At 39.3% G+C, this 57,671-nt stretch carries 51 protein-coding genes (2 of these 51 running past the window's edge); 32 read left to right on the forward strand and 19 right to left on the reverse strand.

The genetic code is table 11. The features are described 5' to 3' along the window. Nucleotides 1-776 carry the 3' portion of a xylulokinase gene (xylB, locus tag TW85_RS06470; protein WP_046016261.1) on the forward strand. It extends 772 nt beyond the left edge of the window, so 776 of the gene's 1,548 nt are visible here — the last part of the coding sequence; the start codon falls outside the window, past its left edge; it ends in the stop codon at nt 774-776. Nucleotides 777-875: 99 nt separating this feature from the next. Here the strand turns inward: xylB and TW85_RS06475 are convergent, their stop codons facing one another. The 7 genes from TW85_RS06475 to TW85_RS06505 all read right to left on the reverse strand — a co-directional run bounded on the left by TW85_RS06475 (nt 876) and on the right by TW85_RS06505 (nt 8,354). Continuing rightward, nucleotides 876-1,766: an AraC family transcriptional regulator gene (locus tag TW85_RS06475; RefSeq protein WP_238326174.1), complete on the reverse strand. Its 891-nt coding sequence runs from the start codon at nt 1,764-1,766 to the stop codon at nt 876-878. A 78-nt stretch (nt 1,767-1,844) separates the two neighbouring features. Next, nucleotides 1,845-2,639: an L-iditol 2-dehydrogenase gene (locus TW85_RS06480; protein ID WP_046016262.1), complete on the reverse strand. Its 795-nt coding sequence runs from the start codon at nt 2,637-2,639 to the stop codon at nt 1,845-1,847. 28 nt (nt 2,640-2,667) lie between these two features. Next, nucleotides 2,668-4,101, reverse strand: a complete 1,434-nt coding sequence (locus TW85_RS06485) for a mannitol dehydrogenase family protein (RefSeq protein WP_046016263.1) — start codon at nt 4,099-4,101, stop codon at nt 2,668-2,670. Beyond that, entirely contained in the window at nt 4,094-5,197 is a 1,104-nt protein-coding gene (ugpC, locus tag TW85_RS06490; protein WP_046016264.1) for a sn-glycerol-3-phosphate ABC transporter ATP-binding protein UgpC, read from the reverse strand. Before ugpC ends, TW85_RS06485 begins: the two co-directional genes overlap by 8 nt. Before the next feature lie 18 nt (nt 5,198-5,215). Then, entirely contained in the window at nt 5,216-6,046 is an 831-nt protein-coding gene (locus tag TW85_RS06495) for a carbohydrate ABC transporter permease (RefSeq protein ID WP_157196903.1), read from the reverse strand. Between the two features lie 10 nt (nt 6,047-6,056). Beyond that, nucleotides 6,057-6,917 (reverse strand): sugar ABC transporter permease, encoded by an 861-nt coding sequence (locus tag TW85_RS06500; protein WP_046016266.1) that lies wholly within the window; start codon nt 6,915-6,917, stop codon nt 6,057-6,059. Nucleotides 6,918-7,034: 117 nt separating this feature from the next. Continuing rightward, nucleotides 7,035-8,354: a sugar ABC transporter substrate-binding protein gene (locus tag TW85_RS06505; RefSeq protein ID WP_046016267.1), complete on the reverse strand. Its 1,320-nt coding sequence runs from the start codon at nt 8,352-8,354 to the stop codon at nt 7,035-7,037. A 472-nt stretch (nt 8,355-8,826) separates the two neighbouring features. On the opposite strand from TW85_RS06505, the gene TW85_RS06510 reads away from it, so the two are divergent. Next, nucleotides 8,827-10,671 (forward strand): monovalent cation:proton antiporter-2 (CPA2) family protein, encoded by a 1,845-nt coding sequence (locus tag TW85_RS06510; protein WP_046016268.1) that lies wholly within the window; start codon nt 8,827-8,829, stop codon nt 10,669-10,671. A gap of 93 nt (nt 10,672-10,764) precedes the next feature. Further along, complete coding sequence (locus tag TW85_RS06515) at nt 10,765-11,688, forward strand: histone deacetylase (RefSeq protein WP_046016269.1); 924 nt, start codon at nt 10,765-10,767, stop codon at nt 11,686-11,688. Nucleotides 11,689-11,811: 123 nt separating this feature from the next. Here TW85_RS06515 and TW85_RS06520 read toward each other — a convergent pair whose 3' ends face one another. After that, nucleotides 11,812-12,780: a sensor domain-containing diguanylate cyclase gene (locus tag TW85_RS06520; protein WP_046016270.1), complete on the reverse strand. Its 969-nt coding sequence runs from the start codon at nt 12,778-12,780 to the stop codon at nt 11,812-11,814. Between the two features lie 236 nt (nt 12,781-13,016). Between TW85_RS06520 and TW85_RS06525 the strand changes: the two genes are divergently transcribed. Beyond that, entirely contained in the window at nt 13,017-13,280 is a 264-nt protein-coding gene (locus TW85_RS06525) for a hypothetical protein (protein ID WP_046016271.1), read from the forward strand. A 218-nt stretch (nt 13,281-13,498) separates the two neighbouring features. After that, a complete protein-coding gene (locus tag TW85_RS06530) occupies nt 13,499-13,900 on the forward strand; it encodes a VanZ family protein (RefSeq protein ID WP_046016272.1) in 402 nt (133 codons plus the stop codon). A 29-nt stretch (nt 13,901-13,929) separates the two neighbouring features. Here TW85_RS06530 and ubiM read toward each other — a convergent pair whose 3' ends face one another. Beyond that, nucleotides 13,930-15,129 carry a 5-demethoxyubiquinol-8 5-hydroxylase UbiM gene (ubiM, locus tag TW85_RS06535; protein WP_046016273.1) on the reverse strand — a complete coding sequence of 400 codons (1,200 nt, stop codon included), beginning with the start codon at nt 15,127-15,129 and terminating at the stop codon, nt 13,930-13,932. A gap of 168 nt (nt 15,130-15,297) precedes the next feature. On the opposite strand from ubiM, the gene TW85_RS06540 reads away from it, so the two are divergent. From TW85_RS06540 to TW85_RS06555, 4 genes are all read left to right on the forward strand, one after another. After that, the gene (locus TW85_RS06540) at nt 15,298-16,029 is read left to right on the forward strand and encodes a sulfite exporter TauE/SafE family protein (protein WP_046016274.1); all 732 of its coding nucleotides are present in this window, start codon (nt 15,298-15,300) and stop codon (nt 16,027-16,029) included. 16 nt (nt 16,030-16,045) lie between these two features. Beyond that, a complete protein-coding gene (locus tag TW85_RS06545) occupies nt 16,046-16,444 on the forward strand; it encodes a DUF4345 domain-containing protein (protein WP_046016275.1) in 399 nt (132 codons plus the stop codon). Nucleotides 16,445-16,562: 118 nt separating this feature from the next. Next, complete coding sequence (locus TW85_RS06550) at nt 16,563-17,090, forward strand: 2TM domain-containing protein (RefSeq protein ID WP_046016276.1); 528 nt, start codon at nt 16,563-16,565, stop codon at nt 17,088-17,090. A 23-nt stretch (nt 17,091-17,113) separates the two neighbouring features. Further along, a complete protein-coding gene (locus TW85_RS06555; RefSeq protein WP_046016277.1) occupies nt 17,114-17,521 on the forward strand; it encodes an NUDIX domain-containing protein in 408 nt (135 codons plus the stop codon). Nucleotides 17,522-17,651: 130 nt separating this feature from the next. On the opposite strand, the gene TW85_RS06560 is transcribed toward TW85_RS06555, so the two are convergent. Both TW85_RS06560 and TW85_RS06565 read right to left on the reverse strand, forming a co-directional pair. After that, nucleotides 17,652-19,094: an NCS2 family permease gene (locus tag TW85_RS06560; protein ID WP_046016278.1), complete on the reverse strand. Its 1,443-nt coding sequence runs from the start codon at nt 19,092-19,094 to the stop codon at nt 17,652-17,654. Between the two features lie 554 nt (nt 19,095-19,648). Beyond that, nucleotides 19,649-20,695: a helix-turn-helix domain-containing protein gene (locus TW85_RS06565; protein ID WP_046016279.1), complete on the reverse strand. Its 1,047-nt coding sequence runs from the start codon at nt 20,693-20,695 to the stop codon at nt 19,649-19,651. Nucleotides 20,696-20,874: 179 nt separating this feature from the next. Between TW85_RS06565 and TW85_RS06570 the strand changes: the two genes are divergently transcribed. The 5 genes from TW85_RS06570 (at nt 20,875) to TW85_RS06590 (ending at nt 27,601) form a co-directional block, all read left to right on the forward strand. Further along, on the forward strand, nt 20,875-21,693 hold the full coding sequence (locus TW85_RS06570) for an alpha/beta fold hydrolase (protein WP_046016280.1): 819 nt from the start codon (nt 20,875-20,877) through the stop codon (nt 21,691-21,693). 801 nt (nt 21,694-22,494) lie between these two features. After that, nucleotides 22,495-23,568: a diguanylate cyclase gene (locus TW85_RS25360; RefSeq protein WP_052701955.1), complete on the forward strand. Its 1,074-nt coding sequence runs from the start codon at nt 22,495-22,497 to the stop codon at nt 23,566-23,568. After that, nucleotides 23,565-24,659, forward strand: coding sequence for an MASE2 domain-containing protein (locus TW85_RS06580; RefSeq protein ID WP_046016281.1), 1,095 nt, complete (start codon nt 23,565-23,567; stop codon nt 24,657-24,659). The genes TW85_RS25360 and TW85_RS06580 overlap by 4 nt, the downstream gene beginning before the upstream one ends. A gap of 629 nt (nt 24,660-25,288) precedes the next feature. Further along, complete coding sequence (locus TW85_RS06585; protein WP_238326175.1) at nt 25,289-25,810, forward strand: MerR family transcriptional regulator; 522 nt, start codon at nt 25,289-25,291, stop codon at nt 25,808-25,810. A 312-nt stretch (nt 25,811-26,122) separates the two neighbouring features. Beyond that, complete coding sequence (locus TW85_RS06590; protein ID WP_046016282.1) at nt 26,123-27,601, forward strand: alanine/glycine:cation symporter family protein; 1,479 nt, start codon at nt 26,123-26,125, stop codon at nt 27,599-27,601. 112 nt (nt 27,602-27,713) lie between these two features. On the opposite strand, the gene TW85_RS06595 is transcribed toward TW85_RS06590, so the two are convergent. Then, a complete protein-coding gene (locus TW85_RS06595) occupies nt 27,714-28,757 on the reverse strand; it encodes a GGDEF domain-containing protein (protein WP_046016283.1) in 1,044 nt (347 codons plus the stop codon). A gap of 491 nt (nt 28,758-29,248) precedes the next feature. Between TW85_RS06595 and TW85_RS06600 the strand changes: the two genes are divergently transcribed. Further along, on the forward strand, nt 29,249-30,193 hold the full coding sequence (locus TW85_RS06600) for a class I SAM-dependent methyltransferase (protein WP_046016284.1): 945 nt from the start codon (nt 29,249-29,251) through the stop codon (nt 30,191-30,193). 98 nt (nt 30,194-30,291) lie between these two features. On the opposite strand, the gene TW85_RS06605 is transcribed toward TW85_RS06600, so the two are convergent. After that, nucleotides 30,292-31,182 carry a LysR family transcriptional regulator gene (locus TW85_RS06605; RefSeq protein WP_046016285.1) on the reverse strand — a complete coding sequence of 297 codons (891 nt, stop codon included), beginning with the start codon at nt 31,180-31,182 and terminating at the stop codon, nt 30,292-30,294. Between the two features lie 225 nt (nt 31,183-31,407). Between TW85_RS06605 and TW85_RS06610 the strand changes: the two genes are divergently transcribed. The 10 genes from TW85_RS06610 (at nt 31,408) to TW85_RS06655 (ending at nt 42,475) form a co-directional block, all read left to right on the forward strand. Next, nucleotides 31,408-32,187, forward strand: a complete 780-nt coding sequence (locus tag TW85_RS06610; protein ID WP_046016286.1) for an ArpA protein — start codon at nt 31,408-31,410, stop codon at nt 32,185-32,187. Between the two features lie 502 nt (nt 32,188-32,689). After that, the gene (locus TW85_RS06615) at nt 32,690-34,897 is read left to right on the forward strand and encodes a hypothetical protein (protein WP_084616156.1); all 2,208 of its coding nucleotides are present in this window, start codon (nt 32,690-32,692) and stop codon (nt 34,895-34,897) included. 17 nt (nt 34,898-34,914) lie between these two features. Continuing rightward, the gene (locus TW85_RS06620) at nt 34,915-38,085 is read left to right on the forward strand and encodes a hemagglutinin repeat-containing protein (protein WP_046016288.1); all 3,171 of its coding nucleotides are present in this window, start codon (nt 34,915-34,917) and stop codon (nt 38,083-38,085) included. An 86-nt stretch (nt 38,086-38,171) separates the two neighbouring features. Next, nucleotides 38,172-38,522, forward strand: coding sequence for a hypothetical protein (locus TW85_RS06625; RefSeq protein WP_046016289.1), 351 nt, complete (start codon nt 38,172-38,174; stop codon nt 38,520-38,522). A 25-nt stretch (nt 38,523-38,547) separates the two neighbouring features. Next, nucleotides 38,548-38,880 carry a hypothetical protein gene (locus TW85_RS06630; protein WP_046016290.1) on the forward strand — a complete coding sequence of 111 codons (333 nt, stop codon included), beginning with the start codon at nt 38,548-38,550 and terminating at the stop codon, nt 38,878-38,880. Between the two features lie 134 nt (nt 38,881-39,014). Continuing rightward, a complete protein-coding gene (locus TW85_RS06635; RefSeq protein ID WP_046016291.1) occupies nt 39,015-39,353 on the forward strand; it encodes a hypothetical protein in 339 nt (112 codons plus the stop codon). Between the two features lie 313 nt (nt 39,354-39,666). Next, the gene (locus TW85_RS06640; protein WP_046016292.1) at nt 39,667-40,026 is read left to right on the forward strand and encodes a hypothetical protein; all 360 of its coding nucleotides are present in this window, start codon (nt 39,667-39,669) and stop codon (nt 40,024-40,026) included. Between the two features lie 45 nt (nt 40,027-40,071). Further along, nucleotides 40,072-40,443, forward strand: coding sequence for a hypothetical protein (locus TW85_RS06645; protein WP_046016293.1), 372 nt, complete (start codon nt 40,072-40,074; stop codon nt 40,441-40,443). 202 nt (nt 40,444-40,645) lie between these two features. Then, nucleotides 40,646-41,005: a hypothetical protein gene (locus TW85_RS06650; protein ID WP_046016294.1), complete on the forward strand. Its 360-nt coding sequence runs from the start codon at nt 40,646-40,648 to the stop codon at nt 41,003-41,005. 471 nt (nt 41,006-41,476) lie between these two features. Then, nucleotides 41,477-42,475, forward strand: a complete 999-nt coding sequence (locus TW85_RS06655; RefSeq protein ID WP_046016295.1) for a methyltransferase — start codon at nt 41,477-41,479, stop codon at nt 42,473-42,475. Between the two features lie 76 nt (nt 42,476-42,551). On the opposite strand, the gene TW85_RS06660 is transcribed toward TW85_RS06655, so the two are convergent. Together TW85_RS06660 and TW85_RS06665 are read right to left on the reverse strand one after the other, a co-directional pair. Further along, entirely contained in the window at nt 42,552-43,232 is a 681-nt protein-coding gene (locus TW85_RS06660) for an FMN-binding negative transcriptional regulator (RefSeq protein ID WP_046016296.1), read from the reverse strand. Nucleotides 43,233-43,285: 53 nt separating this feature from the next. Further along, nucleotides 43,286-43,867: a GNAT family N-acetyltransferase gene (locus tag TW85_RS06665; RefSeq protein WP_052701957.1), complete on the reverse strand. Its 582-nt coding sequence runs from the start codon at nt 43,865-43,867 to the stop codon at nt 43,286-43,288. A 103-nt stretch (nt 43,868-43,970) separates the two neighbouring features. Between TW85_RS06665 and TW85_RS06670 the strand changes: the two genes are divergently transcribed. Together TW85_RS06670 and TW85_RS06675 are read left to right on the forward strand one after the other, a co-directional pair. Continuing rightward, nucleotides 43,971-44,486 (forward strand): TIGR03546 family protein, encoded by a 516-nt coding sequence (locus TW85_RS06670; protein ID WP_052701960.1) that lies wholly within the window; start codon nt 43,971-43,973, stop codon nt 44,484-44,486. Then, entirely contained in the window at nt 44,479-46,323 is a 1,845-nt protein-coding gene (locus TW85_RS06675) for a TIGR03545 family protein (RefSeq protein ID WP_046016297.1), read from the forward strand. The genes TW85_RS06670 and TW85_RS06675 overlap by 8 nt, the downstream gene beginning before the upstream one ends. 114 nt (nt 46,324-46,437) lie before the next feature. On the opposite strand, the gene TW85_RS06680 is transcribed toward TW85_RS06675, so the two are convergent. Continuing rightward, nucleotides 46,438-47,619, reverse strand: a complete 1,182-nt coding sequence (locus tag TW85_RS06680; protein WP_046016298.1) for a phytanoyl-CoA dioxygenase family protein — start codon at nt 47,617-47,619, stop codon at nt 46,438-46,440. A 97-nt stretch (nt 47,620-47,716) separates the two neighbouring features. Here TW85_RS06680 and TW85_RS06685 point away from each other — a divergent pair, with 97 nt between their 5' ends. Next, complete coding sequence (locus tag TW85_RS06685) at nt 47,717-48,727, forward strand: LacI family DNA-binding transcriptional regulator (RefSeq protein ID WP_046016299.1); 1,011 nt, start codon at nt 47,717-47,719, stop codon at nt 48,725-48,727. 82 nt (nt 48,728-48,809) lie between these two features. On the opposite strand, the gene TW85_RS06690 is transcribed toward TW85_RS06685, so the two are convergent. Beyond that, the gene (locus TW85_RS06690) at nt 48,810-50,366 is read right to left on the reverse strand and encodes a carboxypeptidase-like regulatory domain-containing protein (RefSeq protein WP_046016300.1); all 1,557 of its coding nucleotides are present in this window, start codon (nt 50,364-50,366) and stop codon (nt 48,810-48,812) included. Nucleotides 50,367-50,813: 447 nt separating this feature from the next. On the opposite strand from TW85_RS06690, the gene TW85_RS06695 reads away from it, so the two are divergent. Then, nucleotides 50,814-51,215, forward strand: coding sequence for a thioesterase family protein (locus tag TW85_RS06695; protein WP_046016301.1), 402 nt, complete (start codon nt 50,814-50,816; stop codon nt 51,213-51,215). Nucleotides 51,216-51,600: 385 nt separating this feature from the next. Here the strand turns inward: TW85_RS06695 and TW85_RS06700 are convergent, their stop codons facing one another. After that, nucleotides 51,601-52,446, reverse strand: coding sequence for a pirin family protein (locus TW85_RS06700; RefSeq protein ID WP_046016302.1), 846 nt, complete (start codon nt 52,444-52,446; stop codon nt 51,601-51,603). 159 nt (nt 52,447-52,605) lie between these two features. Here TW85_RS06700 and TW85_RS06705 point away from each other — a divergent pair, with 159 nt between their 5' ends. Beyond that, nucleotides 52,606-53,517, forward strand: coding sequence for a LysR family transcriptional regulator (locus TW85_RS06705; protein WP_046016303.1), 912 nt, complete (start codon nt 52,606-52,608; stop codon nt 53,515-53,517). A gap of 154 nt (nt 53,518-53,671) precedes the next feature. Here TW85_RS06705 and ppsA read toward each other — a convergent pair whose 3' ends face one another. Further along, nucleotides 53,672-56,068: a phosphoenolpyruvate synthase gene (gene ppsA / locus TW85_RS06710; protein ID WP_046016304.1), complete on the reverse strand. Its 2,397-nt coding sequence runs from the start codon at nt 56,066-56,068 to the stop codon at nt 53,672-53,674. 325 nt (nt 56,069-56,393) lie between these two features. Here ppsA and TW85_RS06715 point away from each other — a divergent pair, with 325 nt between their 5' ends. Beyond that, nucleotides 56,394-57,197 carry a pyruvate, water dikinase regulatory protein gene (locus TW85_RS06715; RefSeq protein WP_046016305.1) on the forward strand — a complete coding sequence of 268 codons (804 nt, stop codon included), beginning with the start codon at nt 56,394-56,396 and terminating at the stop codon, nt 57,195-57,197. Between the two features lie 462 nt (nt 57,198-57,659). Continuing rightward, nucleotides 57,660-57,671, forward strand: the 5' portion of a protein-coding gene (gene rnr, locus TW85_RS06720; RefSeq protein WP_046016306.1) for a ribonuclease R. 2,622 nt of this gene lie beyond the right edge of the window; only the first 12 of its 2,634 coding nucleotides appear in the window; it begins with the start codon at nt 57,660-57,662; its stop codon lies beyond the right edge, outside the window.

Consider the following 57,671-nt stretch of genomic DNA (forward strand, 5'->3'; position numbering starts at 1 on the left):
TAGGGACTTCTGGCGTATATTTTAGTGTGAGCGATCAACACAGAGCTAACCCTGAAAAGACCGTGCATGCTTTTTGTCACGCTCTGCCTAATCGTTGGCATCAAATGGGGGTGACATTAAGTGCAGCCAACTCCTTATCCTGGGTCGCTAAACTAGCTAATAAGCCAGTTGCAGACTTATTAGCTGCACTAGAGAGTTTTATTGAAAAGCGTGGGCATCTGAGGACTAAACTGGTGTTTCTTCCTTATTTAAATGGAGAGCGTACACCTCATAATAACCCTTTAATGACGGGGCAATTTATTGGCTTGGTTAATGATACTTCTATTGAAGAAATGACTTTAGCCGTGTTAGAAGGGGTTGCCTTTTCTCTCTTGGATTGTCAGCAGGCGTTAGCTAACGACGCTGGCCCTAAACAAGAGTTGTCTTTAATTGGCGGTGGTGCTCGTTCTCCCTTTTGGCGTCAGATCTTATCGAATGTGTTAGATCAAAATTTGGTTTATCGGGATGGAGGTGAAGTGGCGCCCGGGTTAGGGGCGGCTCGACTAGCCATGATAGGTGTGAGATATGAAAAAGCACTTTATGATGTGTCAGATGCTAAAGTACCTAATGATGTTCTAGAGAACCTGATAGCAGAAATTTGCGTCATGCCAGAGGTATTAGACGAACACCAACCTCAAGCTGAACTGGCTGAGTATTATTTGAAAAAACATGAGGTTTATAGCCAGCTTGCTAAGGCGAGTTTGGTATTTAATCAAAGCCTTACTGAGCTCGCTTGAGTTCAGTAAGCGCTTTTAGCAAGACTTATCTAGTAAGGCGTTTCTACTAAGGCGTTTCTACTAAGAGGTTTCTACTAAGAAGTTTCTAGTAAGACATTTCTAGTAGGGTATTGCTTCATCATGATTATGACTTTGGCTACGAAAATCCCTTGGAGTGACGCCTTTGAGCTCATGGAAACGACGATTAAAGTTAGCCACACTGTTAAAGCCCACTAAGAAGCAAATGTTGGTGATTTGCTGGTCTGTATCACTTAATAAGCTGCAAGCACGACTAATGCGAACTCGATTTACAAACTCGATAAAACGGTTTCCCGTGGCTTTTTTGAAGAAACGAGAGAAGTGGCTATCAGACATGCCTATCAGACTTGCCGCATCTGACAGACAGATATCTTTATTATAATTTTGCGAGACGTAATCTACGACGGTATTGATTTTACGTTGCAGGCTTTCATTGGACTTTAAGTCAATTTGTACAGTGGAAAGCAAGCGATAATCATGGGTAGAGGCAAGCTTGCTTAACAGAGGAAGGGCATTAATAAGGCGTTGTAAACCTTGGCTGTCGCGTACTTTTTCAAAGGTTTCTTTGAGGTAGTCAGGGTCAAAGTTTAAAAACTCTATGCCAGATTTTGCTCTTGCGAGCATAGGTAAAATCTCAGCCAGCTCTGGGATGATTTTTAAACCATTAGAGAAGGATTCGTGATCAAAACGTATCACCATATCTCTTAATTTAACTGGGTCTTGGTCGTTTTGACAAACCCAGTTATGGGGCAATCTTGGGCCGGTGAGAATGAGTTGGCCAGGAGTGTAAGTGCCTATGTAATCGCCAATAAATACCTTGCCCGTGGTGGACACAATAAAATGCAGCTCGTAATCATCGTGGGCATGCCAACGTATCAGGTCACAAGGAAAACCATGTTCAAGATAACGTATGGTTTCAACATGCTCTTCAATTAATTCAAGCTCTGGTGTATTTCGGTTTTTCATAGACATCTTACTTTCCTATTAGGCTCGTATTCTAAATAGAAGTGCGCCACCTAATTTTCTGAGTGTAGCTATTTGGTTTGTATATTAACTCATCACATTGCCGCCATCGACATTGTAGGTCTGAGCGGTAATGTATCTGGCACCTTCTGAGGCTAAAAAGAGTGCTAAAGAGGCTATCTCTGCAGGCTTCCCCATATAACCTAAGGGGACAGCCTTACCAACAGCAATTTTCTTTTCTCCAGGTGCGAGGTTTTCGTGTTTGGCAAATAGACTATCCACATGCTCCCACATAGGGGTATCTATCACGCCAGGTGAAATAGCATTCACATTGATTTTATACTGAGCTAATCCAAGCGCTGCCGATTGGGTATAACTGATCACAGCGGCTTTCGTTGCACAATAATGGGAAACAAGGGCTTCACCACGGCGACCTGCCTGAGAAGCCATATTGATAATGCGACCTTCTATGCCCATATCGACCATCTTCTGCGCAACCTTTTGCAGGGTAAAGAAGAAGGCTTTAACGTTGATATCAAAAAGGCGATCAAAGCTTTCTTCATCGGACTCAAGTATTGGTGCTAAATCAAATACAGCCGCATTGTTTACCAAAATATCCAGTCGATCGAATTGCTCGACAGTGCTTTGGATTAACCTATCTACTCCTTGGCTGTCACAAATATCACAGCCAATATAAAGGGCTTTATTAGGGTAATCTGCGAGTAGTCCTACTAAGGCGTCTGGCGTGTCTTTTTGATAATCAGTAAGCACCACTTTTGCGCCGTTAGCCAAATAGGTTTGTGCAATGGCAAGTCCTATGCCGCCCGCTGAACCTGTAATCAAAGCCACCTTATTTTCTAAGTTTTGATTATCTAATGTCATATGAATTCCTTAAATTTAACCTTTGCTTCTAGGCTGAAAAACGTAGCTGAATTTGCTTAATTGAGCGACTCAAACGAGAAACAAAATCAGGGTAGGCTTCTGGTAGGTCTTGCCAGAGGTAGGTATCTGTTGCAAAGGCATGAATGCCTTTTTCGTCATTAGTAAAAGCAGCAAGCTTATCCATGTTTGGCTCGTGATAGTTAACTTGCAACTTGCCTTGGGCGGTTTGATGGATAAAAACAAACCAGCTCGCAATAGCATCAATGGTTTTATTGGGAATGCCGCCTAATTGATAGATGCCAGCAAGGGTCGGGTACACAAAAATCGGAAACTTGGCATAACCGTCTGTACAGATACGCTCTACCGTATCGCCAATATTGGTGTTACTAAAACGCAGAGCAATGACCTTGGCATAAGAAGAAAGATCGACCACAGACTGGCCTATGGCAGGAATCGCATCTTGCTTAATAAAGTCAGAGAAATAGACTTTTAACTCAATGTCCATCATGGCTTGGTCAAAGTAATCTAAATCTTTAAGGGCTGCTTGATAAGCAACACAGGTATGCCCAGCATTTAAAATACGTATTTTGGCTTCTTCAAAAGGCGTAACATCTTCAACTAGCTGCACATCGACTTTATGTAAAGGCGGTCTTTCGCCTGCAAAGTCATCTTCTACAACCCATTGGATAAAGTCTTCAGCCATGACAGTCATGTTATCTTCAATGTTGAAGCGTGACTGCACATCCTTTTGATGCTCTATGCTAGGTTTTGGCGTAATTCTATCAACCATAGAGGATGGAAAAGAGCAGTTCTCTAGTACCCAAGCATGTAGAGATTCGTCTTGCTTCGCTTTTAAAAATTGTAATAGACCTGTTTTTAAAAGTTTGCCGTTATGACGCAAATTATCACAGCAAAGTAGGGTGATCTTGCTGCCAGATGTTTCGCTACGCTTTTTTAAACCCGCATATAAAAAGGCATAAAGCGTATTACGACCTGAGCTCAAATCATCCTTGATAAGAGGATGGTCTTGCATCAATTGGTTATTTTCATCTAGATAATAGCCACCTTCGGTCACTGTGGTCGTGATTAGCTGGATCTGCTCATCTGCCATGAGATGATCCACTGTTTCAGGTTCGATTGCGCCATCAACTAACTGAGTAATCGCACGGATGTGCTCGTATAAGGCTTGGCCTTTTGGACTCATTGTTTTAAGCACATATTCACCGTTTTGCTCACTTAGTTGAGCAAAACCTTGGCTATCCTGCGGACGTATATTAACGCCAATCAAGCCCCAGTTTTTTCCTTCTGGCTGGGCAAGTAAGCGGTCAAAGTATACGGCTTGGTGAGCACGGTGGAAGGCTCCCACTCCCAGGTGCATAACACCTGGGGAGATTGCATCCTTCTCATAGTTTTGCACTAGCAGTTGATCTGCTCCGCGCGTTGGGGCGAGCATGTTAGGCATGGCTGACATCCTCGGCTAACTTGGAGATAACACGGTCACTTTCGTTAAATAAAATAACTTCATCAAGATCAAGTTTAATCTGCACTAATTGCCCGTCTTGAATATTACTGCGAGCAGGGGCTTTGACTATGATGGTTTGTTGGTTATCTAGCTGAATGTGGGTATATGCTTCTGAGCCTAGGTGTTCGACTAGCTCTATTTTACCGCTAATGTCGCCGCCTTCTGGTACCAAGTGCATGTGTTCAGGGCGAATACCTAGCTTGATAGAGCCAGGCACTGGGCCATTGATGCGACTGTTCGGGAAATTGATCTGGCCTACGCCAATATCAAGGGATAAGTTTTCGTTTTGACGTGTTACATCAAACACATCAAGTAAGTTCATTTTTGGTGTGCCGATAAACTCAGCCACAAAGCGGCTATTTGGCTGGCGATAAAGCTCTAGCGGTGTGCCGACTTGTTCAATTTGACCTGCATTTAGAATGACAACTCTATCGGCTAGGGTCATAGCTTCAACCTGATCATGGGTAACATAAATCATGGTTGTACCTAATTTTTTATGAAGACGAGCAAGCTCTAAACGCATCTGTACCCTAAGGGCTGCATCTAGGTTAGAGAGTGGTTCATCGAATAAGAAAACTTTTGGCTGGCGCACGATTGCACGACCGATTGCGACCCTTTGACGTTGACCACCAGAAAGCTCTTTAGGTTTACGATCCAGCAATGGATCAAGCTGCAGAGAGGCTGACACACTGCGTACTTTCTCTGCAATTTCACTGTCAGGTACTTTCGCAAGGCGCAGGGCGAAAGAAAGGTTATCCGCCACCGTCATATGTGGGTAAAGCGCATAAGACTGAAACACCATCGCCAAATCACGCTTAGAAGAGGCAAGCTCTGTGATGTCTCTATTATCTAGATTAATACTGCCTTCTGAGCTGGATTCTAAACCCGCTATGGTTCTTAGTAGCGTCGATTTACCACAGCCTGATGGGCCAACGAAAACTACGAACTCGCCTTCGGTAATAGAAAGATTGATACCGCGAAGTGCGTGGTAGCTGTCGTAGTGTTTTTGCAATTCTGTAATGGTTAAGTAGCTCATGATATTTGTTCCTAAAAATTATTTTACAGCGCCGAATGTAAGGCCTTGAACAAGTTGTTTTTGGCAGAACCAACCGAATATAACGATCGGAGCGCAGGCTAAGGTAGAAGCGGCTGATAGCTTGGCCCAGAACAAGCCTTCAGGGCTTGAGTAAGAGGCAATCATGGCGGTAAGTGGCGCGGCTTCTGAGGCGGTTAAGTTAAGAGACCAAAAGGCTTCGTTCCAACACAAGATGATGGATAAAAGAGCCGTTGATGAAATACCGCCAATGGATAGAGGTAAGACAACTTTAACGATTTCATCCCACGGGCTGGCACCGTCCATTCGAGCGGCTTCTAGGATCTCTTTCGGTAGATCTTTAAAGTAGGAGAACAGCATCCAAATGATGATAGGTAGGTTCATCAGGGTAAAGATGATTACCAAGCCGGTACGTGAATCTAATAGGCCATAATCACGGCTTAAGATATAAATAGGGACTAATACACCGACTGCTGGAAGCATCTTGGTGGAAAGCATCCAGAGTAAAATATCTTTGGTTTTCTTCGTTGGGTTAAACGCCATAGCATAAGCGGCTGGTACACCAATAAGGAGCGCAATCAAGGTAGAACCAAAAGAGGTCACTACAGAATTAAGCGCATGCTTTAGATAGTCACTTCGCTCTTGCACTATGCCAAAGTTATCAAGGGTTGGCTCAAAGAAGAGTGAAGGCGGCACTGAGATTGCCTGTAATTCTGTTTTAAAGGAGGTGATAAACATCCAAAAAATAGGGAAAAACAGTAAGAGTGCAATCAGCCAAGCAAATGCACCTGTAACAAAGGTTTTAAATTTACGTTGTTGATTAAGAGTCATCATAATTACCTCACACCGTTAGGTTTTTGCCGACGGCACGAATTAAGAAAAAGGCAACGATATTGGCTAGAATCACGGCAAATAAACCACCGGCTGAAGCAACACCAACGTCATATTGAAGTAGGGCTTGGTTATAAATTAGATAAGCAAGGTTAGTACTGTCATAACCTGGGCCACCACCTGTGGAGACAAAAATCTCAGCAAAGATAGCCAACAAGAAGATGGTTTCTATCATGACAACAACGGCAATGGGTCTCGCTAAGTGAGGAATCGTAAGGTAGCGGAAAATATGCCAACCGTTAGCACCGTCCATTTGTGCCGCTTCTTTTTGTTCAGTATCTTGTGATTGAAGAGCGGTCACAAACACCAAAATTGCGAAGGGAAGCCATTGCCAACTCACCATAATAATGACTGACATGAGTGGGAAATCTGACAGCCAATCTATGGGCTCTAACCCTAAGGATTGGGATATCCAAGCAAATACCCCATACACTGGGTTCATCATCATATTCTTCCAGATCAAAGCGTTGACTGTTGGCATGATGAAGAAAGGCGAGATAAGCAGAACTCGAACAATACCTTGTCCAAAAAAAGGCTTATCAATTAGTGCTGAAAGGGCAACCCCAAGAACAACGGTAATGATGAGTACCGATATTAAGAGAATTAAGGTGTTAAGAACGGCAGGCATAAAGCCTGGGTCAGTGATGAAAAACTCAAAATTCATCCAACCAACAAAGTTATTTTGACCTGGGTAGAGCAGGTTAAAACGTATGGTTGAAAAATAGATGGTCATGGATAAAGGCACTATCATCCAAATCAAGAGGAGGATGACTGAGGGAGCCATTAATAAGCGAGTAATTGAACGCTTCATGAAGTTGTATCTCTTATTATAGGTTTGAAAGTCGTCTTATAACGGGTAATGCCTGACACTCTAGGAAAGAAGGTAAAGGCAGAGACGCTATGGTCCCTGCCTTTAGTTCTCTTTTGGTTAGTAGTAACCAGCTTGACGCATTTGACGATTAGCAGAAGAGTTAGCAGATTTCAGTGCTTGATCAACTGACATGCTGCCAGCTAAAGCTCCTGAAACCATTTGACCTGTGGTCGTTCCTATCGCTTGGAACTCAGGTATAGCAGCAAACTGAACGCCAACATAAGGTGAAGGTTTAAGCGTGCTATCAGCAGGGTTTGCAGAGTTGATTGCTTTTAGCTCGGCTTTCGCAAAGACAGCGGCTTCTTGGAATTTAGGGTTAGCATAAGTACTGCTACGTGTGCCTGTTGGTACCGCAGCCCAACCATTGGTTTCACCCACTAACTGGATATAGTCTTTTGAAGTAGCCCAACGGATAAAGGTTTGTGCCGCGTCTGCGTTTTTAGTCCCTGCTGGAATGGCAAGTGACCAAGCCCATAACCAGTTAGCGCCTTTATCTGTTGCTTGAATTGGTGATTGTGCAAAACCAACTTGATCAGCAACCGTACTCTGGCTTGGGTCTGTTACAAAAGAAGCTGCAATGGTGGCATCAATCCACATACCGCATTTACCTTGGTTGAAGAGCGCAAGGTTCTCGTTGAAGCTGTTGCTACTTGCTCCTGGTGGGCCGTATTTGGTTAGCAGGTCAACATAGAAGTTAACCGCATTTTTCCACTCTGCAGTTTCAAGTTGAGGCTTCCAATCTTCGTCAAACCAGCGTGCTCCAAAAGAGTTTGCCATAGTAGACAAAAAGGCCATGTTATCGCCCCAGCCCGCTTTGCCACGTAAGCACATGCCATAAACTCCTTCGCCAGGATTATGAACGGCAGCAGCAACATCACGGATATGTTCCCAACTATCACGGTCGTTAATTTCCATACCAGCCGCTTTAACTAGGTCTTTACGGTACATCACCATAGAGCTCTCGCCATAGAAAGGCGCTGCATACAAGGTGTTGTTATAAGATAGGCCACCACGAATAGAAGGAATAATATCTTCAACATCATAACTACCACTGGTGTCGATTGGCTCTAGCCAGTTTCTTTCACCCCAGATTGGTGCTTCGTACATGCCGATTGTCATGACATCATAAAGACCACTCTTATTAGCGATATCTTGAGTCACGTTCTGACGCAATACACCTTCTTCCAGAGTAACCCATTTCACTTTGATATCAGGGTGAGCTTGTTCGAAAATCGGAGTGAGTTTTTGCATTTCGATCATATGGCCATTGTTAACGGTAGCCACAGTGATTTCTGTTTGTGCGTATAGGTTTGCTGTGCTCATAGCTGCTGCCAAACTAACGGCGCATGTGAGCGACTTTTTAGCTAGGGTATTCATAGGTTGTTCCCCGGTTGGAGTATATTGTTTTTATAGTCTTACCTAACCTTGGTGCCTAATGACCAAGTGCCGTTAACTATAGATGAGCGAAAATTGACTCTCTAATACATAAATACTCAATATAGATACTTTTTTGCTTATGTTTGATTAATTGGCTAAAAAAATAGTCATAATCGTATTACTTTAAATTAACTTAATATCTCTATCGTCTTGTTTTATATTGGGTTTTAAAGTCGCTTTGGCTGAAAAATACACAAAGTAAAATTATCAAAAAGATATTAGTCAGGATGAGTTTTGTTCTACTTTGATTGAAAAATGACTAATAGCATGGATAAAACTGGTACGAATTTGCGTTGGTGAAGGTCGTACTAAGCTTTCCATGTTTGGGCGTTAGGGTTAACATTCGTTATAAATTTTTCTTATCAACTTTTATTAAATTATTCACAATCAATATTAGATTAAGGCGGTCCTCATGGCGGGTGGATTAATGGAACAGGCGTTTGTTTTCTTGGGGGCAGCGGTTGTGACTGTACCTATTGCGAAGCGCTTGGGGCTTGGTTCAGTTTTAGGTTATTTAATTGCCGGTGCCATTATTGGGCCTTATGCCTTGGGAATCGTCGCGGATGATGTGAATGATGTCATGCACTTCGCTGAATTCGGTGTGGTGATGATGCTCTTTCTAGTGGGGCTTGAACTACAGCCCTCGGTACTCTGGAAATTGAGAGTGCCCATAGTGGGCCTAGGTGGCGCGCAAGTTCTCTTAAGTACAGGCTTAATGACGCTTGTTGCTGTGGCATTTGGCTTACCTTGGCAGACGGCGCTTGTGGTTGGCATGATACTGTCATTATCTTCCACCGCGATTGTATTACAGCTGTTAAATGAAAACGGCTTGATGAAGTCTCAATTAGGTCAATCTTCGTTTGCAGTACTTCTTTTTCAAGATATTGCCGTGATACCTATGTTGGCACTTATGCCCTTATTAGCGTTGACCAGTCCTAGCGTGGTTGATGAGGCTAATCAGTTAAGTGGTTGGCAACATGCTGCCCAGCTTTTCGCTGTGATCGGGGCTATTATTCTGGCGGGTAAATATCTATTACGACCTTTGTTTCGCATTATTGCTGAAACTAAGATGCGTGAAATTTTCACCGCAACGGCTTTGTTCTTGGTAATAGGCATCGCATTATTAATGAATGCCATTGGTGTGTCCGCCGCTCTTGGTACCTTTATCGCCGGTGTAGTTTTAGCTGAAAGTGAATATAGACATGAGCTAGAGGCAGAAATCGCGCCTTTTAAAGGCTTGTTATTAGGGCTCTTCTTTATTTCAGTTGGCGCTAGTATTAACTTTTCTATCCTGATGGCTGAGCCTTTGCAAATCGGGGCTTTAGTGGTCTTACTTATGCTTTGTAAGATGCTGGTACTCTTCAGCTTGTCTCGAATTTTCAAGCTTAAAGGCGGAAATGGCTGGTACTTTACCTTCGCTTTATCTCAGGCGGGTGAGTTCTGCTTTGTGCTTTTCTCCTTTGCGGGCCAGCACCATATCTTAGGCAGCGACATAATAGACCCATTAGTTGTGGTGGTCGCACTCTCTATGGCAGCAACACCTATCTTAATGATATTGCAGGATAAAGTGATTGAACCCTTGTTTGTGAGAAAGGGCTGCAAGCAGCAAGAAGCCGATGAAATTGACGATGGTGATACACCTGTTATTTTAGCTGGCATGGGGCGTTTTGGTCAGATAGTTGCGCGTCTTTTAACTATGAAAGGCTATCAGGTCACAGTCTTAGAGCATGATGCTGGCCAAATAGAATTGTTGAGGTCTTTTGGTACCAAGGTCTTTTATGGCGATGCTTCTCGGGGGGATCTTTTGCATGCTGCTGGTGCTGATCATGCCAAGTTACTTGTGGTCGCTGTGGATGAACATGAGAAAGCCATGGAGATAGTGACTCATGCTAGAAAGCACTATCCGCATTTAAAAATTCTAGTTAGAGCAATCGGACGTTTGGAAGTGCATGACCTTAACGTTGCTGGGGCTAATATTATTGTTAGGGAGACCTTCCATTCAGCACTCAACCTTGGCGAACAAGCCCTCGAAGAGTTAGGTTTGTCTAAGCAAGAAGCTCAGAATAGTGCAGAAATATTTAAACAACATGATGAGCATAATGTGTTGGCGATGGGAAGTTTCCATGAAGACGAGAAAAAGTATCGCTCTCAAGCTCAAGAAAATTACGATGCATTGGCTGCCGTTTTACAGGCTGATGTAAACGATGAGGAGTTAGAGCAAGCTCCCATAGATACGAAAAAACCTGTTACTGACTAATTGCCGAATGTTAATAGGGCCTTTTTAGAAGGCTCTATTAATACAAAAAGATCAATAAAAAACTGAATTGAAAGATAGAACTTAAGACCATCTATGTCCTTTTTACCTCTGGTTTATCACGCCCATTATTCGATTCCTTTTCCTGCGGGGCATCGATTTCCCATGCAAAAGTTTGCTTTGTTAGAAGAGGAGTTAAGGCGAGTTGGTGTTTTAACGGATAAAAATCTGTTTAGCCCATCACCTTTGTCTCTCAATACATTAATGCGGGCCCATGATCCTGAATATGTACAGGGTTTTGTGCGTGGTAATTTGTCAGATAAAGCCATGCGAAAAATTGGGCTACCTTGGTCTGACTGGCTGGTGGAGCGGACACTAAGGGCCGTATCTGGCACCTTGTTGACGGTCGATTTAGCGCTTGAATATGGTATTGCGGCACATCTTGCTGGTGGTACTCACCATGCTCATAAGGACTATGGCACAGGTTTTTGTATTTTTAATGATCAAGCCGTGGCTGCGATTCATTTGGTTGAGTCAGGAAAAGCGAAGAAAGTATTAGTACTGGATTGTGATGTTCACCAAGGTGATGGCACTGCTGCTATGTGTGCTTCATATGATGCAATTGAAACCGCTTCTTGGCATTGTGAAGAAAATTACCCAGCAATTAAGCAAGAAGCTGGGATTAATATTCAAATACCAAAGGGCGCTGAAGATGCTGAGTATCTGGCTATTTTAAAAGCCGATATTCCTAGGTTGTTAGACGAAATTAGCCCAGACTTTGTCTTTTATGATGCCGGTGTTGATGTCCATAAAGATGATAGGCTAGGTTTTTTAAATTTAACCGATGAAGGTATTTGGCAAAGAGATCAATATGTTATTGATGAATGCCAAAAACGAAATATTGCAATAGCTTGTGTGATTGGTGGTGGCTACGATAAAGATCAAACTAAAGTGGCTTGGCGTCACAGTATCTTGCATAAAGCCGCTAACGCCTTGATCAAAGAAAATGACATGCTTTGATTGAAGGCTTATCTGAGCTTTTTCTTATTCTTTAGGTGGTTCTTTAGCTGATAAGTTCGAGATTATGAGCTTAATTCAGGCTGTATCCTTGTTCATTATTTGACTTGTTATTCAGCTATTCAGTTACTCGTGGTTCTTTTGTTCATGTTTACACTCATACATCTTGTTATCGGCCTGCTGGATATAGCTTTCAATCGAGCTAGGTAAGAGGCTATTACATTCAATTAAGCCGTAAGAGAAACCCACTTCGTATTCCAGCTCTTGCGATGAGACCACGCTTTTAAGGTGGTGCGATAGCTTTTCTATCATTTCATCTGCCGAATTAAGGTCTGAGTTAAATAAGAGGGCAATAAACTCATCTCCCCCGATTCGTGCCAAAAGGTCAAAATTTCTGAAACTAGACTTCATCACACTGGCAAACAACTGTAATGCGTTATCTCCTTCGCTATGTCCGTATACATCATTGATATGTTTAAACTTGTTTAAATCAAAATAGACTAAGGTTGCTGGCATGTTTTGCTTTTTATTGAAGTTTAAATAGTGATTAGCAACGAGAGTAAAGCCACGGCGATTAGATAGGTTAGTGAGTTCATCCATGGTTGAAAGTTGAATTGCACAGAGTTCTTGCTCAACCGTATAGGCAAGATCCGATAGGGCCGTTAAGTCTTCTTCGGTAAGCTTTTTAGGCTTTTTATCTATGATGCAAAGTGTGCCGATTTTTTCGCCGTTAGCAGCGGTTAATGGGTGCCCTGCATAGAAGCGAATATTTGGGTCACCTGTGACTAATGGGTTATCGTTAAAGCGTGTGTCTTCAAGGGCATCTTTTATATAAAAAGTACTGTTTCCCAAAATGGCATGGCCACAAAATGAGATATCTCTAGGAGTTTCTGAGGCAGATAAACCATCGCTTGATTTGAACCATTGTCGGTTTTCATCAACCAAACTCACCAAGGCAATAGGGACATTAAACAACCTTTTTGCCATTCTGGTGACTCTATCAAAGCGTTCCTCTGGTAAGGTATCTAGAATATTCAGCGCTTTGAGAGTTTCCAGCCGTTTTTCTTCAGTATTTGGTAATTCAGGTTTTTTCATAAATTAGTCCATTATGAATTTATTGGTGTTTAGCTTGTTACTGTCTTTTAGTTAGCTGCTTTTTTCTGTGCCTATTTTTGAACCTTCTTCAATTATTAGACTAAGATTTAAGTGTAGTTACTTATTTAGGACTGGCTAATTTTCACAAATAAAATTTAGTAATAGGACAAACTTGCTAGATAGATATCTATCTGTTCAAATATGAAACAGGTTCAGTGATTTTTAGGGGAGGGGTTATGCAGGTCGATAAACCCATGGGTGCTTATCAAACAAGTTTGGCTGGTATACAGAAAGCCGAACAACAAATGTCGAATGCGGCAAGGGATGTGGCTGCCTCTAGCGCGACTAGTCCTGATACTGAACGCCCGATCCAAGCATCTCAAGATCTAAACCAATCTCTGATTAAACAACAGGAAGCTAAGCTGCAATTTGAAGCGTCTGCTAAAGTCCTAGAAGCCAGTAATGGAACCCTAGGTAGCTTGATAGATATTAAAGTTTAATAAAGCCTCACTTCACAGTACGATTTTTTGATCATCCTATAGTACGTCTCCTCTATTGCTAGGCTAGTTTTTGCCCTTCATTTTATTGCTGCCATTTTTATGCGTTTTGATACATTGGCATTTATTTTGATTTTCGCATTTTGTGTCACAAAATAGACGAACTATGAAACTCGGTATACTCTTAAACTCCAGCAAATAAAAATCTGTTTAGTGCTCCCATGCAAAAACTCTTCTTAAGTATCACCTTCCTATTCATTGCTTTCGTTCTTTGGGTCATCTTTATGGCGAATACAGGGCAAGATATTTGGCTTTTTGAACTGACTCGTAAAGTTCCCTTTGGTGACAAGCTAGGGCACTTTTTAGTTTTTGGTAGCTTAACTCTAATGGCTAACCTTGCAACACGTGGCAAGCAGATGCGTTTTAAGCTTGGTTCAATTTATTGGGGGAGTCTTTCGGTATTAATCTTTGTGACACTCGAAGAATTAAGCCAATACTTTGTTGCGACCCGTACCTTGGACTTATTGGACTACCTTGCGAACTTGTTAGGTATTTTATGCTTTACTGGCTTGAGTCGAGAGCTTATGCGTAAAACCCTATTTCGCAATAGGGTCATCAATTAGGACAAGGCTTCTTACTACTAACCTACTACTTAACGGATTTGCGTTAATCTGTGGGTGACAAGCTTTTTAAACGGTAATGCTTTATTACCCAGTCTGATACCAACTTTCCTCACTACTTTCGCCCAAGGTTTTTTGTTGGTGTAGAGGGCAACTATGGCATTGGTTGCATCGTAAAGCGGCTTGCTTAATAGCTTATGACGGGCTTCATATTCATGTAATAGTCGCTTAGAGGCTATGTTTCTGCCTTTCTTGTGCGCCTTGATAACGAGCTGGGCGAGAGTGTCTGCTGAACGTAAACCTAAATTGAAACCATGGGCGGTCACTGGGTGCATGCCTACAGCAGCATCGCCAATGAGAGCAAAGTTTTGGCCGATAAAGCGGTCAGACATCACTCCAACCAGAGGATAAGCAATTGGCTGGCTGATAAGTGTCATCTTGCCTAACCTGTGATTCAACATGGATTCAGCCTCAGCACAAAAGGCCATATCATCTAAGGCGAGTAAGCGCTCTGATTCGCTGGCGTTGACGGTAATCACAATGGAGGATGTATTTTCTGCAAGGGGTAAAATGGCACAGGTTTTATCATACTGAAAGCATTCTTGGGCGGTGTTATTGTGGCTGCTTTCGTGTTTCATATTGCACACTAACATAACCTTTCCATAATCTTTCATTTTAGCGCTTAAGCCCATCATGCGGCGTGTTTCAGAAAAGCGACTGTCAGAAGATACTAAGAGTTTGCATTCGATCAGAACATCGTCAGATTCAATTAAACAAGTGTCTTGATTAGTATGGAGTTTTTTTACCTTTTGTTCACAGACTAAGCTGATATAGGGTTGTGCTTTAACTTGGTTATATAGCGCTTGTCGGATTTGATAATTAGCGATCAAGTAACCAAGTGGGGCGTTTGGGTCATCCGATCGATCAAACTGTAAGATAGATGCAGATTCATTTGTTAAGGTGTTCAAATCGCCATTAATAACCTTAGCCTCTTTAATTTGGTGTATGGCATCAGTCGGAAATGTTTGCCAAACACCTAATTCAGACAAGATGGTTTTAGATAAATGTGTCAGGGCAATATCTCGACCATCGAATTGAGGCTGGGCAATACTCTCTATTGATTGCTTGTCTATTAAGGCAACTTCTAGGCCTGATTGGGCAAGGTTTAGCGCAAAACTTAATCCGGTTGGCCCTGCACCGATTATGGCAATATCTAGCTTTTTCTTGTCCATTACTTACCTCTATATCAATAAAACGTTTTAGACGCAGGCTATCAGTTTGTACCCTTTTAAGGCTGATATAAGTCATGTGGTGAGTTTAAAAATGAGAATCTAGCTTAGATTTAAAGGGGCTTGGCCCTATGTTAAGCTTTCTCAAATTAATCAATAAAAAGAGTACGTATGGATTGGATGCTAGGGGCTTTTTTTGTGATGGCCTTGTTTGCCGCCATACTATCCACATTAGCTGGTTTTGGTTCAGCCTTGATCTTGATTAGCGCGACCTCTCTTATGTTCGATATAAAATGGGGCATAGCGTTAACTAGCTTCTTTTATTTTTATAACACCTCCTTAAAAACCTACTATTTAAAGTCCTATATCAACTGGCCACTGGTATTTAAGCTAAGTCTCTTTTCTGTTCCAGGTGTGTTGATTGGCGCCTATTCTTTGTTATTTTTAGATGCGAATTGGCTTGTATTTATACTCGCAGCTATGTCTTTGCTTTACTTAGTAATTGATCTATTTCGTCTTATGCCAAATTACAAGGTGAGTGATAATGTCTTAATTCTTACGGGTTTTATCTATGGTCTTGTTTCGGGAGCTGTGGGTTCTGGTAGCCTCATAAAAGCCTTGGTTTTTAAACAGCTAGCATTGAAAAAAGAAACTTTTGTTGCCTCTATGGCCGCCAGTGCCTTGCCATTAAATATCATTAAGATAAGCATTTTTACTTGGGCATCTTTAGTTGCATTTGAGGATATGTCCTATCTTATTGTCCTTTTGTTAGCCAGTTACCTAGGGACTCATATTGGCAAATATTATTTATCAAAATTGAAACAGAAATGGTTTGATCATCTTGTTAGACTTATCTTACTGATGTTATCTATCAGCTTAATTTTTAAGGCAATATCAAATTAACTAAAAGGGATTAGTAATGACACTAGCGCAATGGATTATTCGTTTAAATGCTTTATTTTTTAGTCTTTACGGTTTGTTGTTTTTCTTTGTGCCGGAAACACTTTTATTTTGGGTAACAGGCTCAGCTGCGAATACCACTTCAGCCATGATTGATACTCGGGCAACTTATGGTGGTATGAGTTTGGCGATTGGGTTATTACTTTTCTATTTCTCAATGAAACTGGTTTATGAGAAATTAGGCTTAGTATTCGTCATCTTAATTATGGGGAATATGGCTTTTGGTCGTAGTTTAGGTATTTTACTTGATGGTAACCCGAACCCAGTTATGTGGCTGTTTTTAGTCGGAGAGTTAGTTACCTTAATTATTAGTGCTGTCTTACTCACTAGAGGGCAGGTTAAGTCCCAATTAACTTAACGACAATTTTATGTAAGTGATTGAAATATATAGAGTGTCACCTTGGTGTCATGCTGGTGTCGTTCTGAATCTTTGGGTCTGTTGTTAAAATTTATTCTTATTATTTTAAGGGATGGCTATGGGTGTTAAACAGTTAAGGTTGGATAAAGGCTGGTCTCAAGAAGAGCTGTCACAACTGTCTGGTTTAAGTGTGCGTACTATTCAGCGTATTGAACAAGGCAATAAGGCAGGGTTGGAAAGTCTGAAATCCCTTGCTGCAGTCTTTGAGTTACAGGTATCTGACCTACATAAGATTGAACCTAATCTAATGGCTAGCTCCAAAACCGAAAAGCAGGAGACGGATAATATGAATGAAGAAAGCAGCAATAATGGGAAGGAGTCCGCGGAAAAAGCCGCTGTCATTGCTCAGGTGAAGCGTATTAAAGCTTTTAATAAAAACCTGCTTAGCTATGCAGGTGTCATCTTACTTTTATTGGTGATTAACCTGCTAACTAGTCCAGACTATTTTTGGGTAGTTTGGCCTGCGCTAGGTTGGGGAATCGCTTTATTGATTCAGGGGTTAAGTGCGCACGAGGTTGTGAATGTATTTGGCTCTGATTGGGAAAAGAAACAAATTGAAAAGCGTTTAGGTAAAAATCAGGACTAACTGGATTGGAAGAGGTTTTATTCATGGATCAGCATCCTTGCGTGTCTTTTTTAGTGATTCGTGATAACAAGATATTGTTAGAGCAAAGGTCTTTGTTAAAAGAGTCAGATCCGGGTTTGATTGCTATCCCTGGTGGGCATATGGAAGAGGGGGAAACACAAGCGCAAACCCTACACCGTGAAATGGATGAAGAGTTAGCGATAAAGGCGTTGTCGAGCTACTACCTCTGCTCCTTGTATCATAAGGCAACCGAAGAATTGCAGTTAATTCATTATTATGTGGTTAATGGTTGGCAAGGTGAGATAAAAGCACTAGAAGCCGATGAGGTGTTTTGGTCTGAGATAAATACTGCCGATATAGGGCTAGCATCAGATCGAATTGCTTTAAATGAATACTTACGTTTACAGTCATTCTTGGAGCAAAGCGAATAAGCTAGGGTAAAAGTAAGAAGCTGGAGCTGCTTGCAGATTCGGTATCAGGTAAAAAGTTAAGCATTAAAAAAGGGCCTTCAATGAAGGCCCTTTTTCGTTTCTTAGGTAATTAAGGTTTGTTACAACAAACTTAGTGGCCTAGGAAGATGAACTTCAGGATGAATAGCACAGTTAATGCCCATACACCTGCAGAGACTTCATTCGCTTTACCACCACCCACTTTTAGGATGGTGTAAGTTAGGAAGCCAAGCGCAATACCGTTTGCAATAGAGAAGGTGAAAGCCATCATCACAGTAGTTACAACTGCTGGTGCGAATTCAGTTAGATCGTTCCAGTCGATTTTCTTCAAAGAACTCATCATCAACATAGCAACGTAGATAAGAGCACCATCTACTGCGAAGGCTGGTAGCATTTTCGCTAGAGGCAAGAAGAACATACCGAGTAGGAAAAGCACACCGATAGTTACCGCAGTAAGGCCAGTACGACCACCAACAGATACACCCGCTGCAGACTCAGCGTAAGAAGTTACTGGTGGGCAACCAAATGCTGTACCAATTACAGATGAGATAGAGTCAGCTTTAAGAGATTTGCTTAGACCTTCGATGTTGCCATCTTTGTCTTGTAGGTTAGCACGCTCAGCAACACCCATAAGTGTACCGGCGGTATCAAAGATGTTAACGAATAAGAAGGTAACAATGACAGGAATCATAGCAACTTCAAGCGCACCCATTACATCGGCTTTCCAAAGAATAGGTTCAATTGCAGCGAAATCTGGAACAGCTAGCATTCCGCCATAGGCGACGAAACCGGAGGCAGGCGCCCAAGACTTAGCTTCTTCAGCCACAACGAAGAAGTCTGTTGGCAGGATCCAAGTCATGATGAAAGCGACTAACGTTGTGATACCAATACCTAGTACAACCGCACCGAATACTTTACGGTAGCTAAGAACAGCGATCAGGAAGAAACTTAAAAGACCAAGTGCTGGCGCTTCTGGACCAAATTTACCAAAACCAAAGTGTGTTAGGTCAGCAAGTGCTAAAGCGTTATTTGGATCTGGTACTATCACCCCAGTAAAACGTAGACCGATAAAACCAAGGAACAAACCAACACCTGCTGTCATAGCAAGACGTAAGCTCATTGGAATACTATCTAACATCCACTCACGCAATCGCGTCACACTCATTAACACAAAGAGCATGCCTGATATAAAGACAGAACCTAGTGCAATTTCCCAGCTATAGCCCATAGAGCCAACAACAGAGAAGGTGAAGAAAGCGTTAAGGCCCATGCCTGGCGCAAGGCCAACAGGCCAGTTTGCATACAAGCCCATTAGGATGGTGGCAATAGCAGCACCAAGACAAGTGGCTAGGAATAAGCCGTCAAATGGCATGCCTGTTTTTGACATGATGATAGGGTTTAGAACGATGATATAAGACATGGTAACGAAGGTTGTTAAACCTGCCATCATCTCAATTTTTGGAGTGGTCTTGTGAGCAGCAAGTTTAAAGAGGCGTTCTAGAAAGCCACCTTTACTGCCCTGATTATTATCATAAGCTTGGTTAACCTGATTCATAACTACAGTACTCTAATTATTTTAATCGTTTATGCCGCTTCTTTTTATTATAACGGCGCGATTGTTAAGTGATTTTTAAGTAAAAAGCCTCTTAACTGATTCGAGAAAAGAAAGCTGTGTTGGACCTTTCTCTCTCAATACTTGAACGATTGTACAGGTTTTGAACTGGGAATAAAGACTAGTAATTTCACATAGTGGTGGGTTTTACAAAAAGTTTGCACTTTTTATTTTGCGCCACACTTGCCTTTTTTCTTTAATTAAAAAATTGTACAAAAAACAGTATATGAAAGAATAATTTATCTCACGCGAGTGAAATAAAAAGTAGGTTATGAATAAAGTCAAAAAACATGGTTTTCTCACATTATAAAAACTTATTATGATGTGAAATGATATTTTGTTGATTGAATCAGTCGTGTAAGCCCAACGGGGAGATTATAATACAATTAAATAGTTGTTATAAAACAATGATATAGCTTTTTTAGCCTCATTCTCATAAACAGTGTTTATTTTCACTATTGTAAATAAGCCATAAGTTATTAAGTTGTGCTTACGACTTAATATTGAATCGAACTTGTTAACTTCCCCGCAAAACGTTTTCTATAAGCGCCTGGTGTCACGCCAACTCTTTGTTTAAAGAGTTTTCGAAATGAATTCGCATCCTGTAAACCCACTCGATAGGTAATTTGTTCGAACGCTTCTTGGCTCGATTCGAGTAAATGCTTGGCTCTTTCTAAGCGTAAATTTTGTAAGTATTGAATTGGTGTTTGCTGAGTCGCTTCCTTAAATCTTCGAATAAAATTACGCGTGCTCAAACCAAACTCTTGTACCAAGTTTTCCATACTAACTGGCTGATGTAATTGCTTCTCTAGCCAAATCTGTATTTTCAAAATCTCACTATCATGATGGTTCTTTTTAAATGTTGTACTGGCATAGGGGGTTTGGCTGCGGTCGCCAGTATCTACCAATAGTTTTTTTGCGCACTCAGCACCAAGCTGAGGAGAACCAAACTTGCGAATAATATAAAGTAAAAGATCTGCACTGCTGGTTGAGCCGCCTGAGCACATAATCAGGCCGTCATCTGTTACTGTTCTTTCCGTATGTACTTTTACTTTGGGAAAGTGAGTTTGTAATTGTTCGCAAAATAGCCAATGGGTTGTTGCTCTTTTGTTGTCTAATAAGCCTGCCTGTGCGCTAACAAAGGCTCCTGTACAGATATTAGCAATATAGGCACCTTGCTCATGCTGTTCTTTCAGCCACTGGCTTATGGGGGCTAACTGAGGTAATTCGGCCAAAATATTAAACATGAAACCTGGCACTATGATGAGCCTTGGTATGTTTGGGTCTTTGGGAGCGGCTTGGAGAATCGACTTTTCCGGTGTCAGGATTAATCCCCCCGTACTTTGAATACTCTTTCCTGTAAGCGATGCTGTTTCGAATTCAAATGGTTTTTCTTGCGCTTGATGCCTTTCTTCTTTTGATGAGCTCGATTTTTGAGATCTAAGTAAATATTGATGGATAACATTGGCTGTTTCTAAAAACTCCATACTGGCTGCCACACTGGTAGAAGAACAGCGGTCAGCCATTAATATTGTCACCTTCATTCCTATTCTCCGTTAACGCTATTAAGTAAGGCATAAATGACCCTAAACAAGTCATTTATGCCTATGGTTGAGTTTAAAAGCAAGCCATAAACTGATTTAGGCTGGTATCACTAGGTTGGCTTAGTTGCTTTGGGGTGGTGCTTTATTTGTATAAGAAAGGAAATAAGGAGAGGGGAAGAATGAAAAAATTATTATATAGCCTATTAAAAAAGCCTTTTTTTGGTCGTTTCAATAAACCATGGCGCTGGCCAGATGATATTAATCAGGCTGATTGGAAAAGGCTTTCTTTTAAGAGTGAGTCTGGGGCAAAGATCTCTGCGTTAGTGGCTGAATCGCTTACAGAAGACATAAAAGGGGCCGTTTTATTGTGTCATCCTATGGGCGTATCAGCCAAAGGTTTTTGGCTAAGGTACGGCCATGCTCAACTATTGCGTCAGTCTGGCTATCATGTGATGGTTTTTGATTTTAATGGTTTTGGTGAGTCTGGCTCAACGAATATGGACTTCCCGTTAGATGTGTTAGCGGCAGGGAATGCTTTGCAAAACCAGTATCCAAACCTTGCTTTAGGCTTAATAGGGGCATCCTTAGGCGGTGCTATGTCTGTCTGCGCTATGACAAGTCCAACGCACCCTTTTAAAGCTGCTGTGATTGAATCTGCGTTTCCGACACTTATGCATTTTTGGCGACCTTACCCCTTGCCAAAGCTAGCGCTGCAATTTGTGCAGTTGATTTACCCTTCAGGGGAGAAGCGAGTTCGTCCAGTGCACGCTGCTAACATCTTAGCGGGTAGACCTGACATGCTCTTGATTTATGGGGAAGCGGATAAATTTACAACCGTTGCCCATGGAAAGCTTTTATTTGATGCCTTAAAGCGAAATACCGAAGCAGAGTTTTGGCAAGTTGAAGGAGCGACTCATACCCATGCTTATGCCGCTCAGCCAAAAGAGTATGAAAGCCGAGTATTGAGTTTTCTAGAGAAAAGTTTAGTACTCACCTAGATTGTTAAGGAGTAAAGGGTGTTCGCCTTACATTCAGCTCCTTCCTGATGGCAACGCCTTAAACACTTTCTGAATGATCTACTTACTCTTTTTATGAGTAAGTAGATTGAGTTGCTGGTATAGATTTATCGCTATATTGAATGCTCTGCAAGTTACCGCTAACTCGCCTTATTAATATTGGCCCTCAAGTTGCTCATTATCGCTTTTCTCAGACGTTCGTCAGCGCTATTTTTTCGTTAATTCAACTTCTTTGTTGCTTGTGTAGGGTGGGATTTTTTTACTTAAGCAGTGCTCCCTTGTATCTAAATTAGGAAAACTATCGATAGAGATAAGTCAGAATAACTCCTTGCAGTCACAGCTTAGGGGAAGGCTATTTCTTGAAAAGAAGTCGCGTTTGCTAACAGTATCAACTAGTTTGATAGGGAATGCTGAGTAAAAGTGCTCGTACACTGTAGGAGGAAAAAGCTCATTAAGCTGAAGAAGTTATGATTATTGGTTTATTAATGCTTCGCTGTTATTAAATTTAAATAAAAAAAGTTCAAAATTAAATGTTAAGGAAATGTCAGTAAATTGTGAGAAGAATATTAGTTAAATCAGCTTTATTAATATCTTTTTGAAACGTTTTCTTTTTTAGTTATAAAGAATTCACTTTTAAATTATTTTTTTAACTAAGTTGGTTTTAAGGCGTTGTTTTTTATTTAACTAATATGTTTTATTGAGCCCGTGTAAATATTTAAGCTTAGATAAGATAAAGATTAATTTTATAAGTGATTAGCTTGGTTGAGCTAGTTGGAGGTGTGAGTGCGATTAAGTAAAGCTGCAGGTACATTTGATTACCCAATGCGCGTTGCAGGTTATTTATTAGTCATCATTAATGTTTACTTAGCTCGGCTACCTGAACTAGATTCCGCTGATTTGCCTATCTGGTTAACCTTGCTCTTTTTTATTATTTATCCTCATGTTGCTTTTGCGAGTTTTGTCTTAAAGCCCACCGCTAAAACCGAATCTAATAGCCTTTTAGTGGATATGTTATCCATAGGTGTGATGGCAAATTTAGTCTATTTTAACCCTGTCGTATTTCTTCCTTACTATATTGCTAACTCCTCAGCTGTCTACGCCCTTAAGGGGCCTGGGCTTATGCTTAAAGGTCTCATCGCTTTAGTCGCAGGTATGCTAATTTCTATTCCTCTTTTTGGCTTTGAGTTAAATTTAAACTTTAATACTTTGGGTATTATCCCTGCCTTTTTCTACCTTTTTGTCGCCACTCACTATATGGGGTATTTATCGCATTTGAGGGGGGTTGTCCTAAATAAGGCGAAAGCAAAAGCTGAAATACAAGCTAACAGTGATGCCGTGACTAAAATTGCAAACCGGCGCTATTTTGATCTTCGTCTTGATGAAGAGTGGTTACGTAGCTATCGCAGCCAAACACCCTTATCCATGCTTGCAATCGATATAGATCACTTTAAAGCTTACAACGATTTATATGGGCACCCTGTTGGAGATGATTGCCTAAATCAAGTGGCGCAGGCTATTGCTAAACAGGTAACGCGATCGAGTGATGTGGTCGCAAGAACAGGCGGAGAAGAATTTAATATTATTTTGCCTAATACCAATCTTGAAGGGGCACATATAGTCGCCAAAAAAGTTCTCGAATCTATACGTTCTTTAGAGATAGAGCATAATGGCTCAGATGCGGGAGACATAGTGACTGTTTCAGTCGGAGTTTCCTCTGTTATCCCTGTTAGTAGCTTTAGTACGAGAGGGCTTATGTTAGCTACTGACCAAGCCTTGTATCAGGCGAAAGGTGAGGGACGTAATTGCATTGCTGTAAAACCACTCTTTAAATCAAACTTGCCTAGGGTGGATGCATGAATAAGCTGGATGATTTGTCAGTCGAACAAGCCGCCTGGATAAGAAAGTGTATTTACCGTTGTGCTTATCTCATTTGGCCTATTTTTGCTGCCATAGCTGTTTTAAATGCAATTAATAAAAGCGCGTCTTTAGATGCTTTATATTGGTTAGTCTTTGCCTTTATTTTTGCCAAGTTACTTCATTTTATTAGTCAACAAAGTAATAAACCTAATACTTATGTTCTTTATGAACTTCTTGTCGCTGCATTTTTTCAAGGTGCTTTAATTGGGGTTGTTGATATCCAGGTGATACCCAGTTTGGCCATACTTACCCCCATTGTTGCCTTCGCTTTTGTTGGTGGTTGGCTTTACTTTCTTATCAGTCTAGCCAGTTGCTTTTTAGGCTTTGTCCTATACTTTTTCTTTGTCGGGGTCAGCCTGTATGTCGTATCTGACTTTGACCTTAATATAGTGTCAATTGTGGCCATTATTATTTTTCAGGTTGTCTTTACCATGGTTGCCTTAATTAATTATGGCACCTTTGAATCTGAGCCTGATTTACAAGATAGTCATGAGTTTATTGATAAAGCCACAGGCCTTAAAAGTGCCCATTATTTGGATTATGTTTTAGATAATAAGCGTTTTGATTTTTTAACAAGAGATCAACTTAAAGCAAATGAAAAGGTTGATATAAGCCTGTTTTTAATACGAATTGATAAACTCAGCCAATTTTCTGAAGTACGTACCCAAGACATTATGAATAAACAGGTTGCTGAGTTTTCTTATGATTTATTTTATCTCATTAGCAGTAGTGATTTGTTGATTCGCTGGCAAGAAGATCAACTATTGCTAATTTCAGAGAAAAAAGCAGATATTTCAACAGAGCAAAGAGCACAGTCGCTTGTCACCAGTATGCATTCTCATCCTATTAAAGGTGCTGAATTGACGCCTTCGATTTTTTGTACGGATCTGCACTTTATACCTTCTCGTACTCAAAAGGATGACTGGTTCGATAAGATTAAACTTTGCCAAGTTGCTATGTTTAAGCAAGCTCGAGTAAGTAGCTGGCAATTTCTCGATGACACTAGCAGCAAGTCAGAAAATATTAGTTAATAGGTAAATTGATTAGGCAAAAAAAAGCGAACTCATTTGAGTTCGCTAAAATTTGCAGGTCAGTGCAAATGAAACCTTGCTAAAAGAATTCGACTTTGGCGTTACATCTTTTGGTTGCAAATAGTTAAGCCATCTTAAAGCGCTAAACCGTGATACCTCTTCAAGCATAGCCGCTTTTTAGGCTTATGCTTTAGTGAGCTCTTTTTGTACAAGTTAGGTTAGATTTAACTCGTATATGTTGTTTTTTATTAAATGAGCGTTTAATTAAAAAATAATACTCTGCCTAGAATGGCTTTCTGTCAAATTTTAGTCGTAATGAATTTTGTCTTAGTGAGTAGTTGATACTGACCATAAAGAGAAGTTTTAGCAGATTTTACCTTTCAATTTTGACTTTTTTGAAGAATTTTGATGATTTTAAACTTTTTGTTACCGAGTTTTTTATAAAGTAAGTGTGTCGTGAATAGGTTTGTTTGTGTCGTTTTTAGTTTTCTTTGGGTTTGCCTCTTAGTTTGTTTTTATCAACTAGGCTCTGGATTTAAGGAGAGTGTTTTGTTTTACCTTGAGTTGACTATAGGTGTCGACTTTACTCTTTCAGTCCACACTTTGTTTTTAATTAAGGTTTTTTCAAGATGACAATGATGAGTATTAGTCGCTTCTCCAAGCGCTTTAATTTATCTCGTAGTACCTTGCTCTATTACGAACGTATTGGTTTATTAATGCCCTGTACTCGCTCTCAGCATGGCTATCGCTATTATGGTGAAAAAGCCGAGTTAAGGTTGCAGAGCATATTGGCATATAAGGCATATGGGATTGAATTAGGGAAAATTGCCCATTTAATCGATAGCCAAAATGAAGATGGACAAAAACAAGCCTTACAAGATCAGTTTAAAGCATTAGAAACTGAAATTAACCAGTTAAGGGAGCAGCAAAAAGCCATTGTGATGGCGCTTGAGGAAACTGATTTAACGCCTTCTACTCAATTAGATAAGTTTCGTTGGGTAGCCATAATGAGAGCCGCTGGTTTTGATGATGATGCGATGAAAGAATGGCATCAAAAGTTTGAAAAAATGGAGCCAGATGCGCATCAAGACTTTCTTAAAAGCCTGCAAATAGATGATGAAGAGATAGTTAAAATTCGCCAGTATAAATAAGTAAGTTTAAAAGACTTGCTTCATTCAAAATAACCTTCAAGAAACACTAATTTCAATTGCTTAAAATAAGGTACATTTATCTTAGTTGTTGAATTAATTCAATTTATTATTCTTTTTAGGAAACGTCAGTTTCCAATAGGAAATATTGAGTGTTAAAAATTACAATATACTGCAACTTTTCTTTCGTATAGAGGAAAAAACTAATTTTTGCCATTAACAAAGTGGATTGCTAGTGATATCTTGCCCCCCGTAAAAATTAATCAAATTTTACAAATATAAAAATAGAATCGAAATTAATTTAGGAGATAGGGTTTGCAATCAGTTTTAGACTTTTTGAACGGTATTATTTGGAGTCCGGCTCTAATATACCTTTGTCTTGCGGCAGGTTTATTTTATTCAGTTATCACACGCTTTGTGCAGGTGAGACTGATTAAAGAGATGTGGCGCCTATTGATGAATAATAAGGGCTCTAAAGAAGGGATTTCTTCTTTCCAAGCATTGGCTGTTTCTCTATCAGGCCGTGTTGGTACAGGTAATATTGCTGGTGTTGCAGCAGCGATCGGTTTTGGTGGACCAGGTGCTGTATTCTGGATGTGGGTTGTTGCTTTCTTGGGTGCAGCGACAGCGTATACAGAATCGACTTTAGCGCAGATTTATAAAGAAAGTGATGAAGGCCAATATCGTGGTGGCCCTGCTTACTATCTAGAAAAAGTAACAGGCCAAAAATGGTATGCTGTACTTTTCGCAATAGCGACTATCGTTGCTTGTGGTGTAATGCTACCAGGTGTTCAGTCTAACAGTATCGGTAATGCAGTAGAACTAGCCTTCGGTTCTGGCTCTATGATAGACACTGGCATTGGTGTGATCAGCTCAACCAAAATTATGACAGCGATTGCTGTTGTTGCGGTTCTAGGCTTCATCATTTTTGGTGGTGTTAAGCGTATTGCACGTTTCACAGAAGTAATCGTTCCTTTCATGGCATTTGCTTATATCGTGATTGCTTGTGTCATCATCATTCTTAACTTTGATCAAGTACCTGTTGTTATTGGTATGATTCTTGGTGATGCTTTTACTCCTATGGCGGGTATTGGTGCTGCAATTGGTTGGGGTGTAAAACGTGGTGTTTACTCTAACGAAGCAGGTCAAGGTACAGGTCCTCATGCTGCAGCGGCGGCTGAAGTAGATCACCCTGCACAGCAAGGTCTAGTTCAGGCTTTCTCTGTTTATATCGATACATTATTTGTATGTTCTGCAACAGCTTTCATGATTCTTATCACAGGTGCTTATAACGTGCACGGTGTGGGTGACATCATGTTGGTTCAGAACATTGCATCTGATATTGCGGCAAACAGCCCAGCTTATACTCAGATGGCGGTTGAAAGTGTCTTGCCTGGCGTGGGTAAACCTTTCATTGCATTAGCTTTGTTCTTCTTCTCTTTCACAACGATTTTAGCTTACTACTATATTGCTGAAACAAACGTTGCTTATATCCATCGTACAGTTAGAGTGCCTGGCCTGACTTTCTTGTTGAAAGTTGCGCTTATGTTTGCAACTTTCTACGGTACATTGAAAGCCGCTAACCTAGCTTGGGCTATGGGTGATGTGGGTGTAGGTCTAATGGCATGGTTGAACATTGTTGGTATTCTTGCCATCTTCTTCTTGGGTCGTCCTGCGATTAAAGCTTTGAAAGACTATGAAGAACAACGTAAAGCGAAAGTTGAAAAGTATACTTTCGATCCTAAGAAACTAGGCATCAAAAATGCTGATTTCTGGGAAGAGAAAAACAAGTAAGTATTAGTGTAAAGTTCGGCCTTAAGTGCCCACTTGATCTAATCATTAAAAAGCCCTGAGAGTGATGCTCTTAGGGCTTTTTTTATGGATGGTGTGTTGCAGTATAAAAGAGCTAAATTGCCATGACTTTGTTACGACCTGATTGCTTAGCTTGAAACAGCGCATGTTCAGCCCGTTTTAAAATATAGTCCTTGGTGTCATTGTCGAGGTATTCAGATGCACCTAAGGATATGGTGAGGTTGTTAACTGATTGCCCAGTTTGCTTATTTGTGAGAATAAGATCTCCTATATTGATGCGGATCGCTTCGGCGAGACTTGAGGCATTATCAAGGTTGATTTGAGGTAATACCAAGGCAAATTTTCCTCCGCTAAAACGATAGATTTCACCTATGCTAGAACACTCGTTACGAACTTTTTGAGCAATAAGTTGCAATACTTTATCACCAGTTTTCGTACCATAGGTTTGGTTGAAGGCTTTGAAGTGATCGATGTCGATCAGAATAAGAGAAAAATAACATTTCTGCTTAATTAACGCCGTTATCACCTCATCAAAGGCTGTTCTATTGGAAATGCCTGTCAGCTCATCAATGTTATGTTCCATTTCAAACTCAGCTAAAAGCTGTTTTAAATCTTGAATCTCTTTAGTTTGCTGAGCGAGTTTTTCATGGAGCTGTAAGGAGATTTTTTTGATTTGAGTACAATAACTGACTAAGTCTCGAATGGTATTAACTATGTAGCTCAAATCCTGATTATGCTCATGGCTATCCTTATTTAGATGCTCAAAATCTATTTCGCCACGGTTAAACTGATCCTCTAACTGACTGGCTTGTTCAATAAGCCCTTGATCAGAGAGTTCGCTATTCTCATCTTGGCTCTGTTTACTAATATTACCTAATTGATGTTGTAGTTTATTTAATTTGTGTTCTGCAGATTGGCTACAAAAGGTATGGATGAGGGCGTCGCAGTCTTCGAGTGATAGGGCTGATTTTCTTAATAATATGGCATCAACTTGTTCATTTAACAGCAGGTTACTCTGCTTCATATAGGTATACCAAAGGTTATAGTAGTGCGGGGTTATTGGTATATTTTGTTGTTGCATGATGGGGATGGTTAATTTGAAAATAGTTGCCGAATTTTCTAAATTATCTTGAAACATGGGTCTGTACCAATGATCTGTGCTAAGAATCTAGATAACCGTCCTGTTAAAGATTGTTTAGGCAAAGAGTAGATTGATCAACATGCTATTGATCGCTTTATAGGGCCTTCTTACCAAGTTTTCACCTTAAATTATAAGACATAATTGAGTGTTTATTGAACAGTTTTTAATTCTGTAAATAGATCAATGAGTAAGCTTGGGAGCCTGCGGTTAAGTCATCTCTTCTCAGTCTTGCCAGAAAAAGTATCAAGCAAGGCGTCACTTTGATGTAATGTAGGTACCTTTCGAGAAGTGACAACACAGGGTGTTACTGTTTCTGCAAGACCCGAAGGGCGTGGTCTAAAGGCTTCATCTTTAAGTTGCGCGCCTCGCTATAAATCTAGTTGCTTATGTTCACACGCTGGGGCGAGAGGACTTATTCGCAGGTTCCCTTGGTGCCCTTTTAAGCCTTTTGACCTATAATGCGCGACAAATTTATTTTTGGAGCTTTCATGTCTGTTTTAACTCCCTACAACGCACTATTAAATGCACTTGAGCAAGCAAATCTAGTGCAGAATGAGCTTGCCCGTATTTTTCATGGGAGAGGGCACTGCTATGAAGGGTTAGAGCATATTAACTTAGATTTTTATCCGCCGTTTCTCTTCTTAGTGTCTTATCAAGTGATTGATGAAACTGAGCTTGCAGCCTTAGCGGATGCTATTTGGCAAAAAGTACCAGAGGTAGAAGGCAAGGTTGAAGGGTTAGTCTTTCAACAAAGAGCAGGGCGAGATACCAAAAACCAAGTGTTTTATGGTGAGCTTCCTCAACCTCATATCATTAAAGAGCAAGGGATTCAGTATCAGGTCGATTTGCTAAAGCATCAAAATACAGGAATCTTCCCTGATATGTATAACGGTCGTGCTTTTGTGATGGAAAATGCAAAAGCGAAGAAGGTGCTTAATCTCTTTTCTTATACTTGTGGCTTTTCTTTAGCTGCGATGCAAGGTGGTGCTACTTCTGTTGTGAATATGGATATGAACAATGGCGTATTAAAACAAGGCAAAATTAATCATAAGTTAAATGGCTTTGTGAAAGAGGTAAGCTTTTACCCTCATGATATTTTAAAGTCCTTTGGTAAATTGAAAAAAACAGGACCTTTTGACCTAGTAATTATCGACCCTCCAAGCTTTCAAAAAGGCAGTTTTGAGCTAACAAAAGATTATCAAAAAATTCTAAGACGTTTACCTGAGATAGTGAATCACGATGCTCAACTGTTGTTATGTGCCAATAGCCCAGACTTATCTGAAAAGGCGTTTATTGCGTTGATTGCTGAACATGCTGGAAATGATTTTATCTTCGATCACAGGTTGGAAAACAGCCAAGGTTTTCCTGAAAAGGATAATGATAGGAACCTGAAAGCACTTGTTTATAAATATAAAAAGCCTCACGAAGAATAAAAGCAAAGTGCTATAAAAGGCTCAGTACTAACTTACAGAGGATTAGTTTATAGCACCTTAATTTTAGGGAATTAATTTTCAGAGCATTTTCTTTCAAGTCATTTATTTTCAGAGCTAAGCTGCTTTATAAACTGCATAGCAGCGAGCTTGTCTTTAGTGCGATCAGGATAGATAAGGTAGTAAGCCTTTTTGAGCGGTAGTGTGATAGGGCTTAACTTGATCAGTTGGCCTGATTTCACCTCATTTTGTATTAATAAATCCTGCCCTAATAAGAGGCCTTTGCCTTGTATTGCCGCCTCTATCGCCATGCTAGATAAGTTAAATTGTGGCCCTTTGTTAGGCTCATTATCTTGAAAACCGGCTGCACTCAACCATTCCTTCCAGCCGGGCAAAAATTGATTATCATCTCCCCAATCAATATTAATCATGGGAAGTGTCAGTAAAGTATTTAAACCCTTTTCTAGCTGCCCATTAACAAGAGCGGGGCTTGCAACCAGACTGACATTATCATGAAAAATGAGTTGATGATTTAATGATTCTTCTTGCTCTCCAAAGCTGATGCAAGCATCACAATTACTTAAGTTAAAATCTATGTGAGAGTGACTGGCTTCCACCCGTATTTCTAACTCAGGGTTCACCTGCATGGCATCTAATACCTTAGGCATTAACCATTTAGTCGCCACCGAAGGAAAGGCGTGAAGCGTAAAGATATCATGCTGCTTTAATTGCCTAAGACTAGCCTGGCCTTGTTTGAGTTTCTCAACCGCTTGCTCAGCAAAATACAGATACTGCTGACCTGCTTGGGTTAACTCAACTCCTTGTTTAGAACGCTGAAATAGTGACACATCTAATTGCTCTTCAAGCTGCTTAATTTGTTGACTCACCGCGGCTGGAGTAAGGCAAAGTAGCTTGGCTGTTTTGGCAAAACTAGCTGTTTGTGCAGCATTTATAAATGTCAGTAAGCTGTTTGTACTGGGGAGCTTTAACATAGTTTGCCTTAATATTAATAGGATAGTGGTGATTGCTCTGCCATTATTAAATGTTAAAACACGCTTCTTGTTAAGCCTTATTTAATAAATGAGGTGTTAAGAAAAATTTAACAATGACTGAAAAAATGATTGATTTTCATACAGCTGAAATGACCTTAACCTGTTTGTACAGACTTAAGATGATTTGTTAACCGAGTGTCAGAAAATAACAATAAGGAAGGTCAAATGCCGTTATTGGATTATATCAATCAAGCTCAATACCCAATTGAAAACAAAAGCTTTAGACAAGCTTGTAAGCAATCTTTGCAGCAAGAAGGTGCTTTGGTTTTACCTAACTTTCTTCAAGAGCATGTGATTCAAGCCATTGTAGATGAGGGCAATCTAAAAAAGGATTCAGCCTATTATACTCAATCAAGTCATAATGTTTATTTGAATGAAATAGATCCAAGCTTCCCCCTAGAACATGCTAGAAACCAGCAAGTAAACTCCTCAAAAGGTTGCATTACAGATGATCAAATAGATCAAGATTCAGTATTAAGAAGCCTTTATGATTCAAGCCTTTTAAGAGAGTTTCTAGCGAGTGTGTTAGAAGAAGAAGGGCTTTACGAATATGGTGATAACCTGTCTTCAATTAACTTGCATTATGCCAGTGAAGGGCAAGAGCTAGGTTGGCATTTTGATAACTCCTCTTTCGCGATCACCTTGTTGATCCAAAAGCCAGAAGCAGGCGGTGTGTTTGAATACATAGAAAATATGCGAGATGCCGATGCAGGCGAAATGAACTATGAAGGTGTCAGTGATGTGCTTTCTGGTAAAGCACAAGTAAAGCAACTCGCCATAGATCCTGGTGCACTTGTGTTATTCCGCGGCCGAAACGCCATACACAGAGTCACCCCAACCCAAGGTGACACCACACGTATGCTAGTGGTACTCGCCTATAACTCTAAACCTGATATCTCACTCTCAGAAGCAGCCCGCATGACGTTTTATGGAAGGTTGGAATGATTTTCCCTAAATATATTAATTAAAACTTGATTCGGATATCAGAAAATAAAAAGCCAGAGCCTAATAAGCTTTGGTTTTATTGTTTATAAATTCATTTTTATGAATTCTCTTTATTTTAAACGAAACTTTAAGAATAATACGTAATGCCACATAAGAATATTTTGATATTTTTGGGGCTTTACTTATCATCTATTTAAATAATTTGGGATATTTATAATCTGAGGTTGAAAATAATAGTATTTAGGGTAATAGCGCTTTTATTAAAAATAAAATTAACCTAAAGGTAAATAATGTAAGATATTTCTTACGTTGATGGTGTTTATAGGCTTACAGTGAGTTATAAATGATTGATATTCTTGCACCAAATGTCAATTTTTTGATTGTTTTTATCGTGTTTTTTATGTATTTTACCGAAAAAGTAGAAGGATCTTACGAAACTTACAGTTTTATGTGGGTTTGCTTCTGTTTATGATTTCTCATACATTTAAAATACGGATGTTTTATGCATTTAATAAAATTCAAAATTTTAAGAAACATAATTAGAAATACTTTATATATGTTACTTTTAAGTGTTTCATTCATAAATGTAAGTCTAGCTTCAACCACAGAAATACAACCAAACAATAGCCTTATTAATGTTGTTTCTGGTGTGGATTCTAAATTACTTCAAATATCCTCTTCCTCTCCTGATGGATTTTCGTTTAACTCATTTGATGTTTTTTCTATATATAATCAAGATCTTGTTCAAATAATAAACCATGCGTCATTAAATAAATCTCTTAGAAATGGAGCAGAGGCAGATGTAGTTTCAATAGAATCAAATAACGACATTAACCTCTCTGGTGTGATTGAGTTAGTTGGCAGGCCTGCTGAACTTGTAATAGCCACAAAGAATGGCTCTATAAATTGTACTAATTGTGAATTTAAAAATTTCTCAAGAGTAACTCTTGTAACAGGTGAAATAAAAAAGACTTTAACGGGTTTTGAAATTGATGAGATTCTTGTAAATAACAAAGAAATTATAGTTTCTGGAACTGAAGGGCTAAAAGCGCCTGGTGTTGTTTTCTTAGATCTTTTAGCAGGAAGTGTGAAAACTAATGCTGATATCTCAACAAACCTTAAAGCTTTAAATTTAGGTGGAAAGATAACACCTAGTGAAACTGGAAACTTATCAATTGCAACTGGTAATACTCGGGTTACTTTAGGTGCATTTAATTATAAATATCTTGAAGGAGAGGTGACATCCTTTGATTTAGGACAAAATGTCAATTTTTCCGGTAATAATGGCCCTATTGATATCTATTCTGGAAGTATAAGAGTTGAATTACTTTCTAATAGTGATCTGCTATTAAATCAAAACTTTATAACTACGTCAGATATGACGATGGCATCCATGTATCAGGGAAAAAATATTATTCCGGATGAGAGTGTGTTGCTTCGTACTGCTGGAAATATTTTTTTAGAGTCAAATATAACATCTAAAGGTGAGGTTGTTTTTGAGTCAGGGGCTGACGTTAATTTTTCGAGTTACAGTTCTAATCAAGTTTATACTGTAACTTCAGGCTCTATATCAATAGCAACAGTTGGAAATTTTAATAACTATATCGAATTAGATGCCGATGAAATTAATATATCTGCAAATAATGTTGAGAATGAAGGTTTAATTTCTTCAAGTAATACCGCTTACATACGAGCAGTCAAATCGATAAGAAACAGGTTTGGTGGCTTTATTGATGCCAGTGAAGTTTTGATGCAAGCGGGTACTACTTTTATAAATGGTTCTGAAAGGGCGTATAGGCTAGTAAAAGAGCCTGAACTTTTTATGGCCAAAAGAGCTGTAATAATTGATGTGGGCACTTATATAGACTTTGATGTAGATCCAGAAGGCTATATGCGTGAAGAGGTTGATTCTCTTAAAGCATATATAATTGCTGATAAAATTGAAATTAAGGCAGGAAGCTTCAAAAACATTAATCCTCTACATCAAATGATGACTATAAACTCACCAGAAATGAGTTTATATGATGAAGAAATTGAGTTGGAAATAGATAGAGTAACTATCTATGCTGAAGATACTTTAACAATTCTTTCTGATGAAGCAATACTAAATTCTTCTGCTGTTCTCGAAACAAATTCTGGAAAAATAGCATTTTTTACTCCCCATTTAATTAACGAAAGATACCATATTCAAATAATTGAAAAACCAGGAAGCGTTTTTAATACAGGTTTATGTTTGACGACAAATGCTTGTACAACTGCTGCTAATCAAACCTTATCAGACGATACTTTAGAAAAATTTATTTCTTACTATTCTCCTGCAGGGAGAATCTATTCAGGCTCTGATGCTATCTTATCACCCTCAACTTCTGCTATTCCGTCTGATGATGAAATACCACGCAGTAGCTTCGTAAATGACATGAGCTTTATTGAGATTTTTGGAGATTTTAACGTTGAAGTTGATAATGTTTTACAGACTGGTTTATCACTTCAGGCTGAAGTTTCTCTAAATGTATCAACAACACATTCAAGACGCTATTGTGCTCGAAGTGTGTTTGGTAAGTGTCTTAGAAAGAAGACAAGGTATTGGGTAACTAACGCACCTTCATATCACCTTGTGGAAACTGGGGTTTTACCCGCTCTTTTTCTTGTAGAAGGCTTTCTACAAGGTGCTGGTAGTGGTGATTTTGTGCTGAATACAACTGTGCTTTAAGGAAAGGATTTCTTTTTATGATGTTTAAATCAATAGTTAAAGACTTAACGATATTCTGTATTTTATCTTTATCTTTTAATGTGTTTGCTAATACAGTTATCGAATCAAAGTTTGTATCTGATACTAATATAGAGAGCTATTTAGAAGGTTCTGCCTTAAGTATAAAAGTAAATAATAACGACTATTTATATGATGTTGAAGATACTGAACGTAATAGTGGTCTCTTTGATGGTATGAAATACTTCAAAACAGAACTTCAAAAACAGCGTATAGAGGCATTTCCTGACTTTACTTGGGTACCTATAGTGGGAGATATCATATTTTTCTTAAAGGTTCCTGTTCTTGATTCAAAATTTATTGCTAGTCCTTTTTTAGAACGAGGCTTGATAAAGAAGCAGCTAATTAAATCCCTCGGTAATAGCTCTATTAGCGGCTATGGCTCAGCTGATAATCTAATACAGCAACTTTATTTAAACGGATTAAATTTAGCGCTCGAAAAAGAACTGATTTATGGTCAAAGCTTGAGTGAATATTTTTTATCTAATATTCCATATGATGTGATTTGGCCAGAAAGAAGAAATATTTCGGGTGAATCAGTGATTGTACCTATTGTTTATCTATCTAATAGTACTATTAGAAATGAAAAAACATCTGGAAATACTTTGGCATTTGGTTCTGCAGACCTAACTTATGCAAGTTTTGAAATAGATACGGCAAGTGTTGTTGGACAACGAGATGCTGTGATTACATTATCAAAAACGTTTGAAAATACAAAAGGGACAGTAAAATTAGGTGGTGATTTAACAATAAGTGCAGGGCAAAGTATTGCGAACTATTCAGGCGTAATGAGTGCTAATGATGTATCTCTTGTATCAGAAAAAATTGAGAGTAGTACTTTAGTAACTCGTTATGATTTTGGTTTTGGCTATTCAGTTACATCTGAAAATATAGGTGTAATATCAGCTCTAGGAGATATAAGTTTAGATGCCACTGGTAATGTTGTACTTCAAGGTTCACAGATATCTGCTGATGGAGATCTTTCAGTAAAAGCAGGTAACAATATCCAAATTATTACTCAAGTAGAGGAATATGAACGAGATGAATCTGGTGGATTTTGGAGTGATAGTGAGCAATCAACTCGAAATATCAGATCATACTTAAGTGGTGCGAATATTGCGTTATTAGCTAGTAATCAAATAGTTGTTCAAGGTGCTGTAATTGAAAGCCCTGGTAATATTCAGTTGTTAGCGGGTATGGGTATTTATATTAGCAATGTGAACGATAAAAATTCTTATAACCAAACTTTTAAAGCTTCATCGGGTGGTTTGTTTGGCTCTAGTGAAAGTCGTGAAGAAAAGGCATATACCTCAAAAGTAGTTGAAACTCTAATTACGGCCGATAAAAATTTAATGTTAGAAACCTTCATGGGTGATGTCATTTTAAGAGGTGTTGACTTTAATTCTAACGATATACTCCAAGTTGATGCAGGTGGCGAGATAAAAATGCTACTTGCTAAAGATACCTCATATTATTCTCTTGAAAGTAAAAGTGATGATGCTTTGTACTTCAGAGAGAGTAATAAAGGACACTATATTGAAACAGGTATTTATAATCAGTTAAGTACTCAAGGCGTTATTTCTTTAAATGCCACTCACGGCGTGCTTGTGGAATATGTTGACCAAGGAGACAACTGCAATTCTGTCACTTGTATTGAAAGAGTGGTGAATAACCTAAGTAAATATCCTGAATTTGAGTGGATATCAAAAGTTTACCATGAAAATCCTAATAATGTTGATTGGCAAGCTCTTTCATATAATTTAGAAAAGTGGAATGTTCACAATTCAGGCTTAACAGAAGCTGGGCAAATATTTGTTACTATTGTTGCGACAATCGCTGCTCCAGGTGCATCATCTTTTACAGGTCTATTAGTGGAGGGGGCTGCTCTTACTGCTCAACAAGTTGTTCAGAATTCTATGATAAAAGCAGGTATGGCTTCGCTGCTATCAAAAGCATCAATATCAGGAATAAATAACGATTGGAATATATCCGTTATGGCCGATGATGTATTGAATGATGAAGCTTTTACAGAAATTGCTCAGGCAATGTTAACTGCTGCTATAACAAAGGGGTTTGATCAGAGTGTGGGGGTAAGTGATTCTGATTACTCTTTTGCTGATACATCACTTGATACAGCTCTAGATCAATCATGGGTTTATCTTCAAAGCGCTTTAGTATCTGGGGCAACAACCTTTGCTTTTAAAAACCCTGAAGGAACTAGTGATACAGGGTTTTTCTTGACAAATTTTTCCGTTAGTCTTGCTGGGAATATTGCTTTTAATTTACATGATTACTATCAATCTACTTTAGTTGCTACTAATACGAGTTATAATTCAGATTACTTTTTTATTAATACAGAGAACTTAAAAAGTTTAGGTTTAGATATTGAGTATCTGGCTGTGAATTACGGTAAATATTTAGCATCAGCTTATCTTGTTGATAGTGTTCTTCACACTTCACCTCCAATTCTTGATCCTTATTTTGCTGCTGATTACTCAACTATACCTGAGTATGAGACTGCAACAGCCTATGCTGATGTTGCTAAAAATCACTTTTTTGATCAGGATGGTAAGCCTTTATTAACTGGTGATTTATCAAATAGCCAGTTAAGTCAAAAAGCTGAAGAGGTATATGCAAACTTGAAAGCACATAATGTTGATATTTTAAAAGCTTCGTCTTCACTGGCATTTTACTCGTCAATTACTAGCCATGATGTTTCAAATGAAAATACACCATCAAGCTTATCGGGTATTGAATTATGGCTTAGATTAATGTCTGTTCTTGTTTCTTATGAAAACTCATTGCCTATCTATAAGGAGGAGGCTTGGAGTATTGAATTGGGTAATGCTTTAAAAAATAACAACATGGTTCTTGTAAATCAGTTATTAATTGATAAAGCCACTGAAATAGAAGTGAAAACTGGTTTAAGCGTAGGTTTATCTGATACGACTGAAGCAATTAAAGCGATAGCATATATCTTTAAAGATTATTATCAGGGTGTTGGAGATGCATCTAAAGATTTATTTGAGTATGCAGAAAAATATAAGAATGGAAATCATACTTATATGGAAGTTTCTAGTAATGTTGGAGTAGTTGATGTACCGAGTATTGATTCTTACTTTACCTTTTGATTTTTACTAGTCGATAGTTTTAATTTTACTTATACAGATATTTTAATAGTAATTAAAAATAGATTTATTTCTTACAAGGAATTTTTATGAAAAAGATATTATTCATAGCATTAATGCTTGCTTTACCAACCACATCGACTTTTGCAAAACAAGTGAATGATGCAAAAGTAAAATCTGTTTATACACATAACTGCTGTAATAGAGGCCCGTATACTGCAGTTGTATTAGAAGGCGGAACCTATCATGGCGGTGGAGTATGTGACGCTAGATATAATGATCATTTTGCAATTGAAACTAGCCACCCAAACCATGATGCTTTTGTTTCTATTGCCTTAAGTGCAAATGCGAGTGGGAAAAAAGTGTTTGTTTATGGTAATAGAGGAGGATGTATTGGTCCTTTTAATAGAGCAGATGGCATAGCAATAAATAACGATTAAAATACCTATTCTAAGGAATAATATAATGGCAAAGTATATAAAATATTTTATTGTATTGGTGATTTCATCTTGGACAAGCTTAAGCTTGGCTGCATTTCATTATAATCTCACTATTAAAGATATCGAAATGTTTCCAAGTCCTCCAAATGCATCGCATGGATATACAGTGCATTTGACTGAGAATTTAACCGGTACTGGATGTGCAAACCCAGGTATCTTTATTGTTCAAGGTGGAAGTTTTCATGATGAGACATTAAGTGTATTGCTTGCTGCAATGATGGGAAATAAAAAAATATACGTTCGAATCTCAAGTTGTACAGATAGACCAGTCGCTGATCGAGTAGGTATATCAAATTAATTTATTAAAGTTTAAAGTCTATTAGGGACTATAAAATTAGACTTTTTAGGGTTTTGAAAGGTGTTATTAAATACTTCTATTAGTTTTATCAATATTGAAACTGTTTAAAAAAGTATTTTATAAGGATATTTAAATTGAAAAAAATAATATTTATATTAAGTGTTTTTTTATCCACCATGGCACTTGCCGTAGAAGAGGTGAATACTAAAGTTAATCTGGTTCGAAACTATGCTGCTGGTGGTCTCGGAGGTTTAGATATGCCGGTTATCTTAGATGCGGCATGCCCTAGTGGCTCAAGCTTTTATATAGAAAAATCCGGTGATTACCAAACAACACTTTCTATTTTATTGACAGCCTTAACGACAAATAAGACAGTCAGTGTTGCTTTTGAACGAGGTAGAAAGCCAAACTTTACTAGTCTTTCTAATTATTGTCGTATTTATTCAATTGGAATTAATAGAAATGCGCTATAATTTTTATTTTTAAATATATTATTGATTATAACGTTTGTTTTGGTTAAGTTGAATGGTTTCAGATTACTCTAAAGCCAGTGAAGATTATTAGCTATATTTTCTAACCCTCCTTTTAAATATCATAGAAGCGGAAGGTTTTTGTGGTTATGTAGAATAAAAAATTTTCTACTATTTTTTTGAATACAAAAAAATGATACGAATAATTAAAATCATTAAGAATAAAAGTAATCCCGTCCAGATAATAATGTTGAAAAGTATGTCATGTATTTAATGTGGACATAATATAAAATCTTTAACCTAAGTGTTAAATAAAATGATAAAAATATTAATTTTAATAATGCTATTAGTTTCTACAGCGCCTAATGCTAAAGCGGATCATTGGTGGAATATTTCTATGGATACTTTCCCAAGGCTTGAAGTTGCTAATGATAATGAGCTTTGGCTTGCAGTACCATTTGGAAAGGGAGCGACTAGAGTAAACAGCCATGAATCAGATAAGTCTACTAGCGTTTATCAAGTAAAATTGACTGCTTCAAGCCCAAATGTTCTCAAATCTTGGCTTAGTATGATATTAACCGCTAGGACTGTTGGCGACACTGTTACAGTGTTTGGTCCACAACCTGGAAGTGGTGAATTTACTATTAATAGTACTAGATTAATGATTACAAAATAAGCTAATTGTTTTTAATACTTCTTAATTACTATGCAAAGGTGTTATATGAAAAAAATTTTGTTATTTATTTTAAGCTCTTTAGTAACATTAGATCTACATGCAGCAACTAATGCCTCTCCAGGGCAGAAATGGTATGGTCCCTATACTATTACTAAAGTTGCAAGGTACTGGGATGGGGGCGGCCGAGCCACTGTGCATTTTGCTGAAACGCCTACGGACATACCATGTGATATAAACAAAAATCAGAAAAAAGCAACTTATTGGGGAGACCCAAATGCTCATGCTTTTGCTGATAGTATGTTCTCTGTTGCAGCGACTGCTAACGCTCAAAATAAGAAGGTATATTTTTTACTAGATAAGTCATGTCATCCAGTATATGGCCTGAATCTTCATGGTATAGAAATGGTTTCTAATTAAAAGTTTTAAGGGGAAATATAATAGGTTTTCAATGAGCTTTCTTCTTAAATATTAAAGTAACCTTGATTTTTTTGATGTGATATTTTTGATATTAAAAAAATTACAGTTTTTAAGAGTTTTTTGAAATGGAGGTGAAATAATATATTTTCTTTAATTTAAAAAAGACTTTAAATAATATTTTAATATATAAAAAGGATTTTTTGTGAAAAAGATATTTTTGGTTTTAATAGTTACATTTTCAAATAATGTTTTTGCTTTAAATTCATTTGATACTGAATGGAGTGCTCCAACAAAGGTAACTAGCATCGCTGGTTATTCTGAAGCTAGCACTGACTCACTATCGATAACATTTTCAGAAGAGGGCTTTTCAAATCCTCGTAACTGCAGTAAACAAGATTTCTATATGCTTAGTACTGATGGTGCAAATAGAGTTGGGCAATCAATTTTATCTATAGCCTTAGCTAGCGGTGCAGCAAATTTAGATGTGCAATATAAAGTCTATAGAACAGCATGTATTGCAAATAGGCCCATCGTAACTGAATTAAAAGTTAACTTTAGATAATCACAGATCTTTAGAGTATTGAGAATATTGGTTTTTAAGTGTCGGTTCATGCTCTAAAGTTGATGATTTTGTAATAGCCCTTCTCCCAAATGGAGTACGAAGAGATCACTCATATAGCTAAGTTTTTATAACGAAAATGGCCAACAAAAAATAAATAAAACGATAGATGGTTCAAATAAGAGTTCTTCTGAAGATGCTTTTTATTTACTCACTTTTTATTGATAGGTAAAAACTTAGTATTATATTTTTATGCTACTCCTTTCTGTTCTATTTATCATTTTTTATGCGGTGAAATTAAGTTTGTCCTCCAAGGCTATGAACATAGTTTTTGGTTAGAAAAAATGTCTCTTTCATTATCCCTCTCCTTATAATCCACTCCCAACATCATTTTCCCTGCTCCCTTAAGAATCCCTTAAGTTTGCTTTGTCATAATAACGTTGTTTTTTATGAAGCAGACTGTAAGGGTAGAAGATGAATCCAGTTGAACAAATAGCACAATACGCGACAGGGCATTGGGTTTCACAAATGGTTTTTACATTTGTTAAGCACAATATGGGTGACGCGTTTCAGCAGCAAGCCGCGACAGCTACTCAAATAGCCGAGCGTACTGGTGTGAATGAAGATAATTGTTTCCGCCTTCTTAGAGCTCTTGCGCCATTAGGTATTTTAAAACAAGACGATGATCAATTTAGCCTCACTGAGCTTGGTGAGTTTCTAACTACTGAGCATCCTATGTCTCTTACAGATAAAGTGTTGCTTGAAGCCGGTTATGAGCATGTTCTTTTATGGACGCATTTATCAGATTACATGGTGAACTCAACGCCAGCGCCTAAAGCCATTTTCGAGTTAGATAACTACTTTGGTTTGTTTGAAAAGAGACCAAAGCATTTAGATGTATTTGCCAAGGCGATGGGAAGTTATTGCCAAGATGAAATTGCCATGATTGAGTCTATGTCGTCATTAGATTTATCTGAGTTAGATACTCTGGTTGATTTAGGCGGTGCTTATGGTGATTTACTTGTTTCTTTATTGCAGCGTTATCCAAATTTAGAAGGGATTTTATTTGATCAAGCTGCCGTGATAGATAATGCATTACCTCTTGATAGAATGACAAAACAGGCTGGAAACTTCTTTAAACAAGTACCTGAAAATCAAGATGGCTATTTCTTAAAGCATATATTGCATGATTGGGATGATGCGCTTTGTTTAAAAATATTAGGTAATATTAAGCGTGTTATGAAGCCTAGCAGTCGCGTGTTTATTGCTGAATTTGGCCCTGTACCTGAAACTGATGAGCCGCATTTAAGTAAAATGTTCGACCTTCATATGATGCTGACTTTAAACGGTAAAGAAAGAACCTTAACTCAGTGGCATGAGTTGTTATCAAGTGCTGGTTTTAAAATCAAAATGATACATGACTCCTTCGGCCCTCTATCCGTTATCGAGGCGTGTTCAGTTGACCTTGTCTAAATGACTAAATGTAATGAATGGAGGATTTCCCCCTTTTTCTTCCATTCATTGCTTTCTTATTTTGTCTTCTGAGCGTCTAACTTCCGCAACCTATATCCATCTTGTTCATATATTGTGCTAAGGCTTGATCATCTAACCTTGGTGATTCTGAGAGCGCTTTGAAAACCCCTTCTTGGTCGGCTTTAGGCCGATGTTGCCCAAGCTTTAATTTGCCTTCGAGTTTTGTGATTTCGACTTTAAACCCGACGATGGCGCTAAGTAGCTTGTGTTTGAATTCGTCTGTGACGGGCTCTTTTATCCCTTCTTCATTTGTTTCGAGTAATGAAGGTTCGTAAGTTTTTAATGTGTCGTCGATAACATTTAGGGTGTCATCATCATTTAATAAGCTCACTTTGCCATAGGCATGGACTGCGGCGTAATTCCAAGTGGGAACAGCAGGGCTTTTAGCGTACCAGGTGGGTGAGATATAAGCATGAGGGCCTGAGAAAATGATCAGAACTTCTGCGCCCTCTAAGCTTTTCCAATGAGGATTAGCTCTGGCCATATGGCTATATAAAACGCCTTCTTGCTCATTCAGTAGGAAAGGTAAGTGAGTGCCATTTAAGTTGTTTACTTCATGGTGTTGATGGCTTTTTATTTCGTTTTTATCGTCTGTTGTGTTGTTCGTGTTCGATACCAAAACAGCAAAGCTAAACGCTTTCATAAAAGCGTGGATCTGTGCTGTGTCTTCCATGGTGAGGTTTTTCGGGGTGTACATAAAAGTCCTTTTCTTTATGTTCCTAGTTTAAAGCTAGGTGTTTAGTTAAGGGTTTAGTCGTTTAATTTAAGATGAAAAAAGAGGTTTGCAGCTACATCACTTTCATCTTGGGTAAAGCCTAATTTTTTGAGTAGGGCAATGGAGGCGAGATTGCTTTCATCAACACCTGCAATGAGTGTGTCTGCAAGGTCTCTTGTTTTAATATGTTCAATTAAATGGTTGACGAGTTCGCTTGCAAAGCCTTTTCCCCAAGACGCTTGCGCTAGTAGATAACCTAGGTGTGCATTCTTTTGCCCTTCATCTGTCTGCTCAAGGTAGATAAAACTAAAGCCGATAAGTTGCTGTAATTCAGTTTGATAAACTAAAAATAACAGGCTCTCATCTAACATGCGCTCTAACCAAGCTTGGGCACTCTCTCGTGAATCTATGCCTGAAAAATATGGCGGTAATTGAGAAACGACTTCTGGGGTGAGAATCTTGATAATGCTTTGATAAAGTTCTTTTTTATCAATCTGCTTTTTATTTAATAGCACTTTATCAAACTGTTTTTGGTCAAGGTTAGTTTGGTCTGGTGAACTTAATAGGTTATTGGCCTCTAAGACAGTGAGTCTTGATGAACTAAATGTATATGTCATTGCAAAGCCTCAAGTTAAATTACGCTATTAAGTGGAGTATATATCTTTTGAAGACAATCCTCTTTATCATCTGTGCCGTTTAAAATTATCGGATATATTCTCCATGCTGGAAATGCTCGCCAATTTTTTGAAGTTGCTAAACAGTGATGCTTCACCAAGTCAGATTTCGTTAGGGTTTGCCTTCTCTCTTTTCTTAGGTTTAACCCCTCTTATGAGTTTTCATAATCTCATACTCATTTTTATTGTATTAATGGTGAGAGTCAATTTAACGGCATTTTTGCTAGGCTTAGCGCTCTTTAGCTTAACGGCATTCGGGCTTAATTCTGTTTCGATTAGTTTGGGTGAGGCGCTTTTAACATCGTCCGAACTAAACGCATTTTGGACTGCGCTTTATCAAAGTGATTTCTGGCGACTTATGCAATTTAATCAAACCTTGGTTCTAGGTGGATTAAGTCTGTCTCTTATTCTGTTTCTTCCTATTTTTATGAGCTCGCTGATTTTTATCCGGGTTTATCGTAAGCGTTTTATGGCTTGGATTAAGACGCTTAAAATTAGCCGTATGATAAAGGCAAGCAAGTTTTATCAAGTTTATGACAAGTTAGGAGGCCTAAATGACTAAGTGGATTCGTTGGTCAGGGCTGGCTGGCTTTAGTGTTATTTTACTTTTGATATTGGCGTTCTGGTATTTTGCTGCGGGGCCTTTAATCAAGCTCAGTATTGAAACTATCGGCTCAAAGGCTTTAGGCGCTAAATTGGATGTGGCCTCTGTTGATCTTGAGCTTAACCCTGTGAAGCTGGTATTAAATAAGGTTGAGGCGACCGATAAAAAGCACCCTATGAAAAACCTTGTTAGCTTTGATAGGGCAGAGGCTGATCTTTTATTCTTACCTTTATTAATGGGTAAAACCATTATTGAGAATGTGTCAGTAGAGGGTGTTGCATTTGATACGGATAGGCAGACTTCGGGGGCATTAAACGCCTCTGACCAAACTGTTACCAAACAACCAAGTTCAAGCGATAGTTCTCAGGCTGCTTCGACACAAGATAAAGGTACGTCAAACAAAGCAAATGACTTGTCTGAAAGAGCCGTAGACGCATTGCCAACAGCCGATGAGTTATTAGCCCGTGAGCCTTTACTAACCGTAACGCGAGGTGAAGCAATGCAGGCTTCGATTGATGCGCATAAGCTTAAAATTGATCAAGCGAATCAAGCATTACCCAATAAGGCTGACCTGAAAAGTTATGAGGCTGAGATAAAGCAATTACTGTCGGGTAAGTTTAAATCGCTTGATGATTTTAAGGCTCGTAAGAAGGCCTTTGATCAGCTAAAGGCTAAGTTTAAGGCTGATCAAGCGGCAATAAAAGCGGCGAAACAAGCCTTGTCGAACGCGAATAAAGACATACGTCAGCAATGGCCTGAACTACAAAGTGCACCTGGGCAAGACATTCGTAATATTCAAAGCAAATATACCTTGGATGCAGTTGGTGCCCAGAACCTCTCTGCTTTAATTTTAGGTGATAAGATCAATGGCTATCTCCAGCAAGGCCTTGGTTATTATGACACCTTGTCGCCACTTCTCGCTTCAGACAAAAAAGAAGCTGATAAGGTGGCTGAGAAAGAAGGGCGCTTTGTGCCATTCGCGACAAATAGGCCTTTGCCTGATTTCTGGATTAAGTCTCTCTCTTTCAGTCTCAAACTAGCCGGTGGTGATGTTAAGGTGCTTGTTGAGGATATTAGCCAGCAACCTGATGTGATTAATAAACCTATTAAGCTAAAAGCCAGCGGTAATAAGTTGACTCATATGGCCGCTTTTGAGCTAGATGGCGTGTTGGATTATCGTTATCAAAAGGTGGATAACCAATTTGATTTAGTGATCCAAAACTGGCAAATCCAAGATCTAGCATTAGGGTTAGATGGTTTAGATTTAAAGGCGGCGAGTTTAGATATCACAGGCCAAGCTAAGCTTGATCAAACATCGATTTTAGCTGACGCTCAAGGGGATTTTAGCCAAGCCCAGTTTAGTGCTAGTACAAGTAATGGTTTTGCCAAAGAAATGTCTTTAGCGCTTGCAACAATTGATACTTTTAATTTTAGTGGTGATGTTAAGGGGAGCCTTAAGTCACCCAGTGTGGGTATTAAGAGTGACTTAGATAAGAAGCTAAGCCGTGCTTTCAAACAAAGGCTTAAGCAAAGACAAGCAAAAGTAGAGCAGGATCTTAAGCGTAAGTTGAATGATAAATTATCTCTGTATGCGGGTGATTATAAAGATGAAGTAAAGCAGCTTGATCTCATGCAAACGGATTTAGATTCCCTGTCTGATAAGGTATCTGATTTAGCAAAACGCGAGCTCTCTAGCTATCAAGATCAGCTTAAGGGTGAGGCGAAAGCGAAAGCCAAAGCTGAACTTGATAAGCAAAAAGAAGATTTAAAGAAAAAGCTTAAAAGCTTATTTTAGTCAGTCGGTAATTTTGATCGAAAGTTTCTTTTGATCAAGCACTTTGCTTGGTTAAAAAGAGAAAATATAAAGGTGGTTTCTTTAATAAGAACCACCTTTTCTGTTTTTAGGCGTTTATGTCTTTCTTCGGTTTTTATGTGAATTTAAGCGAGCTAGATAATCTATAAAGGCTAAATTATCATTCAGCGCTTGTTCGGTCAGTTGGGCCAAGGTCATAGGTGCCATGCCAGCAATAGGGGCATCTTTATCTAGATTCGTTGGGAAGGCGTAACCATCGCAAACGGCATTTAAAAGGGCTGTTTTTTCACTCTCGGTCAAGCTTGATTGCCAGTGTTCTTTGAGTGTGGGGTAGAGTGCTTGGCTAATGGCATATTGATCGACGGTTTCCATAGGCTTTGCAAAGCAAGAGGATATTTGCAGTAAGTTGGCGACTCTAGATTGGCTCTTTGTATGATTGCTACCAGCAGCATGAAAGAGCGCGGGGCTAAAGAAGATTCCGTCGCCTTTTTCTAATGGAAGTTGTACGGCTTTTTGTTCAAAGTAATCTTTAAATGCTTCATCGCGCCAAGCAAGGTAGCCTAATGGGTAATGTTGCGAGTAGGGCAGAACAAGTGTTGGACCTGTCTCAATTGGCATATCTGTATGGGCAATAGCGCCTTGGAGGGTGAGAAAGCTTGAGTTTGTTTGTAGATGTAAAGGGAAGCGGCTTACTTCTGCTTCTGTCTGAAAACCTAGGTGATAATCCCTATGAGGAGACTGAGCGCCTCCTCCTGGATGGACTGTGTTTACTTGGCTAGTAATCTGATAATGAGGGCCCAGCCAGCTCTCACTAACAAGCTGTAGAATTGGGTTTTTATAATAATGCATAAAAGTGTCGGCTTGTTTGAGTGCGCTTTTTTCAAAGGCATTCCAAATACGGCTATTGCTACCCTCTTTTGCAAAGTGATCTCCTCCTAGATTACTTTCCCTTTCTTCCATAAGTAGCTGGTCAAATACCTGACTCATTGCATCGAGATAGGCTAGGTTTGAATAGGCCTCTTTAATCACAACTACCCCAGGTCCATCTTTTAGTGCTTTCAAAAGTTCTGTTTTGCATGCCAGTGATTGAGCATCATTTTCACAAAAAAGGCGAAGATGTTTCCCTTGATAAATAGGGATGTTCTTGACGACGTCTGATGCTAACGGGTAGTGAGATGCCTGTGTTTGCTGTTCACAGGTCAGTTTGAAGTCATCAATGCTAATGTCATTTTTGTTGTTAAAAGAGGTGTGTGTTTGGGCTGATTTCATCTTGCGCATCTGGTTTGCTCCAGCGTTTTTTTATTTTGATGAGAGAAATGCTAGCATGACAAGAAATCATCAATGCCTCTAAAAAACATCAAAAAGACATCAAAAAATGCATGATAAGTTTTCGATTAAACAAATTGCAGCCCAAGCAGGTTTAAGTACAGCCACAGTGGACAGGGTGCTTAACGGCCGAAAAGGAGTGCGTTTTCAAACGAGATCAAGAGTGAATAAAGCGCTTGAGGAGTTAGAAGAGCAAGAAGGCTTACAGAATACATTTGGGCGAACCTTGTATGTCGATATTATTATACAAGCACCTAAGCGTTTTTCTGATGCAGTAAAGCAGGCTATCTTGGCTAATCTAGCAACGCTACCTGGCTGTCGTATTCATCCAAGGTTTCATTTTTTTGAGTCTATTTCTCTGTCTGAGTTGAATAGATGCTTACTGGGGTGTGAGGCAAGTGGATCAAATGGTGTGCTTTTAAAAGCACCAGATCAAAGCCTTATCAAGCAAGGTATTGATCACTTATTTGATATAAATATACCTGTGGTGACCTTGGTGACAGACCTGCCTTATAGCAAACGACTTGCCTATATCGGGATAGATAATCGTGCTGCAGGTCGCACCGCAGCTTATATGCTGAGCAGGTTATTGAAGCAGCAACAAGCGAGAGTGGCCGTAGTATTGAGCCGTCAGGAATTTCGAGGGGAAGAAGAGCGAGAAATGGGTTTTCGTAGCTTGATTCGAGAGTCTTTTCCTTGGATTAATATTGTCGAGATCCCGGGTGGGCAAGGTTTATATCAAGCAACCTATGACAAGGTGATATCCCAGCTCGAGCAAGATAGCGACATAAATTGTGTTTACAGTGTCGGTGGTGGTAACCAGGCTATTTTAGATGCGTTTGATGCCTTATCTCGCCCAATTGACGTTTTTATTGGCCACGATCTTGACCAAGAAAATAGGGCTTTGTTGATGTCACATAAGTTGGACTTAATCATAGATCATGATTTAGAAGAGGATGTGAGACGGGCTTTTAGCCACATACTCATGTTTCAAAAAGTGATCCCTAAAGCCAGTTTACCCGAAAGTAAAATCAATATAGTGACACCTTATAACCTATAGCTTTTATAAAAATAGTTTGGTTTTTAGTCATATTTCTAAATAGAGTATGAACCAGTTTAATTGACTGGTTCATACTTGTTGTTTAGTTTTTCAGTGTCGCTTGAAAACTAATTGATTGAGTGCTGGTTAAGCCGTTGGAGCTAAAACTTTCTGGCACAAAGGTATAAATATCACTGGTCGGGCGTATTTCCCCTTGCCAACCATTTGGCAAGTTAGTTCTAAATCGACCAGATCGAGTTGTGATAGGCTCATCTTCTCCTGACACTAAAAGATCGATGTTAACAGACCTTGGAATACCACTAATACCACCGATAATCATATGTTGTGGGATAACATCTAGTTGGATATCAGCAAGAGTTTTGTCTTCTAAAAGAGGAGATAGCTCGACAGTTTGGGATGCGGCTCCCGATGTGACTTCAAGGCTACCTTGCCAGCTGATGGCTTGTTGGGTTGTAAACGTCCCTGTTTCATCCGTTATTAGGTTATCTAGAAAACCAGAAACGCTTGCTCGATAAATAGGGAAGCCATTAGCATCGAGTACTCTGCCTTCTACTGTTGCTTTAGGAACTTGTGGTCCAAACAAAGTGGGCGAAGAGCCGCCCGTTAATAAGTAGTTATTATTGATATCGATGAAGTAACCAAAATTATCTGTCCTATCTAATGCTGGTGTGATGACTCTTGTTGCTTGCCATACATCACTTTCAGAGAGTTTAAATTGGAAAATTTGCTTCAAGCCATCATCTCCAACGAGAAGGTTAGTATCGTTAAGTGCGAGATTATGACCAAAGTTATAGCCATCAATATTAACGGCTTCACCGCTTTGTTCATTGACTTCAAAAGCCGTGACGGCTTGTTTTAAAACCCAAGACGTTCCTTCTTTATTATAGAGGTGTACTTTACCTCCTCGTGCGCTTTGATCAGGGGTAGACCAGTCACGGTAGGCCGCGATGGCAAGTTGATCTCCTTGGGCGTCTAATGACCATCCAAACTGCTTACCACCAAGAGCGGCCGCATCAAAGTGATCGATTGTTTGTATAAGCTCAAAGCCTTCTATTTCTTGCTTATAAATAAAGACTTTATCTATGGTTTTGGCACCCACAAAAAGATAGCCGTTTTGGAAGTCGATTGAGCCACCGAAGTAGGCATCGTCTGCTAGATTCGGTGTGACTCTTTCATTTTCTTCCCAGTAGCCATTCATATTTTTGTAGCTAATGACTTGGTTACTGAATGGAACACCAACAAGAGCAATATGATTATCGATATAAACAGACTCACCAAAGCCATAAAGGTTAGGTTCATATAAATCAGCACCCAGTTCCCATTCTTGTGTATAGGTGTTTAAAGAAAAGATTTTTGCGCTTTGATTGTGGGCATCAGCAATAATGGCATGGTTTTTATTGATATTGACTGTCTCACCACTCCAACCTGAGTTGTTTGCAGGAAGTGGCTGGGATTTAACCCAGTGGTTTCCTTCTTTGGTGATGATTAGGTTACCAACTAATCCGTGTTTTTTATCTAGACTGACCGCGCTGAAAGTGACATCAGACTTGACCGCTTCTGCATTGGATAAGTCATTGAGGTTACAGCCTGTTAGCATACTTAAGCTAATTAAGCTTGCTCCAATTATTGAATATTTCACATCGAACTCCTTTCGAAAAAATTACAAATAATTTACCGAGGGGCTCAATCTATAAGAGAAAATGGTTAAAAACTACTGAGTCTGATTCATATTTGCCAAGGGAGCTAATTGTGGAGTGTCATAAATAAAAGCCTGTATATGGCGTGAAATTTAAGCTTTTTTGGTGATGAGTAAATCGATACTAGTAGGTCAGCCAAGGTGTTTACTCGTGTGCTAAGAAATGAAAGTTTTTATTCTGGTTCGCTTCTTTTAATTCAACTTAGTTTTCTTGTGTGAATTAGGCTCATTAAGTGATCTGGTTTTTGTTACTGATTTTTACAAATAAATGAGAATCGATATCATCATTTGTATCTATAAATATCATTCATATCTGTGATGATTTTGTAAACTTGATCTTACGCTAAGTTGTTGGCATGCTTGGTTTTTTAACACAATATTGGATCGGTTATGTTGGTAGAAAAGATAGTAACGCGCTTCTCAGATACAGATGGCTTAGGCCATATCAATAACACCATGTTGCCGGTTTGGTTTGAAGGGGCTAGAAACCCTATTTTTCAGATTTTTACACCAGATTTATCTTTAAAAAAATGGCAATTAATTCTCGCTAAGTTTGATGTGGAGTTTCACGGGGAGCTTTTTTATGGTGAAGATATCGAGCTAAGAAGCGGTATATCGCGTATTGGTTCAAGCTCTTTCGATGTGTATCAGGAAGCTTGGCAAGATGGGCGAAAGTGCGCATCAGGCACCGCTGTTCATGTTCATTTTGACCATGAAGAAAAAGCATCTAAGCCTTTGTCAGACGATTTGAAAGAAAAGCTGTTAAAACATCCTTTTAGTAAAGACGATTAAGGAACCTGCGATTAAGTCACCTCTTCTCAGTCTGCTCGTCTAAGGTATATAGGAAAAAGTATCATACAAGGCGTTACTTTGCGTTTACTAATAGAAAGCCAGTGTAGGTGCCTTTCGAGAAGGGACAATACAGGGTGATACTTTTTTCTGAAATGCCGTTTAGGTATTCTTCAAAGACCCGCAGGGCGTGGTCTAAAAGCCCTATCTTTAAGTTGAGGATCTTATCAATAGAATAATTATTAAGTTGCGCTCCTCGCCATAAATCTAGTTGCTTTTATCCACACGCTGAGGCGGGAGGACTTATTCGCAGGTTCCTTAATTTAACAAGCACTGGTGTTTTTACATCCAGTGCTTGTTTTTAATGGCTTCTCATCCATTTTTGTTGTTAAAAGCGGTTTGCTTGAAAGTCTGCAAACGCCTGCATGACCTCAGCTTTGGTATTCATCACAAATGGACCTCCTCGGGCAACAGGTTCACCAATAGGTTGACCTGATACCAAGAGAAAGCGGCTATCTACTTCTGTATTAATGATTACTTTTTCTCCTAGGCTTAAGATAGCGAGCTTGCCTGCCTCTATTCTTGTGGCATCTTTGCCTATCGTGATTTGCCCTTCGATTGAATAGATAAAGGTGTTATCCGTTTTTGCGAGTGTTTGTTTAAACTCATCTCCCGCTTTTAAGGACACATCTAAATAGCTTGGTTTAACGGCTTCATTAACCACTGGGCCTAGAGTGCCTTGGTCTGTTTGCCCAGAAATGACTCGAATTTGGGTGCCTGTGGCTCGTTTTTCTAGGGCAATTTTATCAACGGGGAATTCCTGATAAGCCGGCTCAGAAAATTTGTCTTTGGCCGGAAGATTGACCCAAAGCTGAAAGCCCATTAACAAACCATCTATTTGTTCTGGCATCTCAGAGTGCACTATGCCTTTGCCTGCTGTCATCCACTGGACGCCGCCTGGCTCAATAAGGCCTTCATTGCCTGCGCTATCTTTATGTCTCATTTGGCCTGCTAATAAGTAGGTAACGGTTTCAAAGCCTCTGTGTGGGTGACTAGGAAAACCGCCAATATAGTCTTGCGCTTGGTCAGATTCAAATGCATCTAGCAGTAGAAACGGGTCAAACATATTTAGTGTTTGTGTGCCTATGATGCGAGTGAGTTTAACGCCGTCACCATCCATTGCTGCTTGTCCGCTATGTATCTCTATTACTTCTTTGCTGTTTAAGCTTGTCATCTTGTCTCCTCGCCTCTAAATGTCTTGTGGAGGCTTAAGTTGAATGAATATGGAGTTAGCTTATTCCTACTTTAAATTTGAATAAACAAGCGTAAAATCAAATGATAGTTCTTTTAAAGAGAACAATGTGAAATAAAAATTGGAATTAGGATAGAGTCCATGGGCCAATTAGAAGATATGCAGCTTTTCATTCGAGTGGTTGATGCGGGAGGTATTGGGCGAGCCGCTGAGCAACTCGGGATTGCAAAGTCTGCGGTGAGTCGACGTCTGAGTGAGTTAGAAGCTAGGCTAGGGTGTCGCTTGATTCAGCGTACGACACGTACATCCAGTTTGACTGATATTGGCCAGCGTTACTATGCACAGGCGCAGAAACTTATTGATCAGGTGGATGAAGTACACCTTGATATGGTGAATGAGTCGAAAGCCTTAAGTGGCAGCATTCGCTTAGCGGTTCCTCTTTCCTTCGGCTTATTGCATTTAAGCTCGGCGATTGATTTATTTATTAAGCAGCATCCAGGCATATCAGTTCAGCTAGACTTTTCTGATCGGCAGGTGGATCTTGTTGAAGAAGGGTTTGATTTGGCGTTGCGTATTGCGGATTTACAAGACTCTAGCATCCAAGCTCGCAAAATTTGTCCTTCTCATCATGTGCTGGTGGCAAGTCCTGATTATTTAGCGCAAAAGGGCGAACCTAAAAAACCAGCAGATTTGCGTTATTTTGATTATCTAAAGTATGGCTCGGGGAATCAGAGTCACTTTTCTTTATTTGATCAAAAAGGGCTCGCTCACAAGGTCAATCTTAATGCCAAAATGACAGCCAATAACGGGGACTTTTTACTGCAAATGGTAAAGGCGGGTCATGGGGTTACTTTTTTGCCGAGTTTTTTAGCCTGGCAAGCATTGGCGACAGGGGATCTTGTTCAGATTTTAAGGCCTTATACCTTACCTAGTTTAAATATCTATTTTGTTTATCCGCAGAATCGTTTTTTACCACAAAGGGTGCGGGCCTTGATGGACTTTGTCATTGCAAGGTTTGGTGATAATCCATATTGGGATCAAGCGTTGAATTAGTGGGTAGAGTTTGGCTTGTTGGGTCTGGTTATTTAACTGCTAGCATGCAGTATTCTATAAGCAAAAAAAAGCCCCGCAATGAGCATTGCAGGGCTAAAAACTAGAGAGTAACGCGATCTAAATAATGATTAGATCACTTTACTGGGGGCCGCGATTAAACGGCTTTCTGACTTAATGAAGCGCTTTCAATGACTTCATTAAGGTGCAGCCAAGTTTCGACAACGGTATCTGGGTTCAAGGACACACTTTCAATGCCTTGCGCCACTAACCAGTCAGCGAAATCTGGGTGATCTGATGGTCCTTGACCACAGATACCCACGTATTTACCTTTCTCGCGACATGCTTTGATTGCCATTTTAAGCAGAATCTTCACAGCGTCGTTTCTTTCATCAAACTTATCAGCAATCAGGCCTGAGTCACGGTCAAGACCAAGTGTTAACTGAGTTAAGTCGTTAGAACCGATTGAGAAACCGTCGAAGTATTCTAAGAACTGATCTGCTAATAGTGCATTTGAAGGCAGTTCGCACATCATAATAAGCTTCAGACCATTCTCGCCACGTACTAGGCCTTGTTCAGCCAGTAGTTCGGTAACTAGGCGTGCTTCGTCTAGGTTACGAACAAATGGAATCATCAGTTGTACATTAGTGAAGCCCATTTCGTTACGAACACGTTTCATTGCTTCACACTCAAGTGCAAAACAGTCGCGGAAAGAGTCATCTATGTAGCGTGCTGCACCACGGAAGCCTAGCATTGGGTTTTCTTCATCTGGCTCGAACAAAGGTCCACCAACAAGGTTGTGGTACTCATTCGATTTAAAGTCAGATAAACGAACAATGACTGGCTTGTCAGCGAAAGAACAAGCAAGCGTGGCAACACCTTCGACTAATTTGTCGATGTAGAAATCAACTGGTGATGCGTAGCCAGCAATGCGCTCTGAAATTTCTTCTTTCAAGCTAGCGTCTAGGCTATCAAAGTTAAGAAGCGCTTTCGGGTGAATACCAATCATACGGTTGATGATGAATTCTAGACGGGCTAAGCCGATCCCTTCGTTTGGTAACATAGCAAAGTCGAATGCACGGTTAGGGTTACCTACGTTCATCATGACTTTAACTGGAATTTCTGGCATTTCGCCAACTTCAGATGTGATTACATCAAAGTCGATGAGACCTTCGTAAACGACACCTAGGTCACCTTGTGCACAAGAAACAGTCACTTCTTGTCCATCTTTAAGTACGCTAGTCGCATCGTTACAACCAACTACGGCAGGAATACCAAGCTCACGGGCTATGATTGCTGCGTGACAGGTACGACCACCACGGTTAGTGACAATCGCAGAAGCACGTTTCATGATAGGTTCCCAATCTGGGTCTGTGATGTCAGTAACGAGTACATCACCTTCTTCGATACGGTCCATTTCAGTGATAGATGAAAGCACTTTCACTGTACCAGAGCCTATCTTGTGACCGATTGCGCGGCCATCAGTGATGATTTCACCTTCATGTTTAAGGCGGAATCTTTCCATGCTTTGTGTATTTTCTTGGCTACGTACTGTCTCAGGACGTGCTTGTACTATGTAAAGTTTGCCATCGATACCGTCTTTAGCCCACTCAATGTCCATTGGACGTTGGTAATGCTTTTCGATGATGCAAGCTTGGCGAGCTAGATCTTCAACTTCTTGATCGCTTAATGAGAACTCTCTTTGCTTATCAAGCGCAACAGGAACAATCTTAACGAATTCGTCATCGCTGTCGGCATCTGCGTATTCCATTTTTTGTGCTTTGCTACCCAATGCTTTACGTACAACACTTGGGCGGTTAGCAGCCAAGGTTTGCTTGTGTACAAAGAACTCATCTGGGTTAACGGTACCTTGTACAACCATTTCACCTAGGCCATAAGCTGAGGTGATGAAAACAACATCATCAAAACCAGACTCAGTATCTAGTGTGAAAAGAACACCAGAAGCGCCTATGTCACTGCGTACCATTTTTTGGATACCCGCAGAGATAGCCACACCTTTGTGTTCAAAGCCTTGGTGAACACGGTATGAGATAGCACGGTCATTGTATAAAGAGGCAAAAACACGCTTGATAGAAAGTTTGATGTCTTCAAGGCCAATAACGTTTAGGTAAGTTTCTTGTTGGCCTGCAAAAGACGCGTCAGGTAAGTCTTCAGCCGTCGCTGATGAACGTACAGCGAAAGATGCTTCTGCATTGTTTTGAGCAAGTACGGCGTAAGCGTCTTCGATTTCTTTGTTGAATTCGTCAGAGAAGTCTTCTGTTTCTACCCACTCACGGATGACTTTACCTGCTTCTGCTAAGGCATGAACATCATCAACGTCCAAAGTATCTAATAAATCATGGATACGTTTGTTAAGGCCACTTTGCTCTAGGAAAGTTTGATAAGCATAAGAAGTGGTTGCGAAGCCGTTTGGAACTTGAATGCCAAGTTCAGTTAGATTAGAAATCATTTCGCCTAGAGAGGCGTTTTTACCGCCCACAGTACCGACATCGTCAATACCTAAATCTTTAAACCACTTAATGAAATTGCTCACCTGTATCACTCCTACGTGCGATTTTGTATTCGTTATTTTTTATGTGTTCTTACGAACGGTTTCTCTCGTGCTTGCGTCTTGAGCTTTGATTTTCAAAGTGTGATTACATGCTTATCTGTATTCTTGTGCGCCATTTGCTGATTTGCATTTGGGCTTGCCACCTTTACTCATTGAGCTCATTGTATGTAGCGAATGGGTAATCAACAAAATTGAATATTCGATGTGGTTTTATTTCAAACGGAAAATGCTATGTCGTTACATAACAACATAATTGCCAGTTTGACCTATAAAAATGTGACAATTTAACAACGACTTGGAGATAAAGATGAAGGTGTATTTTGTATCTGATGGGACAGCAATTACCGCAGAAGTGTTTGGTTCTGCCATGCTGTCTTTTTTTGATGTGAAGATAGATACCAAGAGTGTGCCATTCCTTACTACGGTAGATAAGGCAATGGGCTTTTGTCAGCAATTGGAAGAAGACGCTAAATCTGGTGAAGTGCCTTTAGTGTTTTACACCATCTCAGATCATATTATTCGAGACAAAATTCAGGCTTCTTGCGGTCATTGTTACAATCTATTTGGCGATCTACTTTCACCTATTGAAAAAGCGCTTGGAGTACCAGCTAGACCGACCGCTCAGAAGGCTCATGGTATTAAGGAAGGGGTCTACGATGGCCGTATAGATGCGATTAACTATGCTTTAGCGAATGATGATGGCTGCTCTGTGAAGAACTTAGAAGAAGCGCATATTATCTTACTTGGGGTATCTCGTTCGGGTAAAACACCAACCAGTTTATACCTAGCGATGCAGTACGGAATTAAAGCGGCTAACTATCCCTTGAATGAAGATGATTTTGAGTCCAATGGTTTGCCTAAGGTATTGAAACCTCATAAGAAACGTCTTTATGGCTTAACTATTGAAGCGAATCGATTACATGAAATTAGAACTGGCCGTATGGCCCAGAGTAAATATGCATCGTTAAAACAATGTCGTTATGAGGTTGCTGAGGTTGAGGCAATTTACCGACAAGAACGTATTTTATACGTGGATTCAACGCATTTATCTGTGGAAGAAATTTCCACCAAAGTGATGCAAGATATGGAATTAGAGCGTCATAGAGCCTAACAAAACAAACATCAACCTATCTAATTTTTAGATGGGTTGGTGTTTATGACTGTTTTTTTTGTGAATTTAATTATAAATATGTGCTTTTTTAGCTCTTTTTTGCATTTTTCTTTTCATATCTTGGTGAATTTCACCCTTTCAAATCATGTTTTGTTGTGGAATTACCAATCCAACGAATAAATCGATCTATAAATACACTGCTTTTTTTAGCTAAGACCCAAAAGTGTCATTAAGCATCTATAGAATATGAGGTTAGACCTTATAAAGAGATGGAATACGCTTCTATAAGGTAAAAAATTCTATCTGTGTTTGTCTCACTGCTCTATAATATGCGCGTTTACTATCGCTTAATCAGAAGCTAAAAGAATAGTAAATGCTGAACATCGGGTTGTTTGACAATGTGATGTGCAAGGCTCTTCTATCTAGATGCCATCAAATTGATCAAATCAAGGAATACCAACGTTGTCTAAAAAA

It is taken from the genome of Marinomonas sp. S3726 (assembly GCF_000967665.1).
Taxonomy (GTDB): Bacteria; Pseudomonadota; Gammaproteobacteria; order Pseudomonadales; family Marinomonadaceae; genus Marinomonas.

Bases quoted from the DNA above. Each gene is read 5' to 3' on its own strand.
- TW85_RS06545 (WP_046016275.1), top strand. From the start codon at position 16,046: ATGACACTAGCGCAATGGATTATTCGTTTAAATGCTTTATTTTTTAGT.
- TW85_RS06500 (WP_046016266.1), bottom strand. From the start codon at position 6,917: ATGAAGCGTTCAATTACTCGCTTATTAATGGCTCCCTCAGTCATCCTC.
- TW85_RS06505 (WP_046016267.1), bottom strand. From the start codon at position 8,354: ATGAATACCCTAGCTAAAAAGTCGCTCACATGCGCCGTTAGTTTGGCA.
- TW85_RS06625 (WP_046016289.1), top strand. From the start codon at position 38,172: ATGAAAAAGATATTATTCATAGCATTAATGCTTGCTTTACCAACCACA.
- TW85_RS06700 (WP_046016302.1), bottom strand. From the start codon at position 52,446: ATGACAAGCTTAAACAGCAAAGAAGTAATAGAGATACATAGCGGACAA.
- TW85_RS06585 (WP_238326175.1), top strand. From the start codon at position 25,289: ATGACAATGATGAGTATTAGTCGCTTCTCCAAGCGCTTTAATTTATCT.
- TW85_RS06475 (WP_238326174.1), bottom strand. From the start codon at position 1,766: ATGTCTATGAAAAACCGAAATACACCAGAGCTTGAATTAATTGAAGAG.
- TW85_RS06705 (WP_046016303.1), top strand. From the start codon at position 52,606: ATGGGCCAATTAGAAGATATGCAGCTTTTCATTCGAGTGGTTGATGCG.
- TW85_RS06570 (WP_046016280.1), top strand. From the start codon at position 20,875: ATGAAAAAATTATTATATAGCCTATTAAAAAAGCCTTTTTTTGGTCGT.
- TW85_RS06530 (WP_046016272.1), top strand. From the start codon at position 13,499: ATGCAAAAACTCTTCTTAAGTATCACCTTCCTATTCATTGCTTTCGTT.
- TW85_RS06680 (WP_046016298.1), bottom strand. From the start codon at position 47,619: ATGCGCAAGATGAAATCAGCCCAAACACACACCTCTTTTAACAACAAA.
- TW85_RS06695 (WP_046016301.1), top strand. From the start codon at position 50,814: ATGTTGGTAGAAAAGATAGTAACGCGCTTCTCAGATACAGATGGCTTA.
- TW85_RS06480 (WP_046016262.1), bottom strand. From the start codon at position 2,639: ATGACATTAGATAATCAAAACTTAGAAAATAAGGTGGCTTTGATTACA.
- ubiM (WP_046016273.1), bottom strand. From the start codon at position 15,129: ATGGACAAGAAAAAGCTAGATATTGCCATAATCGGTGCAGGGCCAACC.
- TW85_RS06580 (WP_046016281.1), top strand. From the start codon at position 23,565: ATGAATAAGCTGGATGATTTGTCAGTCGAACAAGCCGCCTGGATAAGA.
- TW85_RS06485 (WP_046016263.1), bottom strand. From the start codon at position 4,101: ATGCCTAACATGCTCGCCCCAACGCGCGGAGCAGATCAACTGCTAGTG.
- TW85_RS06565 (WP_046016279.1), bottom strand. From the start codon at position 20,695: ATGAAGGTGACAATATTAATGGCTGACCGCTGTTCTTCTACCAGTGTG.
- TW85_RS06605 (WP_046016285.1), bottom strand. From the start codon at position 31,182: ATGTTAAAGCTCCCCAGTACAAACAGCTTACTGACATTTATAAATGCT.
- TW85_RS06540 (WP_046016274.1), top strand. From the start codon at position 15,298: ATGGATTGGATGCTAGGGGCTTTTTTTGTGATGGCCTTGTTTGCCGCC.
- TW85_RS06665 (WP_052701957.1), bottom strand. From the start codon at position 43,867: ATGACATATACATTTAGTTCATCAAGACTCACTGTCTTAGAGGCCAAT.
- TW85_RS06675 (WP_046016297.1), top strand. From the start codon at position 44,479: ATGACTAAGTGGATTCGTTGGTCAGGGCTGGCTGGCTTTAGTGTTATT.
- TW85_RS06520 (WP_046016270.1), bottom strand. From the start codon at position 12,780: ATGAAAAAACCTGAATTACCAAATACTGAAGAAAAACGGCTGGAAACT.
- TW85_RS06495 (WP_157196903.1), bottom strand. From the start codon at position 6,046: ATGACTCTTAATCAACAACGTAAATTTAAAACCTTTGTTACAGGTGCA.
- TW85_RS06560 (WP_046016278.1), bottom strand. From the start codon at position 19,094: ATGAATCAGGTTAACCAAGCTTATGATAATAATCAGGGCAGTAAAGGT.
- ugpC (WP_046016264.1), bottom strand. From the start codon at position 5,197: ATGAGCTACTTAACCATTACAGAATTGCAAAAACACTACGACAGCTAC.
- TW85_RS06715 (WP_046016305.1), top strand. From the start codon at position 56,394: ATGAAGGTGTATTTTGTATCTGATGGGACAGCAATTACCGCAGAAGTG.
- TW85_RS06630 (WP_046016290.1), top strand. From the start codon at position 38,548: ATGGCAAAGTATATAAAATATTTTATTGTATTGGTGATTTCATCTTGG.
- TW85_RS06550 (WP_046016276.1), top strand. From the start codon at position 16,563: ATGGGTGTTAAACAGTTAAGGTTGGATAAAGGCTGGTCTCAAGAAGAG.
- TW85_RS06670 (WP_052701960.1), top strand. From the start codon at position 43,971: ATGCTGGAAATGCTCGCCAATTTTTTGAAGTTGCTAAACAGTGATGCT.
- TW85_RS06645 (WP_046016293.1), top strand. From the start codon at position 40,072: ATGAAAAAAATTTTGTTATTTATTTTAAGCTCTTTAGTAACATTAGAT.
- TW85_RS06510 (WP_046016268.1), top strand. From the start codon at position 8,827: ATGGCGGGTGGATTAATGGAACAGGCGTTTGTTTTCTTGGGGGCAGCG.
- TW85_RS06620 (WP_046016288.1), top strand. From the start codon at position 34,915: ATGATGTTTAAATCAATAGTTAAAGACTTAACGATATTCTGTATTTTA.
- TW85_RS06615 (WP_084616156.1), top strand. From the start codon at position 32,690: ATGCATTTAATAAAATTCAAAATTTTAAGAAACATAATTAGAAATACT.
- TW85_RS06515 (WP_046016269.1), top strand. From the start codon at position 10,765: ATGTCCTTTTTACCTCTGGTTTATCACGCCCATTATTCGATTCCTTTT.
- TW85_RS06655 (WP_046016295.1), top strand. From the start codon at position 41,477: ATGAATCCAGTTGAACAAATAGCACAATACGCGACAGGGCATTGGGTT.
- TW85_RS06555 (WP_046016277.1), top strand. From the start codon at position 17,114: ATGGATCAGCATCCTTGCGTGTCTTTTTTAGTGATTCGTGATAACAAG.
- TW85_RS06640 (WP_046016292.1), top strand. From the start codon at position 39,667: ATGATAAAAATATTAATTTTAATAATGCTATTAGTTTCTACAGCGCCT.
- TW85_RS06525 (WP_046016271.1), top strand. From the start codon at position 13,017: ATGCAGGTCGATAAACCCATGGGTGCTTATCAAACAAGTTTGGCTGGT.
- TW85_RS06610 (WP_046016286.1), top strand. From the start codon at position 31,408: ATGCCGTTATTGGATTATATCAATCAAGCTCAATACCCAATTGAAAAC.
- TW85_RS06660 (WP_046016296.1), bottom strand. From the start codon at position 43,232: ATGTACACCCCGAAAAACCTCACCATGGAAGACACAGCACAGATCCAC.
- TW85_RS06600 (WP_046016284.1), top strand. From the start codon at position 29,249: ATGTCTGTTTTAACTCCCTACAACGCACTATTAAATGCACTTGAGCAA.
- TW85_RS06595 (WP_046016283.1), bottom strand. From the start codon at position 28,757: ATGTTTCAAGATAATTTAGAAAATTCGGCAACTATTTTCAAATTAACC.
- TW85_RS06685 (WP_046016299.1), top strand. From the start codon at position 47,717: ATGCATGATAAGTTTTCGATTAAACAAATTGCAGCCCAAGCAGGTTTA.